Here is a 57255-nt window from a genome sequence, read left to right on the forward strand (position 1 = left end):
TGTCGCTGACGCCACGCGCCATGCCGAACAGGGTCTGCAGGGTGGCCTTGCCGTGCTGCGGGCGAAAGCGCTCGGGCACCACGCCGAACATCAGCGAATGGGTCAGTACCTGGTCGTACCAGGCAAAATCGCCCACCGGCAGCAACTGGATGCCGGCCTGGCGCTGCAGGGCCCAGTGGGCCTTGCGCAGTTCGCTGCCCACAGCACGCAGGCCCGCCTCGTCGAGCTCGCCTTTCCAGAACGCTTCCTGCGCCTTTTTCAGTTCGCGGTCGCGACCGATACGGGGGAATCCGAGTGAGTGGGCCAATGCCATGACAATGCTCTCCTTAGGGGGTGATGGCAGCCATTGTCGGCAGGGCCGCAGAATGAGACAAACTCATTTAATTTCAGATCAAATCAAGTTCTGCTCATGTAAAGACATCGACAGCGCTGCGCCTGGAGGCGCAACCGGCTGGCCGGCCAGGGTTGCGAGGCCCCTGATCTGCGCCTAAGGTCAAACGACCCCGAAGCGAGATGACGTCATGCCCAACGCCTCGAACCCCGCCGTACTTGCCCTGATCGGCAACACCCCGATGGTGCAGGTGAGCCGCTTCGATACCGGCCCCTGCACACTGTTCCTCAAACTCGAATCACAGAACCCCGGCGGCTCGATCAAGGACCGCATCGGCCTGGCCATGATCGATGCCGCCGAGCGCGACGGGCGCCTGCGCCCCGGCGGCACCATCGTCGAGGCCACCGCCGGCAACACCGGCCTGGGCCTGGCGCTGGTCGGGCGGGCCAAGGGCTACCGGGTGGTGCTGGTGGTGCCCGACAAGATGTCCACCGAGAAGGTGCTGCACCTCAAGGCCATGGGCGCCGAGGTGCACATCACCCGCTCCGACGTCGGCAAGGGCCACCCCGACTATTACCAGGACGTGGCCGCACGGCTGGCGGCGGACATCCCCGATGCGTTCTTCGCCGACCAGTTCAACAACCCCGCCAACCCGCTGGCCCACGAGACCAGCACCGCCCCGGAAATCTGGGCGCAGACCCAGCACGATGTGGACGCCATCGTGGTCGGCGTGGGCTCGGCCGGCACCCTTACCGGGCTGACCCGTTTCTTCAAGCGCGTGCAGCCGGGCCTGGCCATGGTGCTGGCCGACCCGGTGGGCTCGGTGATGGCCGAGTACAGCCGCAGCGGCACCCTGATCACGCCTGGGGCGTGGGCAGTGGAAGGCATCGGCGAGGACTTCGTGCCCTCGATCGCCGACCTCTCCAGCGTGCGCCAGGCCTACTCGATCAGCGACGAAGAAAGCTTCGAGCATGCGCGTCAGCTGCTGCGCGCCGAAGGCATTCCGGGCGGCTCCTCCACCGGCACCCTGCTGGCCGCCGCGCTGCGCTACTGCCGCGAGCAGACCGAACCCAAGCGCGTGGTCAGCTTTGTGTGCGACACCGGCACGCGCTACCTGTCCAAGGTCTACAACGACCAGTGGATGACCGACCAGGGCCTGCTGCAGCGCACCCGCTACGGCGACCTGCGCGACCTCATCGCGCGGCGCTTCGAGGATGGCCGGGTGATCAGCGTGCGCCCCGACGACACCCTGCTCACTGCCTTCCAGCGCATGCGCCTGGCCGACGTGTCGCAATTGCCGGTGCTGGTCGACGGCCAGCGCCTGGTGGGCGTGATCGATGAATCCGACATCCTGCTGGGCATGCATGAAGACCCGTCGCACTTCTCCCTGAGCGTGGCCAGCGCCATGACCGACCAGCTGGAAACCCTGCCGCCGTCTGCCAGCCTGGCGGCGCTGCAGGCCGAACTGGACCGAGGCCTGGTGGCGATCATTGCCGACGCCACGGGCTTTCACGGCCTGATCACCCGTGTCGATATGCTTAACCACTTGCGCAGAGCACTCCCATGACCCAGCACGACAAGACCGCCTTCGCCACCCGCGTGATCCATGCAGGGCAATCGCCCGACCCGTCCACCGGCGCGCTGATGCCGCCGATCTATGCCAACTCCACCTACATCCAGCAGAGCCCCGGCGTGCACAAGGGCCTGGACTACGGGCGCTCGCACAACCCCACGCGCTGGGCACTGGAACGCTGCGTGGCCGATCTGGAGGGCGGCACCCAGGGCTTCGCCTTCGCCTCCGGGCTGGCGGCGATCTCGGCGGTGCTCGAACTGCTGGATGCCGGCTCCCACATCGTTTCGGGCAATGACCTGTACGGCGGCACCTTCCGCCTGTTCGAACGGGTGCGTCGGCGCAGCGCCGGGCACCGCTTCAGCTTCGTCGACCTGTCCGACCTTGCCGCGTTCGAGGCAGCGTTGCAGGACGACACGCGCATGGTGTGCATCGAAACCCCGAGCAACCCGCTGCTGCGCCTGAGCGACCTGGCGGCCATCGCACGCCTCTGCCGCGCACGCGGCATCCTCTGCGTGGCCGACAACACCTTTGCCAGCCCATGGATCCAGCGCCCGCTGGAACTGGGTTTCGACATCGTGGTGCACTCGAGCACCAAGTACCTCAACGGGCATTCGGACGTGATCGGCGGCATTGCCGTGGTGGGTGACAACGCCGAGCTGGCCGAGCGCCTGGGCTTCATACAGAACGCGGTGGGCGCCATCGCCGGCCCGTTCGATGCCTTCCTCACCTTGCGCGGGGTCAAGACCCTGGCCCTGCGCATGGAGCGCCACTGCAGCAATGCCCTGGCACTGGCGCAGTGGCTCGAACAGCAACCGCAGGTGGCGCGTGTGTACTACCCCGGCTTGCCCTCGCACCCGCAGCACGCCCTGGCGCGCCAGCAGATGCACGGTTTTGGCGGGATGATCTCGCTCGACCTGGCTACCGACCTGGCCGGTGCCCGACGCTTCCTGGAGCAGGTACAGATCTTTGCCCTGGCCGAAAGCCTGGGCGGTGTGGAAAGCCTGATCGAGCACCCGGCGATCATGACCCATGCCACCATCCCCGAGCAGACGCGCGCGCAACTGGGCATTGGCGACGCCCTGGTGCGCCTGTCGGTAGGCGTGGAAGACCTCGATGACCTGCGCGCAGACCTGGCCCAGGCACTCGCACGTATCTGACCCCCATCAGCGCAAGCCAGCCCCTTGCTTGCGCTGATTGCTCAATGCCCGCCGGCTGAATATACTTGATAACTATTCTCATTCGGTACGGGCGCCACACGATGACCTCCCCTCCTTGCGGCTACCGTACCAACGTGGCCAGCCTCTACAGCGACAATCACGGCTGGATCCAGCAGTGGCTGGCGCGGCGTCTGGGCAACGTGCACGATGCCGCAGAGCTGGCCCACGACGTATTCCTGCGCCTGCTCGCGCAACCGCGCGAGTTCAGTAGCGACGGGCATGCGCGGGCCTACCTGAGTACGGTGTCCAAACACCTGTATGTGGATTTCCAGCGCCGCAAGCAGGTCGAGCGTGCATGGCAGCAGACGCTGGCCAACCAGCCGCAACGCATCGCCCCCTCCGAAGAGCACCAGGCGTTGATCCTGGAGACCCTGGGCCAATTGCAGGCCATGCTCGAACGCTTGCCGGCACCTGTGGCCGAAGCCTTTTGCCTGGCGCAACTGCAGGGCCTGAACTATCGCCAGATCGCCACGCAGCTGGGTGTAAGCGAACGCACGGTCACCAAGTACATGGCCCAGGCCATGCTCCAGTGCCTGCTGCTGGAAGTGGAGCTGGACGGGGCCTTGCTGTGAGCGCGGCCCTGGACTCTGCCACCCTGGAGCAGGCCGCCGACTGGTTCGCACGCCTGCGCGCCGCGCCAGCCGATGCGGCCTTGCGGGGCCAGTGGCAACAGTGGCTGGAACAACAGGAACAGCATCGTATCGCCTGGACCTACGTGGAGCGCATCAGCCAGCGCTTCGACAGCCTGCAACCGCAAGCCGGGGCGGCGCATCAGACGCTCGCCAGCCTGCGGCGTACGCAACGCTCCCGCCGCCAGGTGCTAAGCAGCCTGTGCGTGCTCAGCGGTGGGGCAACGCTGGGCTGGCTGGGCTGGCAACGCCACTGGGTGGACGACCTGCAAGCGCTCACTGCCGGCACCACCACCGCAGTGGGCGAGGTACGTCGCCAGGTGCTGGCCGACGGCACCCTCCTGTGGCTCAACAGCGCCACCGCCCTGGATGTACAACTGGACGGGCAGCGCCGGCTGCTGACCCTGTACAGCGGTGAAGTGCTGATCGAGACCGCCGCTGAGGCGCGGCCCTTCCAGGTGCAGACCCGGGCCGGCAGCCTGGTGCCCCTGGGTACGCGCTTCAGTGTGCGCCAGCAGGGCGCCCGCACCCTGCTCAACGTGTACGACGGCGCGGTACGCGCCACCTGTGCCGCCAGCGCAATACAGCGGGTCGCCAATGCGGGGCAGGGCCTGGGCTTCGATGCCAGCACCATGGCCGCCACCACGCCGGCCTGCGCCCAACGCCAGGCCTGGAGCCAAGGCCTGCTGGTGGCGCAGGACATGCCACTGGGGGATTTCATTGCAGAGCTGGCCGACCATCGACGCGGGCACCTGGCGGTGAACCCGCTGATCGCATCGTTAAGGGTCATGGGCACCTACCCGCTCAACGATACCGACCAGGTGCTTGCCATGCTCGAAAGCGCCTTGCCGGTGCGAGTGTCGCGACGCTTCGACTGGTGGGTGACCCTGGAGCCTGCCGAAAAATAAAAAGCGTCAGGTGCTTCCGGTTTTTGCGGCTCATTCGAATTAGAGGAGAACACCCTTTCACCCCTGCGCGCCCGAAGGATTCTGCATGCCACTCGCCTCTGCCCCTGCCCTGTTGAAACGCCCCCTGGCCCTGCTCATTGCACTCGCCAGCGGCGCCGCCACCGCCGCGCCACTGGACATCCCCGCCGGCCCCCTGGCCAGCCAGTTGAACCAGCTGGCAAGCCAGGCCGGTATCTACCTGGCCAGCGACGCCGCCCTGACCGCCGGCAAACAGAGCCGGCCCGTGACCGGTGCAAGTACCCCTGAGCAGGCCCTGCAAGGCATGCTTGCCGGCACGGGCCTGAGCGTGGTGCGCACTGGCGAAAACCGCTACCAGCTGATCACCGCCCCCACCGGCAACGCCGTGGAACTGGGCGCCACCAGCATCAACGGCGCAGGCCTGGGCGAGACCACCGAGAACACCGGCGCCTACACCACCGGCCAGACCCGCACCGCAACCAAGCTCGGCCTGTCATTGCGCCAAACCCCGCAGTCGGTCACCGTGATCCCGCGCCAGGTACTGGACGACCACAAGCTTGCCTCGCTCGACGATGTGGTCAAGTTCACCCCCGGCCTGTCGAGCAACCACCGCGACAGCGACCGCTATACCTTCTACTCGCGCGGTTTCCAGATCCAGAACATACAGTACGACGGCATCCCGACCCAGGTGGCCAACGAGTCGCAGCAATTCACCAGCACCCTGTCGGACATGGCGATCTACGACCGTGTCGAAGTGGTGCGCGGTGCCACCGGCCTGCTCAGCGGTGCGGGCTCGCCCTCGGCCACCCTGAACCTGGTGCGCAAGCGGCCCACGGCCGACTTCCAGGGCTACGTCTCGGGAGAAGCCGGGGCCTGGGACCGCTACCGGGGCGAATTCGACGTCGCCGGCCCGCTGACCGACTCGGGTGCGGTGCGCGGCCGCCTGGTCAGCGCCTATGAAACCGCCAACTCGTTCGTCGACTGGTACAAGACCGACAAGCGCGTGATCTACGGCGCACTGGATTTCGACCTGAGCGAAAGCACCCTGCTGCGCGTGAGCCTGGACTACCAGAACAACAACTCCGACGGGGTCAGCTTCGGGCACATTCCGCTGTTCAACAACAATGGCAGCGCGACGAACTTTTCCCGCTCGTTCAACCCCGGAGCCCGCTGGAGCTACCTGGACAACACCCAGTACAACTTCACCAGCGTGCTGGAGCAGAAACTCGCCAACGACTGGAGCCTCAAGGCGTCCTACAGCCACCAGTACGCCTACCGCCGCGGCGTGACCGGTTCGGCCAGTGCCGGGGCGCCCGACCCGCAGACCGGCGCCGGCGTGTCGATGTACATCAACCGCCTGGACAGCTACCAGACCCAGGACAACGCCGACCTGTACGCCAGCGGCCCGTTCGAGCTGGGTGGGCGCGAGCATGAACTGGTGGTGGGTGCCAACATCGCCTACACCCACCTCAACTACCCGACCTATCAACGTGCCAACCCGGCGGTCGACGATATCAACCAGTGGGATGGCAACCCGGGCGGCAAGCCGCACCTGTCCAAGACCGAAGAAAGCCTGACCCGCCTGAGCCAGTCGGGCACCTACACGGCCCTGCGCCTCAAACCTTATGACCCGCTGTCGATCATCCTCGGCACCCGGGTCAGTTGGTGGGATCAGAAAGACGACAGCAGCGACGAACTGACCGGCGCCAGCACCAGCCGCGACCGTACCAGAAAATCCGGCGTGGTCACCCCGTATGCCGGTGTGGTGCTGGACCTGAACGACACCTTCTCGGTGTACGCCAGCTACACCAACATCTTCCAGCCGCAGACCTACTACAAGACTGCCAGCAACACCTCGCTGGAGCCGCTGCAAGGCGACAACTACGAACTGGGCATCAAGGGCGAGTTCTACGACGGTGCGCTGAATGCGAGCCTGGCACTGTTCGAAGTGCAGCAGAAGAACACCCCGCAGTACGTTGGCGAGTCGCCCCAAGGGCGCGAAATCTACCGGGCCATTGCCGGTACCACCACGCGCGGCATCGAAACCGAAGTGTCCGGCGAAGTGCTGCCGGGCTGGAACATCATCGGCGGCTATACCTACCGTGAATCCCACGACAAGGACGGCAATCGGGTCGAAACCAACCAGCCGATGAACCTGTTCAAGCTCGGCACCACCTACCGCCTGCCGGGGCAGCTGAACCGCCTGACCGTGGGCGGCAACCTGGTCTGGCAGAGCGACATCTACGCGGTCAACGGCACCTACGGCACCAAGGCACACCAGGGTGACTACGGGGTGGTCGGGTTGCTGGCCAACTATGCGGTGGATGAACACCTCACGGTCGGCCTGAACCTCAACAACCTGTTCGACACCCATTACTACGACGGCCTGGGCACCTTCAACTCAGGCTCCTACGGCGAACCGCGCAATGCCATGGTGAATGCCAAGTGGACGTTCTGAGGCTGCATCAAGTGCGAACGTAGCGCTGCGCCAGCAACTGCAGCAGCTGATCGTCGGCACCCGCCGCACCGATCACCTGCAGCCCCACCGGCATGCCCCGCACCTGCCCTGCCGGCAGGCTGATGGCCGGCAGGCCGGTGAGGTTCCAGGCACTGGTGTAACTGAGCACTGCAGCACGCACGTCGATACATTGCTCACCCACCTGTACCTCGCGTGCATCCACCGGCGTCGCGGTGATCGGCACGCTGGCCGAGACCAGGAAGTCATAACGCTCGAACAGCCGCGCCATCGCCGCCTTGAGCCGAGCCTGGCCGGCCTGCGCGCGAATGTACTGCCAGCCCCTGACCTCGCGTGACAGCTCAAGGCGTTCGCGCACCTCCTGCTCGAACAGCTGCGGCGCCGTCTGCATGCGCTCGGCATGCACGTCGTAGGCCTCGGCGCGCTGCAGGGTGAGCAAGGTGTCCTTGAGCTGCGCCACCAACGGCTCCAGCTCGCCGGTCTGCTCCAGTGCATCGCCAAACAGCTGCTGCGCAGCCTGGTACACCTGCCCCTGAACGTCGGCGTCCAATGGCCCGAAAGTGCCCGGCTCGATCCAGCCTACACGCAGCGGGCGACGCAGCGTGGCCGGCGCGCAGGTACGCGCGGCGATCACTTCGAACACTACCCGGGCATCGTCCACATGGTTGGCAATCGGGCCCACGTGGTCGAGGCTCGACGACAGCGGGAACACCCCGTCCAGCGGCACGGCAGCGAACGACGGCTTGAAGCCGACCGCGCCGCACAACGCCGCGGGAATGCGGATCGAGCCGCCGGTGTCGGTACCCAGCGCCAGCGGCACCATGCCGCTGGCCACCGCCGCTGCACTGCCGGCGCTCGAACCGCCGGTGATGCAGCGCGCATCCCACGGGTTGCGCGCCGCGCCCTGCAGCGAGCGGTCGCCGGTGGGGCCATAGGCGAACTCGTGGGTCAGGGTCTTGCCCACGATTACCGCGCCGCCCTCGCGCAGGCGCTGCACGCACAGGGCGTCCTGCGTGGGGCGAAAGCCTTCGAAGTGCGCCGAACCATAGGTGGTCACGTGGTCGAAGGTGTCGATGTTGTCCTTGATCGCTACCGGTATGCCGTGCAGCGGGCCCAGGTCCAGGCCCTGGGCAAACAGTTCGTCGGCCTTGCGCGCCTGCGCCAGCGACACTTCGGCATCCACGGCGACAAAGGCATTCAGTGCCGGGTTCAGGCGCTCGATGCTGTCGAGCGCGGCCTGGGTCAGCTCGACACTCGTCAGGCTGCCGGCGCGCAGGCGCCGCGCCAGGTCGCCGACCGACAGGCCAAAAAAGTATCCAGTGTGGGTTGGCTTGGCCAGGTTCATACAGGCAACTCCATCAAACCGTTGCAGGTGTAGGGGAAGGGACAACCTGCCGGCTGCCGGGGCGCACCATCAGCATCGCGCTCATGCCCAGGGCCGTGGCCACGGCGGCGGCCACGAACATCGACGAGTAGCCATAGCGCACGGTCAGGTAGCCGGTGAGCATCGGCGCGATGAACGAGGCGGTGTTGGCGATGAAGTGGGTCATGCCGCTGTAGGCACCGACGCGGTTGGATGGCGCGGTGTCGATCACCACGGCCCAGTAGACCGAGTTGGGCAGCGCGTTGAGGGCGTTGGCCAGGGTCATCAGGGCGATCACGCCCCATACGGTCTGGGCCTGCGACACCAGCATGAAGCACAGCGTGGTCAGCAGCAGGCAGGTTGCAGCCAGCCAGCTGCGCGCCACCTTCAGGTTGCCGGTGCGACGCAGCAGCAGGTCGGAGATCTTGCCGCCCAGCAGCACGGTGAAGCAGGCGCCGGTCCACGGGATCATGCCCATGTACCACAGCGACGACAGGTTGTAGTGGAACTCGTCCTGCAGGTACTTGGGGGTCCAGGTCAGCAGCAGGAAGGTGACGTACACGAACGAGAAGTAGCCCACCGCATTGAGCAGCAGGTCCTTGTTCTTGAAGAAGTGCCAGATCGGCGCAACGCTGGTGGTCGGGGTGCTGGCGTTGGCGGCAGCGGCACGCTCCTGGCGCAGGAACTCGCGCTCGGCCTCGGACACCCGCGGGTTTTCATCCGGGGTGTTGGTGAAGCGGGTCATGAAGAAGATCAGCAGCGCCAGGCTGACCACGCCCAGTACCACGAACATGCTGCGCCAGTCGCCGGTCAGGGTCTGCAGGCCGACCGCCACCGGGGCGGTGAGCAAGGCGCCCAGCGGTGTGCTGAGCAGGCCCACCGAGACCACGAAGCCGCGTTCCTTGGGCGTGGCCCAGTTGGCCACGCTCTTGTTGATCACCGAGTACGCCGGGCCTTCGGCAAAGCCGAACAGCACGCGGATGGTGGCAAAGCCGGCCATGGCCGAACCGCCCATGAAGGCCAGGCCCATGTCGCCGGCAAAGGCGGTGGCGATCTCGAAGATCGACCAGGTGCCGCCGGCGATCAGCCATACGCGCTTGGCGCCGAAACGGTCGGCCAGGATGCCGCCGATCAACGCACCGACGATGTAGCCGTAACCGAAATAGCCCAGCACGTTGCCCCAGTCGGCCTTGTCGAAACCGTACTCGGGGAGAATGCTGGCCGAGGCATACGAAATGGCACCACGATCGATGTAGTTGAGCAGCGCCATCAGCATGATCAGGAAGAAAATCTGGTAGCGAAAGCGCGGAACGGGTGGGTTGTTCATAGGGATCTGACTCTTCAAGTGATGGCAGAAGTCAAAAATGCGGCCGCGTCCGGCGTATTTTTATTGTGTTGCCCAAACGTTTGGGTTGAGCGAATGTATTCACACAAAAACATTTAGTCAATCGTTTGGGTAAAGGTTGTTTGCCGAGACAAGCCGTCGATTGGGTTAGAATCGCGCCCCGAAATCAGCCACGGTTGGAAGCCCCTCGAACATGCCCACTCCATCACGCCCTGCCACCTTGAAGTCCATGGCAACCGCCCTCGGGGTGCACGTTTCCACCGTGTCGCGGGTGCTCAATGGCGACCCTGCCGGGGTCGAGCGCGCGGCATCGGCCGAGGTGGTGGCGCGTATTCGCGCGTTGGCGAAAGAGCTGGATTATCGGCCGAACACGCAGGCATCCAACCTGAAGTTGCGCAAAAGCCAGGAGATCTGCGTGCTCATGCCGCGCCTTACCGACCTGGTGATGGCGACCATCTACGACAGCATCGACGCCGCCGCCGAACAGGCTGGCTACCTGACCTTCGTGTCCAATACCGACGATCAGCAACCCCGCCAGCTGGCGCGGGCCGAGCATGCCCTGCGCCGCTCGGTGGCGGGGTTGATCGTGGGCGACTCGCACGTGGGCGAGCAGCAGCCACTGCTGGAGCTGCTGGGGCGCAAGCACATCCCCTACGTGCTGGTCAGCCGGCAGATTGCCGGGCACCTCACGGCGGGCAGCGATGACGAGTTGGGCGGCTGGCTGGCGGCCGAGCACCTGTACCGCCTGGGCTGTCGCGACGTGGCGATCCTGGCGGGCGAGCGGCACGCCTCCACCGGTGCCGACCGCACGCGAGGCTTTACCCGGTACTACCGCGAACAGGGCATTACCCTGCGCCCGGAATGGACGCTCAATGGCCCGTTCGACAGCCTCACCGGGCACAAGCAGGGCGAGTACCTGCTGGGGTTGAACCCGCGCCCCCAGGCGTTTTTCGCAGTGAACGACTTTCTGGCCATCGGCCTGATGGGCGCCGCGCGGGACAAGGGCCTGGAGCCGGGCAAGGACATCGCCGTGGTGGGCTTCAACGACACACCATTGGCCAACGAACTGATCGTGCCGCTGACCAGCGTGCGCCTGCCGCTGGCCGAGATGGGTCGGCATGCAGTGGAGTTGCTGCTCAAGCGCATCAAGGGTGAAGCGGTGGAGTCGATCATTCTGGCGCCGCAGTTGCAGGTGCGGGCGAGCTCGGGATTGCGGGTGGCTGGCTGAAGAACGGCTGGCAAAGAGGCCCGCACGCCCACCAATTGCATCGCGCCCTGCTCCCCGCATAGAATGCGAACGATTCACAATCACTTCTTGCGCGCAGGCCCCGACCGACGATGCCCACCAGCGACACGCTCCCTCCGTCCGAGGTCGACCTGCTCTACCGTACCCACCACTCCTGGCTCAACACCTGGCTGCAGCGCCGCGTTGGCTGTCACGCCCACGCCGCCGACCTGGCCCAGGATACCTTCGTGCGCCTGCTCAAGGCTCGCCACGCGCACCCGCTCAAGCAGCCGCGTGCCTACCTGAGCAGCATCGCCCGCGGCCTGATGATCGACCAGTTCCGCCGCCGCGCGCTGGAACAGGCCTACCTCGAAAGCCTGGCCCACCTGCCCGCCGCGCACGCGCCCAGCGAAGAACAGCGCTGGATGATCCTCGATACCCTGCAACGCCTCGACCGCCTGCTGATGCAGCTCAAGCCACGGGTGCGCCAGGTGTTTCTGCACGCGCAACTGGACGACATGAGCTGCCCGAAAATCGCCGAACAGCTGGGTGTGTCCCGCGCCACGGTGGAGCGCGACCTGGCCAAGGCCATGGGCGTCTGCTATCGGTTGCGCCATGCCCGGGGCTGAGCCAGCACCGGGCCAGGCCCACGTCGAGCAGGCCATCGAATGGCTGGTGCAACTGCGCTACAACACGCCCACCGTACAGGCCGAACAGGCCTTTGGTCGCTGGCTCGACCAGCACCCGCACAACGCCCTGGCCTGGGCCCAGGTCCAGGCCATGAGCGAGGAGTTCAGCAGCCTGCCCCGCGAGCTCAGTCGGCGCACCCTGGAGGGCACGCAGCGACGCAGCATCAGCCGGCGCGACAGCCTCAAGCTGCTGGGCCTGCTCGGCGCCGCCGGCACCCTGGGCTGGGTCGGTCGCGAGCCGCTCGGGCTGCCCACCCTGCTGGCCGACAAGCACACCGCCACCGGTGAGCGGCGCACCTTCCACAACAACGACGGCAGCGTGATCCAGCTCAACACCGCCAGCGCCATCGACCTGCGCTTCGCGGCCGACCTGCGTGCGCTGAGCCTGATCCAGGGCGAGGTGTCCATCGATACCGGCAACGACCCACGCCCCCTGCGCGTGACCACCCGTGACGGTGTACTGCAAACGCAAGGCTCGCAATTGCTGGTACGCGAACGTACCGACGGCACCCTGCTGGCGGTGCGCCAGGGCAGTGTGACGCTGTACCCCGGCAACGGCACCGCGCCGCGCATCGCCCGCCCCGGCGAGCAACTGCTGTTCAGCGCCAGCGGCCAGGTCGGCCCGGCCGTGACTCACGCCGACCCGTGGGGCTGGCGCGAAGGCGTGCTCAGCGTGCAGCGGATGCCCCTGGGCGAGTTCATCGCCGAGCTGTCGCGCTACCGCCCCGGCGTGCTGCGCTGCGCCGAGGCGGTGGCCGGGTTGAAGGTGTTCGGCACCTATCAGCTGGCCGACACCGACCAGATCCTGGCGCTGGTGGCCGAGGCACTGCCGATTCGCATCGACTACCGCACCCGCTACTGGGTCAGTGTCAGCCCGGCTTGAATCTGTTTGAAAAATAAATGAGGTGGTTTCTCATTCAGCTTCGGCCTGTAGGGATAAAGACGAAACGTCTGTCTCTTCTCAGGAGCCCCGAATGATCCACCCCAGTGTTGCCCGCCCCGATCCCCTTCAGCGCGCCGTGCGTGGCGCCTTGCTCGGCCTGGCCCTGAGCGCCGCCGCTGCGCCGTTGCTGGGCGCTGCCGCACCTGCGGCCACCCAGCAGGTGCAACGCTGGAACATTCCCGCAGGGCCCCTGGACGCAGCGCTTGAGCAGATGGCCCGCCAGGGTGGGCTGAACCTGTCGTATGACGCCGCCAGCCTGCAGGGCAAGACCACCGCCGGCGTGTCCGGCAGCCACGACAACGCCCAGGCCCTGGCGCTGCTGTTGCAGGGCAGCGGCGTGCAGGTGCAGCAGAAGTCGGCCAACAGCTTCCTGCTGCTGCCGGCGGTGGACATCGGCGACGCCCTGGAGCTGGGTGCCACCAGCATCTCCAGCGACCGCCTGGGCGAAACCACCGAGCACAGCGGCTCGTACACCACCGGTGCGGTGACCATCGGCAAGATGCCCCAGACCCTGCGCCACACGCCGCAATCGGTGTCAGTGCTGACCCGCCAGCGCCTGGACGACCAGAACATCACCAACCTCACCACCCTGATGGAGCAGACCCCGGGTGTGGTGGTCGACTACGTCGACAGCGAGCGCGTCACCTACTACTCGCGCGGCTACCAGATCGACGCCATCCAGTATGACGGCGCCACCGTGGTGCAAGGCAGTGGCGGCGGCTCGTTCATCCAGAGTGACTCGGCGATCATCGACCGCGCCGAGATCCTGCGAGGCGCCACCGGCATGCTGCGTGGCGCGGGCAACCCCTCGGGCACCGTCAACCTGGTGCGCAAGCGCCCTACCCGGGACTTCCAGGCCTCGGCCAGCGTCACCGCCGGCTCCTGGGATGCGCAGCGCTATGTGGCCGACCTGTCAGGCGCGCTGACCGACAACGGCGCGATCCGCGGCCGCATGATCGCCGTGCACGATGACAAGGACTCGTTCCAGGACAGCCGCATGGAGCGCAAGAACGTGTTCTACGGCGTGCTGGCCGCCGACCTGGGCGAACGCACCACACTCACCGGTGGCATCGAATACACCGAGCTGGAGGCCACCGGCTCGTGGGGCGGCCTGCCGGCCAACTTCGATGGCTCGCCGCTGAAGCTCTCGCGCAGCACCTACCTGGGCGCCGACTGGAACCGCTGGAACCGCAGCAACCTGCAGACCTTCGCCGAACTCGAGCATGTGTTCGACAACGACTGGACGCTCAAGGTATCGGGCACCCGCACGCAGTTTCGCCTCGACGACCACGGCTTCAAGCAGACCTACTTCACCCGCGCCAGCACCACCAACCCCTACCTGATGAACTACCAGGTGACCGAGGGCGACGGCGGCGAAAGCGAGCAGACCAACCTCAGCGCCACCCTCAACGGCCCCTTCCAGCTGCTGGGCCGCGAGCACGAACTGATGGTGGGCGTGGAGCGCATCCGCAACGACTCCACTGCCTCGGCCACCAACTTCACGGCCTCCGGGGTGTTCGACATTCGCGAATGGGACCCCAAGACCAGCCTGCCCGAGCCGTCGATCAACATCAGCGCAAAGCCGGTGATGACCCGCACCACCCAGCAGGCGGCGCACGCCACCTGGCGCATCTCGCTGGCCGACCCGTTGACCGCGGTGATCGGCGCGCGCATCAACTGGTATGACTACGAGCAGGAAAACAACCTCAAGACCTCAGGCAAGTACAGCGTCGACCGCGAGATCGTGCCGTATGCGGCGCTGATCTACGACCTGAACAACAACCTGAGCCTGTACGGCAGCTACACCGAGATCTTCAACCCGCAAAGCGCCACCGATGCGTCCAACGCGGTGCTCGACCCGGTCACTGGCGAAGCCTACGAGCTGGGCATAAAGGGCGAGTTCTACGATGGCAGGCTCAACACCTCGCTGGCGGTGTTCCGCATCTACCAGGTGGGCAACGCCCTGGATGACCTGGGCAGCCCCGACCCGTGCCTGCCCAACTACACCAGCGGCCACTGCAAGGTGGCCGCCGGCAAGAACCGCAGCGAAGGGTTCGAACTGGAAGTGACCGGCGAAGTGCTGCCCGGCTGGCAGGTCTCGGGCGGCTACACCTACACCACCACCGAGTACCTCAAGGACACCCTCAGCAACACCGGCAACGTGCTGCGCCCCACCGACCCCAAGCGCCAGTTGAAGCTGTTCACCAGCTACCGCCTGCCGGGGGCATACGACGCCTGGACCGTGGGTGGCGGGGTCAGTGCGCAAAGCGACATCTACTCGCGCAACGGCAATGCCGTGGCCTCGCAAAGCGGCTATGCGGTGTACAGCGCGCTGCTGGGCTACCGCTTCAACCAGCACTATTCGCTGCAGCTCAACGCCAACAACCTGTTCGACAAGCACTACTACAAGAAGGTAGGCGCCACGGCCACGGGGTACTACTACGGCGACCCGCGCAACGTCTCGCTGACCCTGCGCGCAAGCTTCTGAGGCCGGCCGCTACTGCGCGGTGCGGGCCGCATAGGCCTTGCGCCGCGAGCTGCGGGCAAAGCACACGAACAGCGCGGCCATCGCCGCCAGTGCCATCGGCAGGCCATGGGGGGCGACGTCCATGGCCGCGCCACTGACCAGCGGCCCCACCAGGCTGCCCACACCCCACAACAGGCCGACGCTGGCATTGGCCGTGACCAGGTCCTGGCCCTTGAACTGCTGGCCGATCAGCACCAGCGCCAGGGTATACACCCCGCCCGCCACCGCCCCCAGCAGCACCAGCGCCGGCCACAGCAGCCACTGCACCTGGATCAGCCACGGCAGCGCCAGGCCGATCAGCATCGCCACCACGCCGCACACCAGGTGTACCGTGGTGCGCTCGCAGCGGTCGGCCAGCCAGCCCAGCGGCAACTGGAACAGCATGTCGCCGGTCAGGATCACCGTGACCATCAGCGCTGCCACGCCCACCGCATAGGCGTGGTTGGTGGCGTACACCGGCAGCAGCGAGAGAATCACCGCATCGAAGAACGAGAAGAACAGCACGCCCATGCACAGGGCCGGCGCCACACGAAAGAAGCCGCCCAGCGTAAAGCTCTTCTCGCCGTCGTCACCGTGCTCCACATAGTCGTTGGGCACTGTCCACACGATGCTCGCCAGGGCCAGGGCATAGCAGCCGCTGACCACGATGATCACCCAAGGGCTATGGGTGCCGAACAGCGCAAGCATGGTCGGGCCGAGCATCTGGCAACCGGTGAAGGCGGTGGCATACAGCGCCATGACCTTGCCGCGGTTGTGCTCTTCGCTCAGTTCGTTGACCCAGGATTCGCCCAGGATGATCGCGATCCCCATGCCCACGCCCATGCCCAGGCGCAGCAGGCCGAGCAGCCAGGTGGAGTCGAACGCCCACTCGATCAGCCCCACGCTCAGGGCGCACAGGCCGAAGCTGAGCAGGTAGATGGTGCGCCGGGTGAGGTGGCGGCAGCAGGCGTCCACCAGGAACGCCGAGAGCATCATGCCGGCAGCGGGCGCGGCCGACAGGATGCCGATGTGCAGGGTGCTGGCCCCGGCATCGAGCAGGCGCAGGGAAACCAGTGGCAGGGTGGCGCCCAGGCTCAACCCTACGATCGAAACGGCGAACAGAAGGCCCGCCAGCAAACGCGTGTTCATCTACAACTCCGAAACCCGCCGACGCGCACATGCGCGCAGGCATCAACATGACTGTGTTCTGAAAGCGACGGTCAGTTCAGGCGCGCGGAGGAGAAAAGGTGAAGGCGAACAGGACGCTGCGCCGACGCTTGAGCACCGTATCGCACGGCCAGTCGCACAGCAGGGCCTGGACTACCGGCGGCTTTGCTGCGCAAGGACGGGAGAAACGTTTCATGGGTCGACTACAGGAAAAGGAAGGCCGGCACTCTAGGTGAAACCCCGGCCAGGCGTCAATCGCATCGATGCCTGGCCGGCGCGCTGTCAGCGCTTGCGCGTGGACGGCAGCAGAATCGCCAGCAGCCCGAACAGCGGCAGGTACGAACACAACGTGTACACGTACTCGATGCCGTGAATGTCTGCCAGGTAGCCCAGCAGCGCCGCGCCGATACCGCCAAAGCCGAACATCAGGCCGAAGAAGATCCCCGCGATCATGCCCACGTTGCCCGGCACCAGCTCCTGCGCGTACACCACGATGGCCGAGAACGCCGAAGCCAGGATGAAGCCGATGATCACGCTGAGCACGCTGGTCCAGAACAGGTCGGCATACGGCAGCGCCAGGGTGAACGGCGCCACGCCCAGAATCGAGAACCAGATCACCGCCTTGCGGCCGATGCGATCGCCGATCGGCCCGCCGAAGAAGGTCCCGGCAGCCACCGCCCCCAGGAACAGGAACAGGTACAGCTGCGAACTGGCCACCGACAGGTCGAACTTCTCGATCAGGTAGAAGGTGAAGTAGCTGGTCAGGCTGGCCATGTAGAAGTACTTGGAGAACACCAGCAGGCCCAGCACCACCAGCGCGCCGATCACCCGGTTGCGGCTCAGGCCGTGGGTGGCGGCCTGGCCGGCCTTGGCCTTGAACAGCGCCAGGTGGCCGCGGTACCAGCGGCTCAGGCCGTAGGTGACGATCACTGCAAACAGCGCGAACAGGCCGAACCACACCACGTTGCCCTGGCCGAACGGGATGATGATGGCGGCGGCCAGCAGCGGCCCGAACGCCGAGCCGGCATTGCCGCCGACCTGGAAGGTCGACTGCGCCAGGCCGAAGCGCCCGCCCGAGGCCAGGCGCGCGATGCGCGAGGTTTCCGGGTGGAAGGTCGAGGAGCCGATGCCCACCAGTGCCGCAGCCAGCAGAATCATCGGGAAACTGCCGACATACGCCAGCATCACGATGCCCACCAGGGTGCACAGGGTGCCCAGGGGCAGCAGGTTGGGCATCGGCTTGCGGTCGGTATAGAAACCGACGGCCGGTTGCAGCAGCGAGGCGGTGATCTGGAAGGTCAGGGTAATCAGCCCCACCTGGGTGAAGCTCAGCCCGTAGTTGGCCTTGAGCAGCGGGTAGATCGACGGCAGCACCGCCTGGATGAGGTCGTTGATCAGGTGCGCCAGCGCACAGGCAGCGATGATTCGCATCACCAGCGGGCTGCTCTGGCTGGGCGCGGCGGTGCTGGCGGGCGTACTTGACGGGGCGGTGCTCAAGGCCATGGGAAAACGTCCATCGGGTGATCGGGATCCAATTATCCAGAATTCGTTAGCAAGCGCACTATTCTTTTCAGTGAGTGGGCTACTTGTTAATAATTCTCAGTAACGCTAGTCTGCGGCGCGACCTTTCGCCGGCAAGGCCGGCTCCTACGGGCACCACACCGCTCTGTAGGAGCCGGCCTTGCCGGCGAAGGCGCCCGCCCAGGCAACATCCACCCCGGTAAGACCATGCCCGACAATCAGGAAGACCGAAGCCTGACGCTGCTCTACCAGCGTCACCGCAACGAGCTGCTGGCCTTTCTCACCCGTCGGGTGCGCTGCCGGGAGACCGCGCGCGACCTCTTGCAGGACGCCTTCGTGCGCCTGATGCACAGCGAGCGCAGCGAGGTCGGCAACCTGCGCGCCTTCCTCTACCGCATCGCCAGCAACCTGAGCATCGACCACGCGCGCCGCAACCAGGTGCGCGGGGTCAGCGACGAGCAGGCCCTCGACCAGTTGCTCACCGACACCAGCCCCGAGCGCAGCGCCGTGGCCGGCAATACCCTCGACCATCTGGAGCGCCTGATCGACGGCCTGCCCTCGCCCACCCGCGAGGTGTTTCTGCTGGCCCGGGTCGAGCAAATGAGCTACAAGGACATCGCCGCACGCCTGGGCCTGGAGCCCCGCGCCGTGGAGCGCCACCTGAACAAAGCCCTGAGCCACTGCGCGGCCGCCGCCCTGCACGCGCGCCAGCCGAACGAAGCCGAATGACGCCCGATCACTCCCCCAGCGCTGAACGCGAACAGCAGGCCTTGCACTGGTTTACCCGGCGCCGTGCCGATGACCTCACGCCCACTGAACGCGACGCCTTCGACGCCTGGGTGCACGACGCACAGAACGCCGCCGCGCTGGCCGCCGTCGAACGGCTCTGGCAGACCCTGGAGCTGCCCGCCCACCGGGTGCGCAAGGCCGACCGGCACCGCGCCAAGAAAAGCCGTTGGCCGCTGTATGCGGCCGCCGCCAGCCTGCTGCTGGGCGCCGGCCTGAGCTGGTTGCTGGTGCCCTCGCTGCACACCCTGGGCAGCGACTACGCCACCGCCGCCGGCGAGCGCCGCGAGGTGCAACTGGCCGACGGTTCGCGCCTGCGCCTGGACAGCGCCAGCGCGGTGGACATCGACCTCGACGGCGACACCCGCACCGTGCGCCTGCGCCAGGGCCGGGTGTTCGCCGACGTGGTGCACGACGGCAGGCCCTTCGTGGTGGAGGTCGACCAGGCCCGGGTGCAGGTGCTGGGCACGCGCTTTTCGGTCAGCCGTGGCGAGCACGATGACGTAGTGCTGCTCAGCGGCAGCGTCGAGGTCAGCACCGCCAGCCAGCACCAGCGCCTGAGCCCCGGCCAGCGCCTGACCCTGCACGGCGAACGGCTCGATGCGCCGCAGACGGTGGATGCCGAACGCCTGCTGGCCTGGCGCGACGGTCAGCTGCGGGTGCGCGATGTGCCGTTGCAGCAGGTGCTCGAACAGCTGGCCACCTACAAGGGCACCCGCCTGGTGCTGCTCAACGAGGCCGCCGGCCAGCGACGGGTCAGCGGCAGCTTCAACCTGGACCAGGCCGACAGCGCCCTCGATGCCCTGCTCAGCAGCCAGAAACTGCGTGCCGATGCCGTGTTGGGGCACTGGCTGATCGTGCGCTGAAAATATTTTGCCGACGGCGCGGTAATTCCCGTTTCTGCTGCGTCACACCCCCAACATAAGAAGCATTACCATTTGCACCTTCTTGGGGGAGGAACCATGCAGTACCCACGTGACGTCGCGTTCACCCGTCGACCCTTGGCCAGCGCGATCCTGGCCGCCAGCTTGCTGGCGTTGCTGCCAGGCGCCGCCGTGCAGGCCGCCGAGGCCACTCAGGCCCAGACGCAACGCATCGATTTCCATATCTCGACGCAGTCGCTGGTCGATGCCATCGAGCTGTTCAGCGCGCAAAGCGGCTACCAGGTGATCTATGACGCCAACCAGGTAGCGGGCATCGTGTCCCCCGAGGTGCAGGGCCAGTACACCGCCGAACAGGCGCTGCGCACCCTCACCGGCAGCAGCGCACGGCTGAGCCAGCCCAACCCCAACAGCTTCCTGATCGAGCTGCCGGTGGATCTGGGCAGCGGCCTGCAACTGGATGCCGTGAGCATTTCGGGCAAGGCGCCAGGCTCGACCACCGAAGGCACCGGGCTGTACACCACCTACTCCTCCAGCAGTTCGACGCGCCTGAACCTCACGCCCAGGGAAACCCCGCAGGCGCTGACCGTGATGACCCGCCAGCGCCTGGACGACCAGCGCCTGAGCACCCTGACCGACACCCTGGAAGCCACCCCGGGCATCATCGTCACCCGTGACGGCCTGGGCGCCGAGAGCGACAGCTACTATTCGCGCGGCTTCGTGATCCAGAACTACGAAGTGGACGGCGTGCCTACCACCACGCGCATGGACAACTACACCCAGAGCATGGCGATGTACGACCGGGTGGAGATCGTGCGCGGCGCCAGCGGCCTGATCAGCGGCATGGGCAGCCCGTCGGCGACCATCAACCTGATCCGCAAGCGCCCCACCTACGAGGGCCAGGCCAGCATCACCGGCTCGGCCGGCACCTGGGACCGCTACGGCAGCGGCTTCGACGTGTCCGGCCCGCTGACCGAAAGCGGCAACGTGCGCGGCCGCCTGGTGGCCGACTACAAGACCGAAAAGGCCTGGGTCGACCGCTACAAGCAGGACACCCAGCTGCTGTACGGCATCACCGAATTCGACCTGAGCGAAGACACCCTGCTGACCCTGGGCTTGAGCTACCTGCGCACCGACGTCGACTCCCCGCTGCGCAGCGGCCTGCCCACCCGGTTCAGCAACGGTGAGCGCAGCAACCTCAGCCGCTCGATCAACAGCGCACCCACCTGGTCGTACAACGACCACGAACAGACCAGCTACTTCGCCTCGGTGGAGCAGCAACTGGGCAACGGCTGGAGCGGCAAGCTCGAGTACAGCCACTCGGAAAACAAGTTCGACGAGCTGTTCGGCTTCGTCATGGGCGATCTGAACCCGGACGGCAGCGGCATGAGCCAGCTGCCGGTACGCTTCTCGGGCACCCCGCGCCAGGACAACCTGGACCTGTACGTGACCGGCCCGTTCAGCCTGTTCGAGCGCGAGCACGAACTGATCGGCGGCGTGACCCTGTCGCAGTTCAGCCAGAGCGTGCCCGAGTGGGGCGGCTGGCGCTACGACTACAACGCCACCCCGGGTGCGTCGATCGACAACATCTTCGACTGGGACGGCAAGCAGCCCAAGCCGGCGTTTACCGAAAGCGGCAAGTCGTCACAGGAAGAAAACCAGTACGCCGCCTACCTCACCACCCGCCTGCACCTGAGCGACGACCTGAACCTGATCCTGGGCAGCCGCCTGATCGACTGGGAGCGCAAGACCGAGGACCGCCCCTATGGCGCGGCCAGCAGCAACACCGACCGCAAGGAAACCGGCGTGTTCATCCCCTATGCCGGGGTGGTGTACGACCTGAATGACACCTGGTCGCTGTATGCCAGCTACACCAAGATCTTCAACCCGCAGGGGTCGTGGGTGCAGGACGCGCAATTCAAGCCCATCGACCCGATGCAGGGCATCGGCTACGAGATGGGCATCAAGGGCAGTCACTTCGACGGCAAGCTGAACTCCAGCGTGGCGGTGTTCAAGCTCGAACAGGACAACCTGGCGATCTGGCAGCACGACAACGTGTACGAGGCCAAGCAGGACACCACCTCCAAAGGCATCGAGATGGAGATCAACGGCGAACTGGCCGAGGGTTGGCAGGCGTCGGCGGGGTATGCCTATACCCTGACCACCGACAACCAGGACGAGCGCATCAACACCGTGCTGCCGCGTCACAGCCTCAAGACCTTCACCAGCTATCGCCTGCCCGGGGTGCTGGACAAGGTGACCGTGGGCGGTGGCGTGAACTGGCAGAGCAAGGTGGGCAACGACCTGCACACCTTCACCCAGGGCAGCTATGCCATCGCCAACCTGATGGCGCGCTACGACATCAACGAGCACCTGGAAGCCTCGGTGAACCTGAACAACCTGTTCGACCGCGAGTACTACAGCATGGCCGGCCTGTACGGCACCTACGGCGCACCACGCAACGTGATGACCAACTTCACCTACAGGTTCTGAGGGGTTTTTGGCTAAGCGGTTGATCGGGCGTTAAATTTTTTGAAATTGGGTGTTGACACAACATCGTTTCGAGCGAATAATGCGCGCCACTTGGCTACATAGCTCAGTTGGTTAGAGCATAGCATTCATAATGCTGGGGTCCGGGGTTCAAGTCCCTGTGTAGCCACCAAGTACTAAAAAGGGCTTACCGAAAGGTAGGCCCTTTTTTCATGCCTGAAGAAAAGTGCCGGCCGCTTCGCCGGCAAGGCCGGCCCCTGCACGCCCGCAGGAGCCGGCCTGATCCTTTCAGAGCGACCAGCGCAACGTCAGCATCGCATTGCGGGGGTCACCGTAGAAGTTGCCGCCATACACCGTGTTGGTGGCAATGCTCTGGTAGTACCTGGTGTCGAACACGTTATTCACGTTCAGGCGCACGTCCAGGTGCTCGGAGGCCTTGTAGCTGAGCATCAGGTCGACCAAGGTGTAGGCATCCTGCTCGATGCGGTAGGTGCTGTCGGTGGCGTACCAGTTGTCACCCTTGTTGTAGATCGCATTCTGCCGGTACACCCCGCCGCCGACCTTCCAGCGCTCGAGCTCGCCCGGCAGCTGGTAGGTGGTGAACGCCTTGAATACGTGCCGCGGGATGTCGGTGTCGAACAGCCGCCCCTCGTTGGCCGGGTCGCCGTCCTTCACGTACTTGACCTGGGCGAAGGTGTAGCCCGCGCCCAGTTCCCAGCCCGGCAGTACGGTGCCGTTCACTTCCAGCTCGATACCCTCGCTGCGCAGCTTGCCCGCCGCCTCGGAGCAGCTGGGCACCAGGTCGGAGCACTGGTAGCGCTCCAGGGTCTTGGCGCGATTCTCCTGGTCGATGCGAAACACCGCGGCACTGGCATTCAATGCGCCGTCGAAGTACTCGCCCTTGATCCCCACCTCGTAGTTTTTGCCCTCGATCGGCTTGAGTTCGCTGCCGCTGGCGTCCTGCTCGGACTGCGGCTTGAAGATGTCGGTGTAGCTCACGTACACCGAATGCTGCGCATCCAGGTCGTAGATCACCCCGGCGTAGCGGGTCAGGTTGCGCGTGACGCTCACGTTGACAGGCTTGCCCAGGCGCGTGCCGTTGCGGGTCTGGGATTCGCTGTCGTACCAGTCCAGGCGCCCGCCCACGATCAGCTTCAGGTCGTCGGCCAGGTTGAAGCGCGACGTGACGTAGGTGCCGGTCTGCGAGGTTTCTCGGTCCTGGTGCCAGTAGTTCAGGTCCAGGCGACGCTTGGGCAGGCTGCCGGGGTCCCAGGCATGGATGTTCATGCCGATCAGGTCGTCGCTGTAGTTGCCCTTGCCCTCGAAGGTCAGCTCGCGGCGGCTGGCCCCGACTACCAGTTCGTGTGTACGCCCCAGCAACTGGTACGGCCCGGTGGCATAGGCGTCATAGCTGCTCTGCTCGTCGTCGTAGTGGTACTGCCCCAGGTACTGGCCGAACACCTCGCCCTCATCGCCCATGCGCTCGGTCATGCTGCCGAGCATCTTGAGCTTCGACCAAGTGCGGCTGGCCGCCAGCAGCAGCTTCCAGTCGTTGTCCAGGCGATAGTCCAGGCGGCTGAACAGGGTGGTGTTGTCCTGGTCCCAGTATTCCCAGTCGTTGCCCAGGTAGGTGGAGCGCGAAAGGTGCAGGTCGCTGCCGTCGATGCCAGTGGGCAGGCCGCCCCAGGTGGAGGTGTTGTTGACGCTCTGGTTCGACAGCCCCAGGGTGAAGGTGCTGTTGTCGCTCAGGTCGGCCTCGCCGATGGCATAGAACACCGAGCGCTCGGTATCGGCCACGTCCTGGAAGCTGTTGCGGGTCTGGTAGGCGGTGACCATCCTGCCGCGCAGGGTGCCGCTGTCGTTGAGCGCGCCGGAGCCGTCGACCTCGGTGCGGTAGTTGTCCCAGCTGCCGGCACTGCCGGTGATGCTCAGGCGCGGGTCGGCCGTGGGGCGCTTGCGCACCATGTTGATCGCCGCCGACGGCGTGCCCGAGCCTTGCATCAGGCCGGTGGCGCCGCGCACCACCTCGACGTGGTCGTAGATCGCCATGTCGGGCGTGGAGTTCATGTCCCGCGAGAGGTAATGCGACAGGTCGTTGGAGAGCCCGTCATTCATCAGGTTCTCGACGGTGAAGCCGCGGGCGTAGAAGGTCGGGCGCTGCGGGCCGTCCTTGGTCATGGACATGCCGGGGGTGTTCTTGAGCACATCTTCCAGGCTCTGCATGTCCTGGTCGTCCATGCGCTGGCGGGTGATCACACTCACCGACTGCGGGGTTTCACGGATGCTCAGGGGCAGCTTGGTGGCCGTCTGCATCGGCCCGGTGGTGTAGGAGCCGGTACCCTCGGTGGTGCTCCCCAGCACCTGCCCGTTGATACTGGTGGCGCCCAGCTCCACCGCGCCGTTGGCCGCCGGCAGCGCAACCAGCACGTAGCCGTCGCTACTGGCCTGGGCCTGCAGGCCGTGGCCGTACAGCAGCGCGGCGAAGCCGTCCTGCAGGGCATAGTTGCCCTGCAGCCCGGCGCTGGACAGGTTGGCGACCTGGCCGGCATTGAACGAAATGGCCACCCCCGACTCGCGGGCATAACGGCTCAGCACGTCGCCCAGCGCCCCGGCCGGGATGGCATAGCGCTGCACCTGCTGCTGCGCATGCGCCGGCTGCAGGGCCAGCAGCGGCAGCGTGCCGAGGGCTAGATGAACCGCCAGCGCCAGGGCGCGGCTGGGCTTGAGGGGCTTGTGTGAAGGCATGTTCCCGACTCTCCGATGTATTGGCTAATACAAGGACGCACAGGTAACGGGAACTGGAAGCGTTTGATAAGGATTTCTATTCAAGAGTGACTCGCGTGACCCACGGGGTGTAGTGCTGCACCCGGATCGGGAAGCTGCGCGCCAGCAGGCGCAACGCCCGCTCGCTGTCGTCGGCGGGCAACACGGCGGTCACGTTCAGGTGCGCCAGCGCCTTGGCATCGAACAGCAGGTAGCCGCCGTGATTGCGTGCCAGGCGCTCCAGCACCTCGCCCAGCGGCTGCTCCTTGACCATCATCTGGTGGCTGGCCCAGGCCTGCTCCAGCCCGGCGGCGTCGACCGCCTGGAGTGGCTGGATGCCAGTGGCGTCGAAGCGCACCTGCTGGCCGGCGCTGACCGTGCGGCTGCTGCCGGCGCTCTTGACCTCGGTGCTCGACTCGAGCATGGCCAGGCGTGTGCTGTGCTCGCTGCGCTCGACCATGAAGCGGGTGCCCAGGGCACGGATGCTGCCGTGTTCGGTGACCACGCGGAACGGGCGACTGGCGTCCTTGGCCACATCCAGCAGGATCTCGCCGCTGAGCAGGCGCAGGGTGCGCGATTGGGCGTCGAACTGCAGGTCGACCGCCGACCGGCCATCCAGGCTGATGCGGCTGCCGTCCGGCAATTGCTGTGTAGTCCACTGGCCGCTGCCGGTACGGATATCGGCCATCAGATAAGCCGGCGGATAGTGCTGCAGCACCAGGCCGGCCGGCAGCAGCAGGCCCAGGCTGATTGCCAGCGCCTTGAGCGCGCGCTTGCCACGGGGTTGCGGCGCAATGCGCTTGAGCGCCGCGCGGGCCGGCGCACGGGGCAGTTCACGCAGTGGCGCGAGGCTGCCCTGCAACTGGCGCACGGCCTCCAGGTGCTGCGGGTCGCTGGCCAGCCATGCCTCGAAGGCCTGCTGGTCGCCGGCACTGGCGCTGTCGTCCAGGCGCACCAGCCATTCGGCAGCCTTGCGCAGCGTGGCCGCAGGCAGGTTCACAGGGCAGGATCTGTGGCAGCGTGGCAGTGCAGCAGGGCCTGCACCAGGTGGTTCTGCACCGTCTTGGTCGAGACGTTCAGGCGTGCGGCGATCTCGGCATGGCTGAGCCCTTCGAGGTGACGCAGGATGAACACTTCGCGGGCGCGCACGCTCATCAGGTCGAGGGCACGGGCGATGTGCTCCAGGGCCTGGAGCGCGGCCAGCATCTGCTCGGGAGAAGGTGCCTGGTCGAGGTACTCGACGTGCCGGGCGAGCGCTTCGCGGTAGGCCTGTTCGAGCTTCTGCCGGCGCCCGCGGTCGATCAGCAGACGCCGCGCCACGGTAGCCAGGAACGCCCGCGGCTCGCGCGGGGCCACATAGCTGCCGGCGCTGAGCAGGCGCATGAAAGTGTCCTGGGCCGTGTCGGCAGCGTTGTGCGGGCAGTCCAGGCGTTGGCGCAGCCACACCAGCAGCCAGCCGTGGTAGCCCTTGTACAACGAAGCGAGACTGTCGGCGGGTGGGGTGGCTTTCATGTCGGCGGCACTAAATGAGAATGGTTATATCTTATGGCGCCGCTGGTGGGAGATGCAATGGCGGGATCGGTGGTGCGCCTTTCGCTGGCAAGCCAGCGCAGCGGCCAGCCGCTCAGCGCACATTCACGAACACCACCGCCACCCCCAGGCCGATCAACGCCACCCCGATCACCCGGTCCACCATGCGCTGGCGGCGCAGCATCGCCTGGCGCAACGCCTCCCGCGAAAAGAACAGCGCCACCAGGCTGAACCACACCCAATGCGCCAGCGACATGAACGCCCCATAGGCAAAGTTGAGCCCCAGCGAGGCCCCCGGCTGCACCACCTGGCTGTACGCGCTGACCACGAACAGCATGGTCTTGGGGTTCAGCGCATTGGTCAGAAAGCCCGATGCGAACGCCCCCCATGCACCGCGCCCCGTCACCCCCGCCGCGCCCTCCAGGGCCACCGGCGCACGAGTGCGCAGCGACCGATACCCCAGGTAGATCAGGTACCCTGCCCCCACCACCTTCATGGCCATGAACAGCCCCGGCGACTGGCTGATCAGCACTGCCACCCCCAGCACCGTGTACACCACATGCACCTGCACGCCGCAGGCAATCCCCAGGGCAGCGAGCAATCCGCTGCGCCTGCCAAACGCATAGCTGCTGCGTGTCACCATGGCAAAGTCCGCCCCCGGGCTGATCACCGCCAACACGGTAATCAAGGCCACCGCCAGCAATTCACCCACCGTCGATACTCCATGAAATGACGCAGATGATTCTGCGCAGCGCCATTATCGAAAGCTTCAGCACGGCAAAAAAGCGATTTATAGTGGCGCAAATCCGCTAGTTTTCCTCACACATATGAAACTGCCCGCCCTCGCCGCCTTTCGCTATTTCGACGTCGCCGCCCAGACCGAAAGCTTCGTGCGCGCCGCTCAGCAGCTCAACGTCACCCACGGTGCGGTGAGCCGCCAGGTGCGTCTGCTGGAAGAATCCCTGGGGGTGCAGTTGTTCGAGCGGCGCAACCGCGCCATTTTCCTCACGCCGGCCGGGCGCGCCCTTCACGACACCACCCTGTCGGTGTTCGAGCAGCTGCACGCCAGCGTGCAACGCCTGCAGCAGGCCCGCGACAACGTGCTGGTGCTGTCATGCGAACCGACCATCGCGATGAAGTGGCTGATCCCGCGGCTGCCGGCGTTCCATGCCGCGCACCCGGACATCCAGCTGCACCTGGTGGCCGCCGGCGGGCCGGTGGACTTTGCCCGCAGCGGCATCGACCTGGCGCTGCGCCGCGACGACTTCCACTGGGATGCCAGCCTGCACAGCCTCAAGCTCTGCAACGAGGCAGTAGGGCCGGTGTGTCGCGCCGACCTGGCACTGCCCGACAAGGGCTTTGCCGGTACCCGCCTGCTGCACAGCGCCACCCGTCCCGACGCCTGGAAGCACTGGCTGCGCCTGAGCGGCCAGTCGGCCAGGGGCAGCAGCCGCGCCGGCTACGAACACTTCTACCTGTGCATCCAGGCAGCCCTGGCCGGGCTGGGCGTGGCGCTGGCCTCGCGCATGATGGTGCAGGACGAGCTCGACAGCGGGCAGTTGGTGGCACCCTACGGGTTCACCGAGGACGGTTCGGCCTACTACCTGCTGAGCCCCGAGCCCTTCGCTGCCGGCACGGCGCAGCGGCGCTTTGCCGACTGGCTCACGGGCTCTTGAACAGGCTGCGCAAAAACGCCAGCAAGCCGCCCAGGGTGGCGATAGCCGCCAGCCAGCTGACGGCGGGCAAGCCCAGCCACACCGGCCCGGCAGCGGCGATCTGCGGGCCGAAGGCAATCACCAGCGCACTGATCAGCAACGCCAGCGACAGCCGCGTCGAGGCCAGGCGCAACGAACGCTCCAGGCGCTCCAGCCCCGGCACATCGACGCGCATCTCCAGCACACCATGCTTGAAGCGGTTCACCAGCAGCCGTGTCAGCTGCGGCAATTCGCCGAGCAGGCCGCGTCCCAGTTCCAGGCCATCGAGCCCCAGGCGCCTGGCGATCTTCCAGCTCAGCTGCGCCTTGAGCTGAGCCCTGATCGCCGGTCTGGCGGTGGCCACCAGGTCCAGTTGCGGGTCCAGCCGGGTCAGTACGCCGTCGGCGGTCACCAGGGCCTTGAACAGCACCAGCAGGTCCGGGGGCAGCAGCAGGCGGTATTCGCGCATCAGCCCCAGAAAATCCTCGATCAGCGCGCCCATCTTCAGCGCCTTGCCGCCGTGACGCGCCATGTACTCGCCGGCCGCCTGCTCGATGGCGGGCATGTTGCGCACGCCGTCGTCGTTCCAGTCCACCAGCACCGTCACCAGTGCATCGCTGTTGCCCTCTGTCAGGGCGCGCATGAACGTCATCACCTCCAGCCAACGGCGCTCGCCAAGGCGCCCGACCATGCCGAAGTCGATGAAGCCCACGCGGTTGTCGTCCATGGCCTTGAGGTTGCCCGGGTGCGGGTCGCCATGGAACAGCCCGTCCTCCAGCAGCATCTTGATGAACGCGGCGGCGCCGCGGCTGGCCAGCAGGCTCGGGTCCAGGCCCTGCTCGATCAGCGCCTCGCGCTCCAGCGGGGTATGGCTGGGCAGGTACTGCTGCACCAGCAGCCGCTCGCTGCTGTGGGCCCAGTAGATGCGCGGAATGACGATGTGCGGCTGGCTGGCGAAATTGGCCGCCACCGCGTCGCAGTGGCTGCCTTCCTGGGTGAAGTCCAGCTCTTCGAGCATGGCCCGGGCCAGTTGCCGCACCATCTTGCGCGGCTGGTAGTCGGCCAGGGCGGTGTTTTGCTCGACCAGTTGCGCAACGCTTTCGAGCAGTTGCAGGTCGGCGGTCATCTTGCGCCGCAGCCCCGGACGCTGAACCTTGACCACCACCTCCTCGCCCCCGAGCAGGCGTGCCCGATACACCTGGGCCATGGACGCCGCCGCCAGCGGGGTGGTGTCGAACTCGGCGAATACCTGGTCCAGTTCGGCGCCCAGGTCTTCGAGCACCTGGGCCTGCAGCTGCGCCCAGGGCAAGGTAGCGGCGCTGCTGTGCAGGGCCTGCAACTCGTCGATCCATGCCGCCGGCAATATGTCGCTGCGGCTGGAGAGGATCTGCCCGAGCTTGACGAAGGTCGGGCCCAGCGCCTCCAGCGCCCGCCGCACGCGTTGCGGGGTGCCTTCGTCGGCGGGCAGGCCGGCCACCGTTTCGGCCTCCCCCAGCAGCCTGCCCAGCCCCAGGCGGAACAGCACGTCCTGGGCGCCGAAGTTGGCCAGCACCACGACAATCTCGCGCACACGCTGATGATGCTTGAGCGCAGTCCAGGTCGATTCGAGCATGGGGCGGTTCCTCGGGGCGGGTTGATGTGCAGGGGGTGAACTACTTCCGTACCTTGCGGGGCCCAGGAGTTCCTTGCCCCGCCATCGCCGAGCTGTTCAGGAGCTGGGCGCCAGGCGCGGGCAAAACGACGAGTCGGCACTCAGGTCGCCGCCCCAGGTGCGGTAGCCGGCGGTGTCGATATGGATGCGCCCCGACGGGTAGCGGCCAAGCCCCATGTTCCAGGCCTGGCCCTGGGTCTGCCAGAACTCGCACAATGGTCGCGGATCGGCCCACGCCGGCAGCAGCAGGTCGACCGCGAAGGCGCGGGTATGCGCACTGTCGCGGGCACCACCGGCGCAGCGGTTGAGGGTGGGGTTGCGATAGGCCGAGACCACTTCGTAGGTTTTCAGGCGCTGCTGCTCGCCCAGGGTCTTGAGCAACTGCAGGGTCGAGCGTACCGCCGGCCACTGGTCGGGCGGCGCCACGGCGAACGGCTCGGCGTTGCACAGGCGCCAGTCGCTGGCCGAGCGCAGCAGCTGGTACAACGGCACTACCCCATACAGCCGCGCCTGCACCAGCATTTCGCGAAACGCGCGCGTATCGTGGCTGCCCGTCCACTGCGCGAACGACCACAGGTCGCGCTCGTCGGCGTGGGCCGGCAACACGCTCAACAGCCCGGCGAACAGTGCAATGCCCGGATACCCCTTCATGATCCTGCCCCCTTCCCCTCGTCCTGAGAACTACCCCAGTATGGCAAGCCTTCCGCACATCGGGAGTTCATCGACAAGGAGTTGAACATGCGTACACCTTTTGCCCTGGGCCTGATCGCCCTTGCCGCCAGCAGCGCCGTGCTGGCCGACGCCCGCGTACCGCTGGGCGATGCGCAGCGCGTGACCCGCCTATTCGCCTACCCCAACAACTGCGGGGTGATCTGCTTTCGCGACTGGTCGCTGGAGCGCACCGTGGAGCACTACCTGACCCAGAGCGTGCAGCGCGATGGCTACCCGACCGCCACGGTGACGGTGCGTCGCGAGCACGACCAGCTGCATGCCGACATCAGCGGCGTACCGACCACCTACGCGGCCCCGCTCAAGGCCCTGCTCGACAGCGGCGAACTGGCCTATGCAGGTGCCGACCGGCTCAATCGCGAGGGCAAGTGGGCGTACAACTGGGCGTTGTTCCTGCCGTTGGGCATGGCCCTGGAGAACCGGCGCAGCATCGAGCTGCTGCACTTTCCGCCGGACTACTCGCTGACCCAGGCCCAGGACTACCTGCGCTCCAACACCACCGACCGCTGGGCCCAGCTGCTGACCTTCAACGGCGTGCCGGCGCAACACACCCCGGCCTACCAGACCATCGTGGACATCGCGCCGATTGCCGCGCCAGCCAGTGCCGGCAAGGACCTAGAAGGGGTGTACGGGTATTTCACCGACTACCAGGTGCGCATGGTCAGGGACATGACCGCGGCCACTGACGGCGCCAGCCTGCCGATGGTGGCGTTCGGTGCGCCGGTGCGCAGCTGGGTGCAGCAGCAGTACGGGCCAGAGGTGAAGGTACTGGGGCTGGTGAGCATCAGCCCGGTGCCTGGGCGCAACGTGCCGGTGCTGGGCGCGAATCACCCGAGCGCGATCTGGTACGCCGCCGACCCGAAGAACAACGACAACGACCCGGACAAGGCCGATGCGGCCGGTTTGCGGATGATGGGGCAGGACTTGAGCGCGGCGTGCTGGCAGGCGGGAATGGGGCGCAACCCGAAGGCGGATGCAAGTGCCACGCTGGGGGCATGCACGCAAAAATGGCAGGTGAAGGAGAAGAAGCAGACCTGCGGGCTGTTTTTCCGCACGGTACGCCAGATGACGCCGGAGCAGGCCCATGCCAAGTGCAATACGGGGGTGATGACGCGGGCGTTACGCAACCTGTAGGAGCCGGCGTTGCCGGCGAAGGCCGCACCACGGACAGGTAGCGCGGCCTTCGCCAGCCAGGCTGGCTCCTGCAACAGCCAATGGGCGGTCAGTCCTGCGGACGCAACCGGTACTGCGGCGGCAGCTGCTCGAACCCGCTGATGGTGGTGTTCAGGCTTTTCCACAGGCCGTCCTTGATCCCGTAGATGCACCCATGGATCGACAGGCTCTGCCCGCGATGCCAGGCGTTCTGCACGATGCTGGTGTGCCCCACGTTCGCCACCTGCTGGATCACGTTCAGCTCGCACAGGCGGTCGACCTGCTCTTCCTCGGTCGCCAGCTTGGACAATTCCACACGATGCTCGTAGTACACGTCGCGAATCGCCCGAAGCCAGCCGTCGATCAGGCCCAGCTGACGGTCCTGCATCGAGGCCCGTACGCCGCCGCAACCGTAGTGCCCGGTCACCAGGATGTGCTTGACCTTGAGTACGTCCACCGCGTACTGGATCACCGACAGGCAGTTGAGGTCGGTGTGCAGCACCACGTTCGCCACGTTGCGGTGCACGAACAGGTCGCCCGGCAACATGCCGACGATCTCGTTGGCCGGCACCCGCGCATCCGAACAGCCGATCCAGAGGAATTCCGGAGTCTGCTGACGCGCCAGCTTGGCGAAGAAGTCCGGATCTTCCTGCTTGATCGCATCGGCCCAGCGCGCGTTGTTATCAATCAGTTCTTGTAGATCGTGCATGGTCAAGCCTCATGGGAATGCGCATGTGTGACTGGCGCCACCCCGTTCGGGTCACGCCTTTGAATCTTCCCGCCAGTGGCCGGTCCACCCCTTACAGGCCACCCGCAGGAGAATAGACATGACCGAATCACATCGCCCGCCGCATGCCCCGGAACCCGCACCGATCGATACCATCGAGGACCAGATGGGCTCGGTGCAGCCGCTGGACTTCGATCAAGACCCACCGGTGACCGACACGCACTACGACCCCAGCGACGATGACCTGACGCCCGAAACCCTGATCCCCGAAGACGGCGCCCGCTCAGCCGATGAAGTCGGCGGCGACCACCCGGCCGACTGGGACCTGAGCGTAGTCGACGAAGATGACATTGGCGGCGGCAACGGCCTGGACGAGGCCGAACTGGCGCGTCGCGACCCGCTGGACGGCAAGCGCGAGCGCTGAAGGGTTATTCTTCGAACAGCGTGCAGGCCATCACCAGCGCGTCTTCGCGCCCACCCGCCACCGGGTAGTAGTCGCGTCGCCGGCCGATCTCGTTGAAGCCGAAGCGCTCGTACAGGCGATACGCCGACTGGTTGCTGGCGCGCACTTCGAGGAAGCACTCGCGGCCGTTGCTGGCGTAGGCGCGCTTCATCAGCTCTTCGAGCAGGCGCAGGCCCAGGCCACGGCCCTGGCTTTCGGGCTTGACGGTGATGTTGAGCAGGTGCGCCTCGTCGATGATCACGTTGATCACGCCGTGGCCCACCTGCTGCTGGCCTTCGAACATCAGCCAGATTTCGTAGTTCTTCAGCCCGTCGAGAAAGATCCCCCGGGTCCACGGGTGGCTGAAGGCGGCGTATTCGATCTTCAGCACGGCATCCAGATCCGCCTCGGTCATGCGGCGAAAACTGATGTTGTCACTCATTGCGTGGTTTCCAGCGCGCCATCAGCCGGCGCATGGCTTGCCAGACGTGCGCCTTGCGGGCGGGCTCGTCCATCAACAGTTCAAGGCCAGGCAAGGCCCAGCAGTTGCCCAGGCCCTCCACCGGCAATTCGCGGTAGTACGCCTGCTCGTCGGCTTCACCGGCAAAGCGCACCGCCGGCAGGCCGACCAGCCACAGGCAGCTGCAGGGCGCCTCTTCAAGGCGGGCCTGGATGAAACCCTGGACAAAATCACGCGCCGCCAGCGGGCCCTGGTCGAGAGTGCCGCGCACCAGCAACGGCCAGCGTACCGGCTCGCCGATGATCTGCGGGCTGTCGGGCAGGCCGGCGGCGCGCAGCATGTCCTTGAGCAGCAGGTAGGACGGGTCGCGGCTCTGGAACGGCTGGCCGGTAACCAGCTCCACCAGCACCAGGCAATCGCCGGCACGCAGCAACTGCAAGGCAAAGCGGGGCGGCGGTACCAGCGCTGGCTTGACCACGGCGCCGGTTTCTTCGGCATCGAGCACCGGCTTGCTGGCCGGCTTGGCGCTGACCGTCGGTCGCGGAATCTCGATTTTTGGCCGCTCGGCCGGCTTGGCAGCCGGTGCAGACGCCTTGGCCACCACTGCCGGCAGCACCACCGGCGCCTCGACCAGCGGTTCGGGTACCCGCAGCAGCTCGGGGCGCGATGGCGCGGCGAACGGCAGTTCGGCGCGCGGCAGCCAGTGCACCACTTGCATGGCGTTCAGGTAGGCGCGGCGGCGGGACTCGGTAAGCAAAGGGCGGCCATCTGTGGATAAGTCGGGGCGAGCATTCTACCGCCGTTACGCCGCCGTTGCAGGTACAAAACCGCCCGACAACACCGGCAAACGATCAGGGGGTGAATCGATCCCCCCCTGATGCAGTACAATCGGCGCTTTTACTTGGCAGCGAGTCGACCCGCCAATGATCGAACCCAAGCGCGTCCTGCGCGCCCTAGCCGAACACTGGGCCCTGCTCGAGCCGTTGTGCGAGCGCTTCGACGGGGGCACCCTGAGCCTGGCCGAGCTGCGCGGGCAACTGGCCGCACAACAGCTCGACAGTACGCCCCAGGACATCACCAACCTGCTGGACGTGTGGATTCGCCTGGACATCCTGGTCCCGGTGGCCAAGAGCCCGAACCGCTTCGAGCTCAACGCCCAGATCCACGACTTCCTGGCCTACCTGCGGCGCGAGCACCGCCTGGGCCTGTGCCTGGAAATCGAAGCCTACCTGCGCCACCTCGAGCGCCTGGCCGGGCATATCCAGGACGCCTTCGACATCCGCGACGGCAACGACCTGGCGCGCCAGCTGCGTCTGCTCGACATGCGCGTGCGTGACGTGCTGAAAAAACTCGACAACGACGAGCAGGCGCTGGTGGCGGTGGCCGAGCGGGCCAAGACCAGCGACCGGCAGATCCCGCTGCGCCAGCGCTACGCCGAAGTGCTGGCCACCTGGGACGAATACGTCGAGCCGATGATCCAGCTGGTGAACGCCGACGGCGCCTTCGAACAGGGCGTGCGCAAGGTCGAGACCGTGCTGTTGCGCCTGCTGGGCGAGCAGGCGCGACTGGGCCACCTGGTCGATGACGACATGCTGCTGCGCACCCACGCGCGCATCCTCGAGATGCAGACCAGCGCCCAGCTGACCCTGCGCCACGCCCGCGAGCTGCTGCTGCCGCTGCGTGAAGAGGCGCGCCGGCACAACGCCGTGACCCGTGGCGCCGCACTGGCGCTGTCGGTGATCCGGCGCAAGGGCATCGACGCCGTGCCACAGGCGGCCATGCCGCTGTTCACCCGCCCGCAGAGCACCTTCCTCGGCAGCGCCAGCCAGGTCGAGGCCTACGTGTATGCCCTGGCCCGCTTCGAAGCCAAGCCGGCGCAGTTCCCCAAGGCGCACAAGAGCCACAAGGGCGACGCGCCGCGTGCACCGCGCACGGTCAAGGAAATGCTCGAACGCTGCGAAGACGCCCTGCCGCTGCCCGACCTGATGGTGTGGCTGCTGGAGCAGGAGCCCGAAGGCGCCACCGACGAACTGCTGTACTGGTTCTCGCGCCTGTCGCGGGAAAAACGCTTTACCCGCGCGCGCCTTGAGCGCCGCGAGTACACCACTCAGGAACACCTGGTCAGCCTGCGCTCGTTCGCCCTGACTTCAAGCCGCGAACCGTCGCCCGAGCCTACTGCGAGCCCTACCCATGCATCTTGATCTTTCCGAACTGTCCCAGCTCGCACCGATCTTCCGCGAGCTGTTCAAGGGCTTCCACATCAGCCGGCGCGACCCGGAGCTGTATGCCCAGCTGTCGAACTTCCAGGACCAGTACCGCGGCCTGTTCAAGGCCCTGGGCTTCGAACTGGTGTGCGACACCCGTGGCTTCTACTACTTCGTGCCGGAACTGGCTGCTGCCCAGGTCAACAAGACCGCCCAGCGCCTGTCGCTGTTCACCTTCATCCTGGTGGAGCACCTGGCCGACCAGGGCCGCGACCCGATGTCGGTGCTCGACGGCGGCAGCCTGGGGCGCGACGAGCTGCCCTCGCTGCTGGAAAAGTACCGCGACCTGTTCCTGCAGGCCGAGGTGCAGACCCCCGACGAGCTGGAAGAGAAGATCATGCGCCGCATGACCCAGCTCGGCTTTGCCAGCGAAGACAACGGCATCTACCGCTTCCTGCCGCCGATGCACCGCTTCCTCGACGTGTGCCTGTCGGTGCAGCAGGACCGCGACCTGGCCGCCAGCCTGCACAGTGCCCTGCCGCTGCCGACCCCGGTATTGGTGGTGGAAGAAACCCCTGAAGAGCTGAACAGGACCGACGACCCGCTCGACCTGAGCCCGTTCGAGGAAAGCGAAGAAGACGCCTTGGCCCGTGCCATTGCCCAAGAGCAACAGGAGATTGACGCATGAGCCAGGACCGCTACGGCATTCGCCGCTTTGCATTGCTCAACACCGCCGGCTACAGCCTGGGCCTGTTCCCGCTGGAGCACCCGCTGTCGGTGTACGGCGCCAACAACCTGGGCAAGAGTGCGTCGATCAACGCCCTGCAGTTCCCGATCCTGGCGCGCATGTCGGACATGAGCTTCGGCAAGTACAGCCTGGAGCAGTCACGCCGCTTCTACTTCGCCAGCGACACCAGCTACATCCTCTGCGAGGTCAACCTGCCCCACGGCCCGCACGTGATCGGCGTGGTCGGGCGCGGCCCTGGCGGCGGCTTCGGCCACCAGTTCTTCGCCTATGCCGGCGAGCTGGACCTGGGCCACTACCAGAAGAACGACACCTGCCTGCGCCAGAAGGAGCTGTTCACCAACCTGGAGCGCAACGGCCTGAAAGCCTACGAGCTCAAGCCCGACGAACTGCGCCGGCTGCTGGTGGGCGGGCACACCTCGGTGCCGCTGGACCTGACCCTGATTCCGCTGCGCTCCACCAGCGAGCAGAGCCTGAAGACCTTCCGCGCCCTGTTCATCAACCTGCTGCACATGCGCGAGATTACCGCGGCCAAGCTCAAGCAGCTGTTCCTCGATGCGTTCGAGCACAGCCTGCGCTCGGGCAGCGTCGACTACATCGCCGCCTGCGAAGAAGCCTTCCGCGACGTGCGGCGCATGGAACAGGACTACAACTCGCTGGTAGCCGCCGGCCCGCTGGTCGAGGCCCTGGCCAATGGCGTGGCCCAGCGCGACATCCTGCGCGGCAAGCTGCACCGCCTGTCACCGCTGCTCGACCAGTTGCTCGGCACCTGGCAGGACTACGCCGGCGCACGCAAGGAAGAGCTGGTGCTGCAGGCCGAGCACTACAGCCACGAGCAGGACGCGCTGCAGAACAACCAGCGCGGCGGCACCCAGGAGCTGATGCGCCTGGAACGCGAAATGACCGGTATCCAGCGCTGGCTGGGCGAACTGTCGGTGCTCAAGCACCGCTTCGCGCTGGTGGATGACGTCAAGGTGCTGGAGCAGCAGCTGCTGGCCGCCAAGGACGCCCACGACGAACTGGCCGGTGCCCTGGCGCAGTCGCGCCAGTTCAGCGCCGAGGACCTGGAAGAGCGCCTGCGCGACCTGGAGAAACGCCTGAAGTCGGTCAAGCAGCAGCTCGACCATGCCGACAACAACAGCTATGCACGCCTGCGCGAAGAGTTCTCGCAGCAGGACGTCGAGCGCCTGATGCGCCTGTTCAACGGTGCGCTGTTCAGCCTGCCGCTGGGCGAGCGCGGCATCGAGCTGGATGACAGCGACGTGTGGGTCAAGTCTCTGGAAGCGGTACTCGACGGCTTCAAGGGCGAGCGCTTCGAGGCGCCGGGGCTGTCCATCGACCTCAGCCATATCGAGCCGCCGGCCTTGCAGGCTCTGGCCGACCGCGCCGCGCTGCGCGACCAGAAGGAGCGCCTGGAAAAAGAGCTCAAGCAGCTCAAGACCCAGCAAGCCGTGGCCGCCGACCGCGCCGCGAGCAAGACCCAGACCGAAGCGCTGTACCAGCAGGTGCTGGATGCGCAAAAGGCCCTGGAAGACTACCGCCGTACCCAGACCCTGTCGGCCGAGGAAGGCGACAAGCTGGAGCAGCTGGCGCAGATGGAGGCGGCCCAGGAAGAGCTCAAGCGCTCCAGCGACGCGTTCACCGAGCGCGTGCAGCAACTGTCGGCCAAGCTGCAACTGGTCGGTCGCCAGATTGCCGACATGGAGGCCAAGCAGCGCACCCTCGACGACGCTCTGCGCCGTCGCCAGCTGCTGCCGGCCGACCTGCCGTTCGGCACGCCGTTCATGGACCCGGTCGACGACTCCATGGACAACCTGCTGCCGCTGCTCAACGACTACCAGGACAGCTGGCAGGGCCTGCTGCGGGTGGATGGCCAGATCGAGGCGCTGTACGCCCAGGTACGCCTCAAGGGCGTGGCCAAGTTCGACAGCGAAGACGACATGGAGCGCCGTCTGCAGCTGCTGATCAACGCCTATGCGCACCGTACCGACGAAGCCCTGACCCTGGGCAAGGCGCGGCGCGCGGCGGTGACCGACATCGCGCGTACCCTGCGCAACATCCGCAGCGACTACGACAGCCTCGAGCACCAGCTGGCACTGTTCAACCGCGAGATCAACAAGCGCCAGGTATCCAACCTGCAGAGCTTTCGCATCGTGCTGGCGCCGAACAAGGAAGCGCTCAAGCACATCGACCAGATCATCCACAGTGCCGGCCAGTACGAGGAAGGCGAGACCCTGTCGGTGTTCGACCTGAGCCAGAGCGCCGAGCAGGACAACAAGAACGAAGAGGCCAAGGAGTACCTGGCGCGGCTGGTGGCAGCCAACCACAACCAGCTGGGCCTGAAGGACCTGTTCGAGCTGGCGTTCGAGATCACCAAGGTAGGCGGCCAGCCGATCATCCATACCGACATCGATGGCGCGGCCTCCAACGGCACCACCATGACCATCAAGGCGCTGACCAACATGTACCTGTTGCTGCACCTGATGGACCGCGACCAGGCCGGGCGCGTGCGCCTGCCGTACTACCTGGACGAGGCGGCCGACATCGACGAACGCAACCAGGCGGCATTGCTGGAGACCAGCCTGCAGTTGGGCTTCGTGCCGATTCTGGCGAGCGTGAAGCCGCAGGTATCGGCGCACGTTGCAATCGACCTGGAGGGCGGTAGCGGGCCGAACGGGATCTACATCGACGAGGCGGACTGGAAGTACATCAGCCGTCGCGATCAGGTGAAGGTCGAGGTGCGGGAAGTGGAGGTTGAGCCGGCGTCGATCTGACGGCCTTGGGGGCCCTTTGGGCCCCATCGCGGGTCAAGCCCGCTCCCACAGAGGGCACCATTGAACCTGTGGGAACGGGCTCGACCCGCGATGGATTAAACGCGGTCTTATTCTGCCCAAGGCAGAATCGGAATCGCCGTCACCGCGTTCTGCGGGCTGCCTTCGATCAGGCGGTCGCTGTACACCAGGTACACCAGCGTGTTGCGCTTCTTGTCCAGAAAGCGCACCACCTGCATGGTCTTGAACACCAGCGAGGTGCGCTCCTTGAACACTTCATCGCCATCCTTGAGCTCGCCCTTGAAGCGAATCGGCCCCACCTGACGGCAGGCGATCGACGCCTCGGCACGGTCTTCGGCCAACCCCAGCCCACCCTTCACGCCGCCGGTCTTGGCGCGCGACAGGTAGCAGGTCACGCCCTCCACCTTGGGGTCGTCGAACGCCTCGACCACGATGCGGTCGTTGGGCCCGACGAACTTGAACACCGTCGACACCTGGCCGATTTCCTCGGCACCGGCCAGCATCGGCAAGGCCAGCAAGGCGGCTGCAAAAATCCCTTTGATCACGCTCATTTCCTCATACCAGAATCAGGTTGTCGCGGTGCACCAGTTCCGGCTCGGCGCTGTAGCCCAGCACGGCCTCGATGGCCTCGGATGACTGGCCGATGATCTTCTGCGCTTCGAGCGCGCTGTAGTTGGCCAGGCCGCGGGCCACCTCAAGGCCGTCCGGCCCTACGCACACGACCATCTCGCCACGCCGGAAACTGCCCTGCACGGTCTTGACGCCCACCGGCAGCAGGCTCTTGTTGGCCTGGCGCAAGGCCTGCACCGCACCGGCGTCCAGCACCAGGGTGCCGCGGGTCTGCAGGTGCCCGGCCAGCCATTGCTTGCGTGCCGCGAGCATGCCGCGCTCGGGCGAGAGCAAGGTGCCCAGGCGCTCGCCGGCCTTGAGGCGGTCGAGCACGCGCTCGATGCGCCCGCCGACGATGATGGTGTGCGCCCCCGACCGCGCGGCCAGGCGCGCCGCACGCAGCTTGGTCTGCATGCCGCCACGCCCCAGTGCGCCACCGGTGCCGCCGGCCACGGCGTCCAGCGCCGGGTCATCGGCGCGCGCCTCGTAGATCAGCTGGGCTTCGGGGTTGTTGCGCGGGTCGGCATCGAACATGCCGTCGCGGTCGGTGAGGATCACCAGCAGGTCGGCTTCCACCAGGTTGGCCACCAGTGCGGCCAGGGTGTCGTTGTCGCCGAAGCGGATCTCGTCGGTGACCACGGTGTCGTTCTCGTTGATCACCGGTACCACGCCCAGCTCCACCAGGGTACGCAGGGTGCTGCGGGCGTTGAGGTAACGCTTGCGGTCGGAGAGGTCGTCGTGGGTCAGCAGGATCTGCGCGGTGTGCCGGCCATGCTCGGCAAAGCTCGACTCCCAGGCCTGCACCAGGCCCATCTGGCCGATGGAGGCGGCAGCCTGCAGCTCGTTCATCGCACTCGGTCGCTTGCTCCAGCCCAGGCGGCTCATGCCGGCAGCCACGGCCCCCGAAGAGACCAGCACCAACTCGACCCCTGCCTCATGCAGGGCCACCATCTGCTCGACCCACACGCCCATCGCCGCGCGGTCCAGGCCCTTGCCATCCGCCGTCAGCAACGCGCTGCCGATTTTCACGACCCAGCGCTGCGCACCCGTCACCTTGCTCCGCATCTTCTTCCAACCTATAGAGATCTTTAGATACCAAAACGCCGCTTGAAAAAGCGGCGTTTAGTGTACTGCAACGAATCAGTCGCGCACGTAAATGATTTCCGGGCCGTCTTCGTCGTCTTCCCAGTCGTCATCGTCATCATCGTCGCCGATGTCGTGCACGCTCTTGACGCCGGTACGGCGCAGGGCGCGCGCGTCGTCCAGGGCCTGCAGCTGGGCACGGGCTTCGTCTTCGATGCGCTGGTCGAGGTCGGCCAGCTCGTCGCGGTAGGCCGGGTCGGCCGCCAGGCGGTCGGCACGGTCTTCGAGGTAGCGCATGATGTCGCGGCTGAGCTGCTCGGTGCCCTGCTTGGAGATCGCCGAGATCACGTACACCGGGCCTTCCCACTGCAGGCGCTCGACCACTTCCTTGACGCGCTCGTCGCGCTCGTCGTCCATCAGCATGTCGGTCTTGTTCAGCACCAGCCAGCGGTCACGCTCGGCCAGCGACGGGCTGAAGCGGGTCAGCTCGTTGACGATGACTTCGGCGGCGTCGGCGCTGCTGCTTTCATCCAGCGGGGCCAGGTCGACGAGGTGCAGCAGCAGGCGGGTACGCGCCAGGTGCTTGAGGAAGCGGATACCCAGGCCGGCGCCTTCCGAAGCGCCTTCGATCAGGCCGGGGATGTCGGCGATGACGAAGCTCTTCCAGCGGTCGACGCTGACCACGCCCAGGTTCGGCACCAGGGTGGTGAACGGGTAGTCGGCGACTTTCGGCTTGGCGGCCGACACCGAACGGATGAAGGTGGATTTGCCGGCATTGGGCAAGCCCAGCAGGCCGACGTCGGCCAGCACTTTCATTTCCAGTTTCAGGTCACGCTGCTCGCCGGGCTTGCCCGGGGTGGTCTGGCGTGGCGCACGGTTGGTGCTGGACTTGAAACGGGTGTTGCCCAGGCCGTGCCAGCCGCCCTGCACCACCATCAGTTTCTGCCCGGCCTTGACCAGGTCGCCGATCACTTCCTGGGTGCCCGCGTCGATCACGGTGGTGCCGACCGGCACGCGCAGGATCAGGTCGTCGCCCTTCTTGCCGGTGCAGTCGGTGCTGCCGCCATTGGAGCCGCGCTGGGCCTCGAAGTGACGGGTGTAGCGGTAGTCGACCAGGGTGTTGAGGTTTTCGTCGGCAACCATGTACACCGAGCCGCCGTCGCCACCATCGCCACCGTTGGGGCCACCGTTCTCGATGAACTTCTCGCGGCGGAAGCTCATGCAACCGTTACCGCCGTCACCGGCCTTGACCTTGATCGATACTTCGTCAACAAACTTCATAAAAACCGCCTCTCGTCAGTTGGACGAGCTGAGTGACACAAAGACATAAGGCTCTTGCAAAAGTGAGCGCGGCGGCCCCGATACGGCCAGAACACCAGCGCCGGCAGCCCATACAAACAGCTTTGCAAGAGACTCACCCCACAAACGAAAAAGCCCCGTCGCGAGACAGGGCTTTTCCAGCGATCGCGCGATTACTCGGCAACGACGCTCACGTAACGACGACCGAAGGCGCCTTTTACTTCGAACTTGATCTTACCCGCGATCTTGGCGAACAGGGTGTGATCCTTGCCCATGCCAACGCCGTAGCCAGCGTGGAATTGGGTGCCGCGCTGACGCACGATGATGTTGCCCGGGATGATAGCCTGGCCGCCATACATCTTCACGCCAAGGCGTTTGGCTTCTGAGTCGCGACCGTTACGGGTACTACCACCAGCTTTTTTGTGTGCCATGGTTCAATTCTCCAGAAATGGGGATTTGGGCGATTAAGCCGAAATACCGGTGATCTTGATTTCGGTGAACCACTGGCGGTGGCCCATACGCTTCATGTGGTGCTTACGGCGGCGGAACTTGATGATGCGCACTTTGTCGTGACGACCTTGCGAGATCACTTCAGCAACAACCTTGGCACCAGCAACGACTGGAGCGCCGATGTTCACGTCGTCGCCATTGGCAACCAACAGAACGCGGTCGAAAGTCACGGATTCGCCAGTGGCGACTTCCAGTTTTTCGATTTTCAGGTATTCACCTTCGGCGACTTTGTACTGCTTGCCACCGGTAACAATTACTGCGTACATGGGTATTTCTCCGATAATCCTGCTCACCCAGCTCTTTATAGGAAGAGTATTGGCTGGCATGGCTGCATAGGGCTGGAACGGCCCAGTGCAATTGCGTAAGGCAGGTGCTGCCCAGGAAGTTCAGGGTGCGCGATTGTACGCAAGCCAGCTTTGCCTTGCAAGTGTGGCCATTGACCCCACGGGCAGTGCGCCTTGACACGCCGGGACCCGCAACCTAGCATGCCGCGCAACCCTTATGGAGCACCTGTGGCCGATGCAACCCCAAGCTTTCTACCGTGCGGTAGCGGACGACTTCAGCGCCGTTGACGAGATCATCAAGAAGCAGCTGACTTCGCGTGTGCCGCTGGTATCGAAAATCGGCGACTATATTACCTCGGCCGGGGGCAAGCGTCTGCGCCCGCTGCTGGTGTTGCTGTGCGGCAAGGCACTGGGCCGCGAAGGCGACGACCTGCGCCTGCTGGCAGCCACCATCGAGTTCCTGCACACCGCCACCCTGCTGCATGACGACGTGGTCGACATGTCGGGCATGCGCCGTGGCCGCTCTACCGCCAATGCCCTGTGGGGCAACGCGCCAAGCGTGCTGGTGGGCGACTTCCTGTACTCGCGCTCGTTCGAGATGATGGTCGAGCTGGGCTCGATGCCGGTCATGCAGATCCTCTCCAAGGCCACCCGCGTGATTGCCGAGGGTGAAGTGCTGCAGCTGTCGCGCATTCGCGACGCCAGCACCACCGAGGAAGTCTACATGGACGTCATCCGCGGCAAGACCGCCATGCTGTTCGAAGCCTCCACCCACAGCGCCGCCGCACTGGCCGGCGCCAGCGATGAACAGCGCGAAGCCCTGCGTACCTTCGGCGACCACCTGGGCGTGGCCTTCCAGCTGGTCGACGACCTGCTCGACTACAAGGGCGACGCCGAGACCCTGGGCAAGAACGTCGGTGACGACCTGGCCGAAGGCAAGCCGACCCTGCCGCTGATCTACACCATGCGCGAAGGCACCCCCGAGCAGGCGGCGCTGGTGCGCCAGGCCATCCAGAAAGGTGGCCTTGAAGACCTGGAGAGCATCCGCAACGCAGTGGAGGCCGCCGGCGCGCTGGAGTACACCGCACAGATGGCGCGTGACTACGTGGCCCGTGCCATTGCCTGCCTGGACGTGCTGCCGGCCAGCGAATACCGCGATGCGCTGGTCGAACTCAGCGAATTCGCCGTCGCCCGCACGCACTGATCCCCTGCCCCGGCCCATCGCTCGATGGGCCTGCTTTTCCTCTGGCCGGCAAAACCCTATACAATGTGGGTTTTCTGCACGTAGTCCTGAGGAACCGTAGTGAGCACTTTGCCACCCTGCCCCAAATGCAACTCCGAATACACCTACGAAGACGCCAGCCAGCTGATCTGCCCCGAGTGCGCCCACGAGTGGTCGGCCAGCGGTGAAGCCGAAGCGGCCAGCGACGAAGCGGTGAAGAAGGATTCGGTGGGCAACGTCCTGCAGGACGGCGACACCATCACCGTGATCAAGGACCTCAAGGTCAAGGGCACCTCGCTGGTGGTCAAGGTCGGCACCAAGGTCAAGAACATCCGCCTGTGCGACGGCGACCACGACATCGACTGCAAGATCGACGGCATCGGCCCGATGAAGCTGAAATCGGAATTCGTGCGCAAGGTCTGACCCCTGCCTGCCCGGGGCTGCACTCGCAGCCTCGACCCTACCGCCCGGCGGTAATCGCAAGAAAAATCCAATAGTCACTTGCTATTTTGATAATAAGAATTATTCTCATTGAACGCTTTCAAGGAGAATAGCCATGACTTATCTGATAGACGCCTGGCTTGACCGCCCCCATCCGTACCTGCGCATCCTGCACCGCGAAACCGGCGAGGTATGCGCCGTGCTCGAAGAAGACGCGCTGGGCGAACTGCGCGACCAGGGCGACCTGGATCTTCACGGGTTGAATTCGAGCGAGCCTGTGGTGCTCAAGGAGCTGGTGAGGAATCTGTTCCTGTTCTGCTATGCCCGGGCGTTGCGCCCTGGGGGTGGCGCGCAGTGGAACTGAAAGCATCGCGGGTCAAGCCCGCTCCCACAAGAATCACTGCAATCATGAGACTGGCAGTGTACCTGTGGGAGCGGGCTTGACCCGCGATGAGGGCCGCAAGGTCCTGCGACGTACTTACAGTACGTCCAGCAGCTCGACGTCGAACACCAGCACGCTGTGCGGCGGGATGCTGCCAACGCCCTGGGCGCCGTAAGCCAGCTCGCTCGGTACGTACAGGCGCCATTTGCTGCCCGCGTTCATCAGTTGCAGGGCTTCGGTCCAGCCAGCGATCACGCCGCCGACCGGGAATTCTGCCGGCTGGCCACGCTCGTAGGAGCTGTCGAACACGGTGCCGTCGATCAGGGTGCCGTGGTAGTGGGTGCGCACGCTGTCTTCACGGCTTGGCTTGGCGCCTTCACCGGCAGTCAGTACTTCGAACTGCAGGCCCGAGGCCAGGGTGGTGATGCCGTCACGCTTGGCGTTCTCGGCCAGGAAGGCCTTGCCTTCGCCAGCGGCCGCTTCGGCCTTGGCAGCCGCTTCGGCCTGCATGATTTCACGGATGACCTTGAAGCTGGCCGACAGGTCTTCTTCGCTGACGCGGCTGGCCTGGCCATTGAAGGCGTCGGTCAGACCGGCCAGGATCGCGTCCAGGTTGACGCCCGGTGGCGGGTTGTCACGCAGCTGGCCACCCAGCTGACGGCCAATGCCGTAGCTGACGCGGGTTTCGTCGGTGGACAGGTTGAGTTCGGACATGTTTCTGCTCCGCTACAGGGCGCACAAAAGCCGCGCCCGCTGTGAAAAGGGCAAGCAGCCTAGCACACTGCGGCAAAGCAGTTCAGCTACCAGGCAGTACGTCGCGGCATCGGCACCTTGAGGTCTTCTTCGGGGGTGCCGTGCAGGCCGCACATCTCGTCCTGCACCGACCAGTGCACCAGGTGCAGCGGCACGGCGGGCAAGCCATTGAGCAGGCGCTGGCCATCGACCACCGAGTGCACCTTGAGACGTACACCCTTGGCATCCAGCAACGGGTGCGCCTTGCCCTTGACCCGGGCCTCGAGCACGAAGTCCCCCCCTTCGATGGCGATCAGGTTCAGTTCGTCCACCCGGCCGGCCCTGGCCTCGCTGTTCAGTTCATGCAGGTTCATTGCGATACCTCGCTACTGGAACATTCCACAGGCCGTTCATTTTTTGTACAGCATCGACCAAAGCACAAGCCAGAAACGCAACCGCCCGTCCGTTATGCAACGGACGGGCGGCTGACAAGGCGTGATACCCCGCAGGTCAGTGCTTGGTCATCTTGTCCAGGTAGCCCATGGCGAACGCCGAGACCACGAAGGTCATGTGGATGATCACGTACCACATCAGGTACTGGGTCTCGATGTTGCGCGCGTCCATGAACACCCGCAGCAGGTGGATGGAGGAGATCGCCACGATCGAGGCGGCCACCTTCATCTTCAGCGAGGAAGAGTCCATCTTGCCCAGCCAGTTGAGCTTTTCGGTGCCTTCGGCGATATCCAGCTGCGACACGAAGTTCTCGTAGCCCGAGATCATCACCATCACCAGCAGGCCGCCCACCAGGGCCATGTCGATCAGCGACAGCAGTACCAGGATGAGGTCGGACTCGGCCAGCGAGAAGACGTTGGGCAGCACATGGAAGATCTCCTGAAAGAACTTCAGCGCCAACGCCAGCAGCCCCAGGGACAGGCCAAAATAGATGGGTGCGAGCAGCCAGCGCGAGGCGTACATCGCATTTTCGATAAAGCGTTCCATTGAGCAGATCACCAGGTGGCTGGAAAAAAACGAGCGCGAGTATAGCAGCCACCTGTGACAGGAAAAGCCCGCGACACGCTGCCACAGGCCGGAGGATGAACGGTCGGCTCAGGTGTCGGGGTTGGACTGCAGGTCACCCACATGGTGAACCCGTTCGCCGTTGATGCGACGCAGCTGCGCCTGCAGGTGCACGCACCAGATCTGCGGGTCGTCGGCCACCTGGTAGCCGTGCAGGGTCAGGCTGTCGACAATCGCGCTGAGCACCGACTCGGCCACGAACGGCCCGTGAAACGGCCCCTGGGCCTTGATCGCGGAGGGTTGCTCGCCGGCCATGCCGGCGGCGAACAGCAGTGTCCACATGCCGGTGTCACCGGCCAGCGGGCGGATACGGCACTCAATGCGGGTCACCAGGCCCAGGCATTGACGGGTAAGGCTGAGGGTACGCGGCATGGCGACGGTCCTCGGTGAGGCGTTGCGTAGCCTGTGGCCAGGCTGGTTTCGATCCTTTTGCGCACGACGGTCCATGCCTTGAGGATAGAAGAAATCCGCCGGCGACAAGCGGTCGGCGCCGAGCGGTCATGTGCCATGCGCCGAACTGCCCCCTTCGCCCGTAATGCCGACTCCCACATGTAGGAGCCGGCATTGCCGGCGAAGAACCCAACGCGGTCAGGAAGGCTTCACCTGCGCCAGCGCCTCTTCGGCCTGCTCCTTCTCGGCTTCCTTGAGGTCCTCTTCGCTGATCATCTCGGCAATCACCCGCAACCGCTCGACTACCCGCGCATTGATGCTGCCTTCGGGGAACTCGCCCTCCTCGTTCGGCTGCCCGGCCGGCTCGCCCACCAGCAGGCTCAGGGCCTCGTCGGCCTGGCTGACTGCGTAGACATGGAATTGCCCGGCGCGCACCGCCTGCAGCACGCGCTCGTCGAGCATCAGCGTAGCCACGTTGGCCCGCGGGATGATCGCGCCCTGCTCACCGGTCAGGCCACGAGCCTCGCACAGGCGGAAGAAGCCCTCGATCTTCTCGTTGACCCCGCCCACCGCCTGCACTTCACCGAACTGGTTGATCGAGCCGGTGATCGCAAAGCACTGCTTGAGCGGGGTTTTCGACAGGGCCGAGATCAGCGTGCAGGCCTCGCCCAGCGATGCGCTGTCGCCATCCACATAGCCGTAGGACTGCTCCAGCGCGATGCTGGCCGAAATCGCCAGGGGGAATTCCTGGGCATAGCGGCTGCCCAGGTACCCGGTGAGGATCATCACGCCCTTGGAGTGGATCGGCTGGCCCAGGTTGACCTCACGCTCGATATCCACGATGCCGCTGCCGCCCGGGTAAACCGTGGCGGAAATCCGCGCCGGCACGCCGAACGCCGAATCGCCCACCTCCAGCACGGTCAGGCCGTTGCACTTGCCCACCGCCGCGCCTTCGGTGTCGATCAGGATGATCCCGGCCAGCATGTCGTCGAGAATCCGCGCCGATACCCGCCCGGTACGCGTGGCCTTGGCCTTGAGCGCCCGCTCGATGTGCCCGGCGTCGGTCATCTCGTCGTTGGCCAGGTGGCGAATGAAATCCGCCTCGCTGACCAGCTGGAACAGGTCGCCGATGCGCGCCGAAAGACGCCCCTGGTGCTCGGCCAGGCGGGCGCTGTAGGTGGCCAGGCGCGCCACCGCATCGGCGGTCAGCGGGGCCATGCCCTCCTCGCTGGTGCGGGTCTTGAGCAACTGGGCGAACTGCTCCAGGCTCTCCTCGACCATGGGAATGTCTTCGTCGAAGTCCACCAGCACCCGGAACATCTCCTGGAAGTCCGGATCGTGGTCCTGCAGTGCGTAGTACAGCTGGCGGGCGCCGATGATGATCACCTTGACCTGCAGCGGGATCATCTGCGGGGTGAGGGTCACGGTGGCCAGGCGACCGAACTCGCCCAGCGGCGACTCCATCTTCAGCTTGCGCGACTGCAGGGCGCGCTTGAGCGCATCCCACACGAACGGCTCGCCGAGCATCTTCTCGGCTTCCAGAATCAGGAACCCGCCATTGGCGCGGTGCAGCGCCCCCGGGCGCAACTGGCGATAGGTGGTGTACAGCGCGCCCTGGTCGTTGCCGTATTCGATGCGGCCGAACAGGTTGTCGTAGGTAGGGTGCGGCTCGAACACCACGGGCGCGCCGCCGCTGGCGTGATGGCCGACCACCAGGCTGGGGGCGTACTGCTCTTCGAGCATCTTGCGCGCCACCGCGTCGGTCTTGCTGTCGTCGACCAGTTGCTCGACCACGGTGCGCAGCAGGTTGACCTGCATGGCCTGCAGGTAGGCGCACACCGCAGCGTTCTCGGCGTATTTCTCCGACAGCGGGGCCAGCAAGGGCTGCAGGGCCAGGGTGATGGTTTCTTCGTTGAGCTGGCGCAGCTGGTTGTTCGACTCGCGCTTCCACTGCGGCAGGCTGGCGAGCTCTTCGTTGAGGCGCTCTTCCAGCGCGGCGATGTCCTCGTGGAAGCGCTCGCGCTCGGCCTCAGGCAACTGGGCGAACTCGGCCTCGTCCAGCGCCTTGCCATCGGCCATTGGGGTGAAGGCGACGTTGCTGCTGTCGCGGTACAGGGCCACGTCCTTTTCCAGCGAGGCGCGCTCGATCACATCCAGGGCACGGTCGTAGCGCTGGTTGAAGGCGCGGTCGATGGCGCTTTTCTTCTGCTGATAGGACGGGTGCTCGAACACTGCCGGAAAGGTCGCCAGCAGGTTGTCGATCAGGCCCCCGATATCGGCGATGAAGGCCCCGGCACTGCCGGCCGGCAGCTCGAACGCCTTGGGCTCGCGGGGCTCGTCGAAGTTGTTGACGTACAGCCAGTCGGACGGCGTCTGCAGGCGCTTGCCTTCTGCCTTGAGGTAGCGCTTGACGAACGAGAAGCGGCCGGTGCCCGGCTCGCCCATGACAAACACGTTGTAACCGGGGCGTGGCATGGCGACGCCGAACTGCAAGGCTTCGACTGCACGTTCCTGGCCTAGCACACCGCGAAAGGGCTCCAGATCATTGGTGGTGGAAAAATCGAACTGTTCAGCGGAAAACGGCCGGGTCAGGGCTTCGGGCGCAAGACGCAGGCTCGCAGCAACAGGATCGGGCATCGGGCTTCCTTACTTCGGCGGGGCGGATGACGGCATTCTGGCGCCGCCTGCGCCCGGCTTGCAAGGCTCTTCAACGCTTTAGCGCGCAGGGTCGAAAACCTGCTCCGCGTCAATTATTTCAAGCAATCTTTTGCAATTAATCACGGAACCCTTAGATCGTGCCTAAACTCCAAACTGCGCGGCTGGGTAAACAACCGACCCGTCCTGGCAACTAGTCCTACAGACATGCCAGATAACCCTGACCTTTGGTTTGAACATCAGAAAGAGAACAATGCTATGAAACGGATTCTTCTGGGTACTCTGTTCACCGCGGTTTCGCTCAACGCCATGGCCCAGGCGCCAGGCGGCCCGGACTGCGGCTGGGGCAACATGCTGTTCGAGGGCCAACGCGGCACGCCGGCTCACTTCCTCGCATCCACCACCAACGGTACCTCGGGCAACGCCACCTTCGGCATGACCTCGGGCACCAACGGCTGCTCCACCAATGCGTCGCTGACCTATGGCGGCAAATCCTGGTTCGCCATGAATGGCATGATGAACGAGCTGTCCGAAGACATGGCGCAAGGCCAGGGCGAAGCACTGACCACCTACGCGGTGGTACTGGGCGTCGCACCGGAAGACCGTGCGCACTTCGCGGCCGTGACCCACCAGCACTTCCAGGAAATCTTCACCACAGCCGACGCTACCGCTGAAGATGTTCACACCAACACCCTCGCCGTCCTGAAAAGCGACGCCCGTCTGGCCAAATACGCAACCCCGGCCTAAGCTCGGCACACCCGCCCCGACCACGGGGCGGGTTTGTTTGCCCGCCTCTATCGGCATCATTCAGACGTAGTTGCCCGACATGCTCAAACGCCTTGCCTACCTGGCGCTCTGTGCCTGCGCCCCGCTGCACGCTGCCACCGTGCTGGACGATGCTCGTCTGCACGCACTGGCCAACGACCGCTACTGGATCTCCCTGGGCCATTACGAAACCGCCAAGCTCGGCGGATGGCGCAGCTACGTGGACGACCCCAAATTCTTCCTGGCCAAGGACGGTGCGCACCACCCTGACCAGGAACTGCGCGCCACCTATGAGGCGCTGTACGCCCCGGCCAGCCTGGGCGACCAGCACGCGCAATGCGTATTCCCGGCGCGCACCCGCTGGCTGCGTGAGCAGTTGCAGCTCACCGACCTGCCGGCGCCGGACTGCAAGGCCTACACCCAGTGGTACTCGGACGTGTCGCCGCACAGCGCGGTGATGATCTTCCCGGCCGCCTACCTGAACAGCCCCTCGTCGATGTTCGGGCACACGCTGCTGCGTATCGACCAGGCCGACGTGCAGAGCGACAACACCGCACTGCTGAGCTACGCGATCAACTTCGGCGCCTACATCGAGGGCAACGACAACAGCATCCTGTATGCCTGGAAGGGCCTGATGGGCGGCTACCCCGGCCTGTTCGCGCTGGTGCCCTACCAGGAGAAGCTGTCCGAGTACCGCAGCCTGGAAAACCGCGACCTGTGGGAATACCGGCTGAACCTCACGCCCGAGGAAACCGGGCGCATGGTCGAGCACATCTGGGAACTCAAGCAGATCCAGTTCGACTATTTCTTCTTCGACGAAAACTGCTCGTATCGCCTGCTCGAACTGCTGCAGGTGGCACGGCCGAGCCTGGACCTGACCTCGCAGTTCCCGCTCACGGCGATCCCCACCGACACGGTCAAGGCGGTGAAACAGTCCGGGCTGGTGGCGCGTACCGACTACCGCCCATCGCGCGAGCGCGAGCTGCTGGAGCGGGCCAAACCGCTGGACCATGCCGAACAGCAGCAGGTGCTGGCCGTGAGCGCCGACACCGCGCAACTGCAGAGCCCCGCCTTCACCGAGCTGCCGCGCGAGCGCCAGGCGCTGGTGCAGGACGCCGCCTATCGCCTGGAGCGCTACCGCGCCAATGGCCTGGAGCGCGACCCGGAGCGGGCCAGGCGCAGCTTCGAGCTGCTGCGCGCGATCAACCGCAACCCGCCACCGCCGTTGCAGATCGAACGCCCCGGGCTGCCGGAGGACGGCCACGAGTCGCGCACCTGGCAGCTGGGCGTGGGTACCCGAGAAGACCGGGCCTTTGCCGAGTACGGGCTGCGCATGGCCTATCACGACCTCAACGACAACGCCTACGGCTTCCCGCTGGGGGCGCAGATCGAGATCCTGCAGCTGAAGGTGCGCCAGTACGAACACAACGACTGGCAGGTGCAGCGCCTGGACCTGGCCACGATCCGCTCGCTGACGCCGCGCAACGACCTGCTCAAGCCGTGGTCGTGGCAGGTGGCCGGCGGGTTGGAACGGGTGCTGGGCAAGCATGAGAACGAGGTGCTGGTCAGCCATGTGAATGGCGGCGCCGGGGGCACCTGGCAGTTGGGCCAGGACATGCTCGGGTTTGCCCTGGGCACGGTGCGGGTGGAGCACAACAATGACTTTGCCGGGTTCATCGCACCCGCGGCAGGGTTCAACACCGGCGTGCTGTGGCGCAACGGGCTGGGCAACCTGAGCCTGGAGGCCAAGGGCGACTACTTCACCAATGGCGAGGTCCGCCGCAGCCTGAGCCTCAACCAGCAGTGGGAACTGTCGCGCAACCTGGGCCTGCGCCTGAGTGCCAGGCGCGAGTTCAGCCAGCTGGCGACGGCGCAGAACGAGGTGATGCTCGAGGTGAAGTGGTACAACTACTGAAGTCATCGCGGGTCAAGCCCGCTCCCACAAGGGCAGTGAGAAACCTTGTGGGAGCGGGCTTGACCCGCGATGCGATCCAATTGTTTGACATCTTTTTGACCTCTCTTGCACACACCAGCACCTAGACTTCCCCTCAACAGGTGGAGAGTTCGAACATGCGCGGGCACTGGGTACTGGTGGCAATGATGCTGGGCGGTTGCGCCAGCACCCACGATCAACTGATCGAGCAAGGCTACCCTGCCCCCTACGCCGACGGCTTCCAGGCCGGCTGCAGCAGCGGCCACCAGGCCGCAGGCGTGATGATGGGCGAGTTTCGCAAGGACGTGCCGCGCTATCTGCACGACCGCCAGTACGAGACCGGCTGGGACGACGGCTTTCGCCAGTGCCAGGCCATGCAGCAGAGCCAGGACCAGGACACCTACCGCAGCCGCCACTGGGACGAGCGCGATCAGCAGTGGCAGCAGGAAAAGGACCGCGACGCCGCCCGCGCCTACCGACGCCAATAGGTCGCCCTCGAACATTCGATGCAACCGGTGACCGCGCATCATGGTCTTCCTACAAAGGAGGCCAACCATGAGCCGAGCATTCGTCAACGAAGACCAGGCCGCCGATCAGGCCAATCAACCGGTAGAGCGGCGCATCAGCGAACAACCCAACCACGTCACCGCCCAGGGCCTGACCCTGCTCAAGCAGCGGGTCAGCGAACTGGAGACCCTGCGCAGCACGCTGCTGGGCGACCCCGACAAACAACGCCTGGCCGAGGTCGAGCGCGACCTGCGCTACTTCAGCGCCCGCGTGCAGAGCGCCCAGGTGGCCGCACCCGCCACCTCGCAGAGCAAGGTGCAGATCGGTAGCCGGGTGGTGTTTGTCGATGAAGAAGGCCGCCAGCATGAAGTGCAACTGGTCGGCGAAGACCAGGCCTATGCCGCCAGTGGCCTGATCAACTGGGGGTCACCCCTTGGCCGGGCACTGCTGGGGGCAGCGCCCGGTGACGAGGTGCTGTGGCGACGACCGGCGGGTGATCAACTGATCGAGGTCATCGCCATCGAGCCGCAGGCCTAGACCACGCCCTGGGCCAGCATGGCGTCGGCAACCTTGACGAAGCCGGCGATGTTGGCGCCCTTGACGTAGTTGATGCGGCCGTTCTCTTCGCCGTAGTACACGCAGGCATGGTGGATCGACTGCATGATGTTGTGCAGCTTGCTGTCAACCTCGCCGGCCGTCCACAGCAGGCGCATGGCGTTCTGCGACATCTCCAGGCCGCTGACGGCCACGCCGCCGGCGTTGGAGGCCTTGCCCGGGGCGAACAGGATGCCGGCTTCGATGAAGAGGTCCACGGCGTCCAGGGTGGTCGGCATGTTGGCGCCTTCGGCCACGCAGATGCAGCCGTTGCGCAGCAGGGTGCGGGCGTCTTCGGCGTCCAGCTCGTTCTGGGTGGCGCACGGCAGGGCGATGTCGCAGGCCAGGCTCCATGGGCGCTGGCCGGCGCGGAACTCCAGGCCGAACTCGCCGCCCAGCTCGCTCAGGCGGCCGCGCTTGACGTTCTTGAGCTCCATCAGCGCATCCCACTGCGCATCGTTCAGGCCGGCTTCGCAGTACAGGGTACCCTCGGAGTCGGACAGCGAGATGACCTTGCCGCCCAGGTCCATGACCTTGCGCGCGGCATATTGCGCCACGTTGCCGGAGCCGGAGATGGCCACACGGCGACCGTCGATGCGCAGGCCGTCGCGCTTGAGCATTTCTTCGGCGAAGTACACGCAGCCGTAGCCGGTGGCTTCGGGGCGAATCAGGCTGCCGCCGTAGTTCATGCCCTTGCCGGTCAGCACCGAGGTGAACTGGTTGGCCAGGCGCTTGTACTGGCCGAACAGGAAGCCGATTTCGCGACCACCTACGCCGATGTCACCGGCCGGCACGTCGAGGTCGGCGCCGATGTGGCGGTACAGCTCGCTCATGAATGCCTGGCAGAAGCGCATGACTTCGGCGTCGCTCTTGCCCTTGGGGTCGAAGTCCGAGCCGCCCTTGCCGCCGCCCATGGGCAGCGAGGTGAGGGAATTCTTGAGTACCTGTTCGAAGGCCAGGAACTTCAGCACGCCGAGGTTCACCGAAGGGTGGAAACGCAGGCCGCCCTTGTATGGGCCGATGGCGCTGCTCATCTGGATGCGGTAGCCGCGGTTGACACGCACCCTGCCCTTGTCGTCGACCCACGACACACGGAACAGAATGGCCCGCTCCGGCTCGACCATGCGTTCGAGAATACCGGCCTGCAGGTAGTGCGGGTTGGCTTCGAGGAAGGGCCACAGGCTGCGCAGTACCTCTTCCACGGCCTGATGGAATTCGGGCTGGGCAGGGTCGCGTTTTTGCAGGCGTGCGAGGAAGTCTTCGACGGATTCGATCATTTAGACATTCACCAGATAGAGTTGGACTTATTAGTTTTTTCAGGACTTTACCAAGAACCGCTCGCACCGCAACAGGGCAAAATGTCGTTTTTATGGAAATAAATGGTGCATTTCTATAAATGTATACACCTTCGCCGGCAAAGCCTGCTCCTACAGCAGGCCGCACAACCCTGTAGGAGCCGGCCTTGCCGGCGAAGGATTCACCCGGATTCCAGGCAAAAAAAACGGGGCCCGAAGGCCCCGTTTCAGTGCAAGACCGTGAAGGTCATGCCAGTTTCTTGTGCCGTACCCGGTGCGGCTGGGCAGCGGCTTCACCCAGGCGCTTCTTGCGATCGGCTTCGTACTCGGTGTAGTTGCCTTCGAAGAACACCGCCTGCGAATCGTCTTCGTAGGCCAGGATGTGGGTAGCCACACGGTCAAGGAACCACCGATCGTGAGAGATCACGATAGCGGCGCCCGGGAAGTCCAGCAGGGCTTCCTCCAGCGAACGCAGGGTTTCGACGTCGAGGTCGTTGGACGGTTCGTCGAGCAGCAGCACGTTGCCGCCCTCTTTGAGCGTCAACGCCAGGTGCAGGCGGCCACGCTCACCACCGGAGAGGTCCTTGACGAACTTCTGCTGGTCGCCGCCCTTGAAGTTGAAGCGCCCCACGTAGGTACGCGCCGGGATCTCGTAGTTGCCGATGCGGATCTGGTCGGAACCGTCGGAGATCTGCTGGAACACGGTCTTGCCGCCGTCCAGGTCTTCGCGGCTCTGGTCGACGCAGGCCAGTTGCACGGTTTCACCGATCTCGATGCTGCCCGAGTCCGGTTGCTCCTTGCCCATCAGCATGCGGAACAGGGTCGATTTACCGGCGCCGTTACCGCCGATCACACCGACGATGGCGCCTTTTGGCATGCTGAACGACAGGTTGTCGATCAGAACGCGGTCGCCGTAGCCCTTGGTGACGTTCTTGAACTCGATGACCTTGTCACCCAGGCGCGGGCCGGCCGGGATGTAGATCTCGTTGGTTTCGCTGCGCTTCTGGAATTCCTGCGACTGCATTTCTTCGAAGCGTTGCAGACGCGCCTTGGATTTGGACTGGCGGGCCTTGGCGCCTTTGCGCACCCATTCCAGTTCTTCCTTCATGGCCTTTTCATGGGCCGACTGCTGCTTGGACTCCTGGGCCAGGCGGTCCGACTTGGCTTCCAGCCAACCCGAATAGTTGCCCTCGTAAGGAATACCGGCGCCGCGGTCGAGTTCCAGAATCCAGCCGGCGACGTTGTCCAGGAAGTAACGGTCGTGGGTAATAGCGACCACGGTGCCCGGGAAGTCGTGCAGGAAGTGCTCCAGCCAGGCGACCGAGTCGGCATCCAGGTGGTTGGTCGGTTCGTCGAGCAGCAGCATGTCGGGGGCCGACAGCAGCAGGCGGCACAGGGCCACGCGGCGCTTCTCGCCACCGGACAGGTGTTCGACCTTGGCGTCCCAGGCCGGCAGGCGCAGCGCGTCGGCGGCGACTTCCAGCTGGCGCTCGAGGTTGTGACCGTCGCTGGCCTGCAGGATCGCTTCCAGCTTGGCCTGTTCGGCGGCCAGCTTGTCGAAGTCGGCGTCCGGGTCGGCATAGGCGGCGTAGACCTCGTCCAGGCGGGCCTGGGCGTCCTTGATCACGCTGACGGCCTCTTCGACCACTTCACGCACGGTCTTGGTGGGGTCCAGTTGCGGCTCTTGCGGCAGGTAGCCGACGTTCAGATCGGGCATCGGACGCGCTTCGCCGTCGAACTCGGTGTCGACGCCGGCCATGATTTTCAGCAGGGTGGATTTACCCGAACCGTTGAGGCCGAGCACGCCGATCTTGGCGCCGGGGAAAAAGGACAGCGAAATGTTCTTGAGGATTTCCCGCTTCGGCGGCACAACTTTGCTCAGCCGATGCATGGTGTAGACGTATTGAGCCAAAACGTGAGCTCCAGTAAGTAGGTCAATCAAAGGAGCTGATTGTAGACACAATTGGGTACCCCGGCCATCGTCGCGACTGGCGGTGCGGCCGGGGGGGAAAGTGCACGTTGCGGGCAATGCCTAGCTGATGACTGCGCCCTTGGGGCCACTGGCGATCAGCGCGGCGCCGCAGGCGGTCTTCATGCCATCCAGCGCCACGGGCGTACCGCCGACGCTGTAGGTGCTGCTGCCCTCGGCAATGGGAAATACCCCTTTGCACAGGGGGCAACTGACGCTGTGCCCTACCCCGGCAATCGGCTTGCCATTGAGGTTGGTGTTGGAAAAGGCTTCGAGTACCACGCCACCGTGGGTGGTGGCATCGCCCAGGCGAACAATGTCTTTCATGAGGTGGGTCCGTCCTTGTGTGATGGGATGTATTACGTGTGGAGGTGCAGGCCTTTGCACTCACGTCCGATGGTGCCTGATTGGAAGAGGGCTGAACATCAACATGCCGTTGCATGTCGTGGGAACGCGGGCGTCATCGAGCGGGTATCACGCTGGGCTGCCCAGAACCTCATAGTCGCTGTCAAACATTCAAGCCATCCAGGGCTACTGATGATCGTTAAGGA

53 protein-coding genes and 1 tRNA gene (2 of these 54 only partly in view) are annotated in these 57255 nt (G+C 65.4%); 26 read left to right on the forward strand and 28 right to left on the reverse strand.

Annotation, left to right across the window (positions count from 1 at the left end; translation table 11 throughout):
• Positions 1-313: the start of a 5-methyltetrahydropteroyltriglutamate--homocysteine S-methyltransferase gene (gene metE, locus FW760_RS23670; protein WP_116052794.1), read on the reverse strand. Its footprint begins 1976 nt before the window's first position; only the first 313 of its 2289 coding nucleotides appear in the window; its start codon is at positions 311-313; the stop codon falls past the left edge of the window.
• Positions 314-521: 208 nt separating this feature from the next.
• On the opposite strand from metE, the gene FW760_RS23675 reads away from it, so the two are divergent.
• The 5 genes from FW760_RS23675 to FW760_RS23695 all read left to right on the forward strand — a co-directional run bounded on the left by FW760_RS23675 (position 522) and on the right by FW760_RS23695 (position 7134).
• On the forward strand, positions 522-1898 hold the full coding sequence (locus FW760_RS23675; RefSeq protein WP_078481512.1) for a pyridoxal-phosphate dependent enzyme: 1377 nt from the start codon (positions 522-524) through the stop codon (positions 1896-1898).
• Positions 1895-3061: a trans-sulfuration enzyme family protein gene (locus FW760_RS23680; protein ID WP_116052791.1), complete on the forward strand. Its 1167-nt coding sequence runs from the start codon at positions 1895-1897 to the stop codon at positions 3059-3061. The genes FW760_RS23675 and FW760_RS23680 overlap by 4 nt, the downstream gene beginning before the upstream one ends.
• Before the next feature lie 101 nt (positions 3062-3162).
• Positions 3163-3693 (forward strand): sigma-70 family RNA polymerase sigma factor, encoded by a 531-nt coding sequence (locus FW760_RS23685; RefSeq protein WP_043864320.1) that lies wholly within the window; start codon positions 3163-3165, stop codon positions 3691-3693.
• The gene (locus FW760_RS23690; RefSeq protein WP_238596461.1) at positions 3690-4658 is read left to right on the forward strand and encodes a FecR domain-containing protein; all 969 of its coding nucleotides are present in this window, start codon (positions 3690-3692) and stop codon (positions 4656-4658) included. Before FW760_RS23685 ends, FW760_RS23690 begins: the two co-directional genes overlap by 4 nt.
• An 85-nt stretch (positions 4659-4743) precedes the next feature.
• Positions 4744-7134, forward strand: a complete 2391-nt coding sequence (locus FW760_RS23695) for a TonB-dependent siderophore receptor (protein ID WP_116052789.1) — start codon at positions 4744-4746, stop codon at positions 7132-7134.
• A gap of 7 nt (positions 7135-7141) precedes the next feature.
• Here the strand turns inward: FW760_RS23695 and FW760_RS23700 are convergent, their stop codons facing one another.
• Together FW760_RS23700 and FW760_RS23705 are read right to left on the reverse strand one after the other, a co-directional pair.
• Entirely contained in the window at positions 7142-8497 is a 1356-nt protein-coding gene (locus FW760_RS23700) for an amidase (RefSeq protein WP_058540628.1), read from the reverse strand.
• Between the two features lie 13 nt (positions 8498-8510).
• Complete coding sequence (locus FW760_RS23705) at positions 8511-9842, reverse strand: MFS transporter (protein WP_043864317.1); 1332 nt, start codon at positions 9840-9842, stop codon at positions 8511-8513.
• A gap of 247 nt (positions 9843-10089) precedes the next feature.
• On the opposite strand from FW760_RS23705, the gene FW760_RS23710 reads away from it, so the two are divergent.
• From FW760_RS23710 to FW760_RS23725, 4 genes are all read left to right on the forward strand, one after another.
• Entirely contained in the window at positions 10090-11088 is a 999-nt protein-coding gene (locus FW760_RS23710) for a LacI family DNA-binding transcriptional regulator (RefSeq protein WP_229589130.1), read from the forward strand.
• Between the two features lie 110 nt (positions 11089-11198).
• Positions 11199-11714: a sigma-70 family RNA polymerase sigma factor gene (locus FW760_RS23715; protein ID WP_043864315.1), complete on the forward strand. Its 516-nt coding sequence runs from the start codon at positions 11199-11201 to the stop codon at positions 11712-11714.
• On the forward strand, positions 11701-12657 hold the full coding sequence (locus FW760_RS23720; RefSeq protein ID WP_116052786.1) for a FecR domain-containing protein: 957 nt from the start codon (positions 11701-11703) through the stop codon (positions 12655-12657). Before FW760_RS23715 ends, FW760_RS23720 begins: the two co-directional genes overlap by 14 nt.
• A 91-nt stretch (positions 12658-12748) precedes the next feature.
• Positions 12749-15205 carry a TonB-dependent siderophore receptor gene (locus FW760_RS23725; RefSeq protein ID WP_116052783.1) on the forward strand — a complete coding sequence of 819 codons (2457 nt, stop codon included), beginning with the start codon at positions 12749-12751 and terminating at the stop codon, positions 15203-15205.
• Positions 15206-15214: 9 nt separating this feature from the next.
• On the opposite strand, the gene FW760_RS23730 is transcribed toward FW760_RS23725, so the two are convergent.
• Positions 15215-16372, reverse strand: a complete 1158-nt coding sequence (locus FW760_RS23730; RefSeq protein ID WP_043864312.1) for an MFS transporter — start codon at positions 16370-16372, stop codon at positions 15215-15217.
• Between the two features lie 300 nt (positions 16373-16672).
• On the reverse strand, positions 16673-17893 hold the full coding sequence (locus tag FW760_RS23735; RefSeq protein ID WP_088515261.1) for an MFS transporter: 1221 nt from the start codon (positions 17891-17893) through the stop codon (positions 16673-16675).
• Positions 17894-18118: 225 nt separating this feature from the next.
• On the opposite strand from FW760_RS23735, the gene FW760_RS23740 reads away from it, so the two are divergent.
• The 4 genes from FW760_RS23740 to FW760_RS23755 all read left to right on the forward strand — a co-directional run bounded on the left by FW760_RS23740 (position 18119) and on the right by FW760_RS23755 (position 22240).
• A complete protein-coding gene (locus FW760_RS23740) occupies positions 18119-18640 on the forward strand; it encodes an RNA polymerase sigma factor (RefSeq protein ID WP_054916253.1) in 522 nt (173 codons plus the stop codon).
• Entirely contained in the window at positions 18637-19563 is a 927-nt protein-coding gene (locus tag FW760_RS23745) for a FecR family protein (RefSeq protein WP_446444034.1), read from the forward strand. The genes FW760_RS23740 and FW760_RS23745 overlap by 4 nt, the downstream gene beginning before the upstream one ends.
• 96 nt (positions 19564-19659) lie before the next feature.
• The gene (locus FW760_RS23750) at positions 19660-22071 is read left to right on the forward strand and encodes a TonB-dependent siderophore receptor (RefSeq protein WP_229589128.1); all 2412 of its coding nucleotides are present in this window, start codon (positions 19660-19662) and stop codon (positions 22069-22071) included.
• A gap of 92 nt (positions 22072-22163) precedes the next feature.
• Positions 22164-22240, forward strand: a tRNA-Met gene (locus FW760_RS23755).
• Between the two features lie 116 nt (positions 22241-22356).
• Here the strand turns inward: FW760_RS23755 and FW760_RS23760 are convergent.
• From FW760_RS23760 to FW760_RS23775, 4 genes are all read right to left on the reverse strand, one after another.
• Positions 22357-24813 carry a TonB-dependent siderophore receptor gene (locus FW760_RS23760; RefSeq protein WP_058540622.1) on the reverse strand — a complete coding sequence of 819 codons (2457 nt, stop codon included), beginning with the start codon at positions 24811-24813 and terminating at the stop codon, positions 22357-22359.
• Between the two features lie 76 nt (positions 24814-24889).
• Positions 24890-25831 (reverse strand): FecR family protein, encoded by a 942-nt coding sequence (locus tag FW760_RS23765; protein ID WP_052504321.1) that lies wholly within the window; start codon positions 25829-25831, stop codon positions 24890-24892.
• Positions 25828-26343 carry a sigma-70 family RNA polymerase sigma factor gene (locus tag FW760_RS23770; protein ID WP_043864306.1) on the reverse strand — a complete coding sequence of 172 codons (516 nt, stop codon included), beginning with the start codon at positions 26341-26343 and terminating at the stop codon, positions 25828-25830. The genes FW760_RS23765 and FW760_RS23770 overlap by 4 nt, the downstream gene beginning before the upstream one ends.
• 112 nt (positions 26344-26455) lie before the next feature.
• On the reverse strand, positions 26456-27073 hold the full coding sequence (locus tag FW760_RS23775) for a LysE family translocator (protein WP_078481780.1): 618 nt from the start codon (positions 27071-27073) through the stop codon (positions 26456-26458).
• Positions 27074-27188: 115 nt separating this feature from the next.
• On the opposite strand from FW760_RS23775, the gene FW760_RS23780 reads away from it, so the two are divergent.
• Entirely contained in the window at positions 27189-28037 is an 849-nt protein-coding gene (locus FW760_RS23780) for a LysR substrate-binding domain-containing protein (protein ID WP_043859822.1), read from the forward strand.
• Here the strand turns inward: FW760_RS23780 and FW760_RS23785 are convergent.
• Together FW760_RS23785 and FW760_RS23790 are read right to left on the reverse strand one after the other, a co-directional pair.
• Complete coding sequence (locus tag FW760_RS23785; protein WP_446444035.1) at positions 28024-29667, reverse strand: ABC1 kinase family protein; 1644 nt, start codon at positions 29665-29667, stop codon at positions 28024-28026. The two genes, FW760_RS23780 and FW760_RS23785, sit on opposite strands and share 14 nt — an antisense overlap.
• Before the next feature lie 96 nt (positions 29668-29763).
• Entirely contained in the window at positions 29764-30357 is a 594-nt protein-coding gene (locus FW760_RS23790; protein ID WP_104572259.1) for a D-Ala-D-Ala carboxypeptidase family metallohydrolase, read from the reverse strand.
• An 87-nt stretch (positions 30358-30444) separates the two neighbouring features.
• Between FW760_RS23790 and FW760_RS23795 the strand changes: the two genes are divergently transcribed.
• Positions 30445-31569 (forward strand): hypothetical protein, encoded by a 1125-nt coding sequence (locus tag FW760_RS23795; RefSeq protein ID WP_116052773.1) that lies wholly within the window; start codon positions 30445-30447, stop codon positions 31567-31569.
• Positions 31570-31657: 88 nt separating this feature from the next.
• Here the strand turns inward: FW760_RS23795 and can are convergent, their stop codons facing one another.
• Positions 31658-32296 carry a carbonate dehydratase gene (gene can / locus FW760_RS23800; RefSeq protein WP_043859818.1) on the reverse strand — a complete coding sequence of 213 codons (639 nt, stop codon included), beginning with the start codon at positions 32294-32296 and terminating at the stop codon, positions 31658-31660.
• A 118-nt stretch (positions 32297-32414) separates the two neighbouring features.
• Here can and FW760_RS23805 point away from each other — a divergent pair, with 118 nt between their 5' ends.
• Positions 32415-32738: a hypothetical protein gene (locus tag FW760_RS23805; protein WP_054916260.1), complete on the forward strand. Its 324-nt coding sequence runs from the start codon at positions 32415-32417 to the stop codon at positions 32736-32738.
• A 4-nt stretch (positions 32739-32742) separates the two neighbouring features.
• On the opposite strand, the gene rimI is transcribed toward FW760_RS23805, so the two are convergent.
• Positions 32743-33198, reverse strand: coding sequence for a ribosomal protein S18-alanine N-acetyltransferase (rimI, locus tag FW760_RS23810; protein ID WP_043859816.1), 456 nt, complete (start codon positions 33196-33198; stop codon positions 32743-32745).
• The gene (locus FW760_RS23815) at positions 33191-33973 is read right to left on the reverse strand and encodes an energy transducer TonB (RefSeq protein WP_353229535.1); all 783 of its coding nucleotides are present in this window, start codon (positions 33971-33973) and stop codon (positions 33191-33193) included. Before FW760_RS23815 ends, rimI begins: the two co-directional genes overlap by 8 nt.
• 166 nt (positions 33974-34139) lie before the next feature.
• Between FW760_RS23815 and mksB the strand changes: the two genes are divergently transcribed.
• Genes mksB through mksF form a run of 3 tightly spaced genes read left to right on the forward strand, consistent with a single transcriptional unit; the run spans position 34140 to position 38939 of the window.
• Positions 34140-35417: an Mks condensin complex protein MksB gene (gene mksB, locus FW760_RS23820; RefSeq protein WP_078481776.1), complete on the forward strand. Its 1278-nt coding sequence runs from the start codon at positions 34140-34142 to the stop codon at positions 35415-35417.
• Positions 35407-36108 carry an Mks condensin complex protein MksE gene (gene mksE / locus FW760_RS23825; protein WP_043859813.1) on the forward strand — a complete coding sequence of 234 codons (702 nt, stop codon included), beginning with the start codon at positions 35407-35409 and terminating at the stop codon, positions 36106-36108. The genes mksB and mksE overlap by 11 nt, the downstream gene beginning before the upstream one ends.
• Positions 36105-38939 carry an Mks condensin complex protein MksF gene (mksF, locus tag FW760_RS23830; RefSeq protein WP_116052764.1) on the forward strand — a complete coding sequence of 945 codons (2835 nt, stop codon included), beginning with the start codon at positions 36105-36107 and terminating at the stop codon, positions 38937-38939. Before mksE ends, mksF begins: the two co-directional genes overlap by 4 nt.
• A 107-nt stretch (positions 38940-39046) precedes the next feature.
• Here mksF and FW760_RS23835 read toward each other — a convergent pair whose 3' ends face one another.
• From FW760_RS23835 to rplU, 5 genes are all read right to left on the reverse strand, one after another.
• The gene (locus FW760_RS23835; RefSeq protein WP_043860223.1) at positions 39047-39508 is read right to left on the reverse strand and encodes a CreA family protein; all 462 of its coding nucleotides are present in this window, start codon (positions 39506-39508) and stop codon (positions 39047-39049) included.
• Positions 39509-39512: 4 nt separating this feature from the next.
• Positions 39513-40631 carry a glutamate 5-kinase gene (proB, locus tag FW760_RS23840; protein ID WP_043860222.1) on the reverse strand — a complete coding sequence of 373 codons (1119 nt, stop codon included), beginning with the start codon at positions 40629-40631 and terminating at the stop codon, positions 39513-39515.
• 75 nt (positions 40632-40706) lie between these two features.
• Positions 40707-41930 carry an Obg family GTPase CgtA gene (gene cgtA, locus FW760_RS23845; protein WP_043860221.1) on the reverse strand — a complete coding sequence of 408 codons (1224 nt, stop codon included), beginning with the start codon at positions 41928-41930 and terminating at the stop codon, positions 40707-40709.
• Between the two features lie 191 nt (positions 41931-42121).
• Positions 42122-42379 (reverse strand): 50S ribosomal protein L27, encoded by a 258-nt coding sequence (gene rpmA, locus FW760_RS23850; protein WP_010225698.1) that lies wholly within the window; start codon positions 42377-42379, stop codon positions 42122-42124.
• Positions 42380-42412: 33 nt separating this feature from the next.
• Positions 42413-42724, reverse strand: a complete 312-nt coding sequence (gene rplU, locus FW760_RS23855; protein ID WP_038614793.1) for a 50S ribosomal protein L21 — start codon at positions 42722-42724, stop codon at positions 42413-42415.
• Positions 42725-42977: 253 nt separating this feature from the next.
• On the opposite strand from rplU, the gene FW760_RS23860 reads away from it, so the two are divergent.
• The 3 genes from FW760_RS23860 to FW760_RS23870 all read left to right on the forward strand — a co-directional run bounded on the left by FW760_RS23860 (position 42978) and on the right by FW760_RS23870 (position 44769).
• Positions 42978-43946, forward strand: coding sequence for a polyprenyl synthetase family protein (locus FW760_RS23860; protein ID WP_054916263.1), 969 nt, complete (start codon positions 42978-42980; stop codon positions 43944-43946).
• Between the two features lie 99 nt (positions 43947-44045).
• Positions 44046-44387 (forward strand): zinc ribbon domain-containing protein YjdM, encoded by a 342-nt coding sequence (locus FW760_RS23865; RefSeq protein ID WP_043860219.1) that lies wholly within the window; start codon positions 44046-44048, stop codon positions 44385-44387.
• Between the two features lie 133 nt (positions 44388-44520).
• Positions 44521-44769 (forward strand): PA4570 family protein, encoded by a 249-nt coding sequence (locus tag FW760_RS23870; RefSeq protein WP_043860218.1) that lies wholly within the window; start codon positions 44521-44523, stop codon positions 44767-44769.
• Between the two features lie 114 nt (positions 44770-44883).
• Here the strand turns inward: FW760_RS23870 and FW760_RS23875 are convergent, their stop codons facing one another.
• The 5 genes from FW760_RS23875 to FW760_RS23895 form a co-directional block, all read right to left on the reverse strand.
• Complete coding sequence (locus FW760_RS23875) at positions 44884-45501, reverse strand: FKBP-type peptidyl-prolyl cis-trans isomerase (protein WP_043860217.1); 618 nt, start codon at positions 45499-45501, stop codon at positions 44884-44886.
• Between the two features lie 86 nt (positions 45502-45587).
• The gene (locus tag FW760_RS23880; RefSeq protein ID WP_043860216.1) at positions 45588-45893 is read right to left on the reverse strand and encodes a DUF6482 family protein; all 306 of its coding nucleotides are present in this window, start codon (positions 45891-45893) and stop codon (positions 45588-45590) included.
• 136 nt (positions 45894-46029) lie between these two features.
• Positions 46030-46518, reverse strand: coding sequence for a TIGR00645 family protein (locus FW760_RS23885; RefSeq protein WP_043860215.1), 489 nt, complete (start codon positions 46516-46518; stop codon positions 46030-46032).
• 108 nt (positions 46519-46626) lie between these two features.
• Entirely contained in the window at positions 46627-46968 is a 342-nt protein-coding gene (locus tag FW760_RS23890; protein WP_043860214.1) for a PA4575 family protein, read from the reverse strand.
• A gap of 216 nt (positions 46969-47184) precedes the next feature.
• Positions 47185-49623: a Lon protease family protein gene (locus tag FW760_RS23895; RefSeq protein ID WP_043860213.1), complete on the reverse strand. Its 2439-nt coding sequence runs from the start codon at positions 49621-49623 to the stop codon at positions 47185-47187.
• A 276-nt stretch (positions 49624-49899) separates the two neighbouring features.
• On the opposite strand from FW760_RS23895, the gene FW760_RS23900 reads away from it, so the two are divergent.
• The 4 genes from FW760_RS23900 (at position 49900) to FW760_RS23915 (ending at position 53383) form a co-directional block, all read left to right on the forward strand.
• Positions 49900-50388 carry a DUF3015 domain-containing protein gene (locus tag FW760_RS23900; RefSeq protein WP_043860212.1) on the forward strand — a complete coding sequence of 163 codons (489 nt, stop codon included), beginning with the start codon at positions 49900-49902 and terminating at the stop codon, positions 50386-50388.
• Positions 50389-50467: 79 nt separating this feature from the next.
• On the forward strand, positions 50468-52321 hold the full coding sequence (locus FW760_RS23905) for an Lnb N-terminal periplasmic domain-containing protein (RefSeq protein ID WP_054916264.1): 1854 nt from the start codon (positions 50468-50470) through the stop codon (positions 52319-52321).
• Positions 52322-52476: 155 nt separating this feature from the next.
• Positions 52477-52827, forward strand: a complete 351-nt coding sequence (locus tag FW760_RS23910; RefSeq protein WP_043860210.1) for a hypothetical protein — start codon at positions 52477-52479, stop codon at positions 52825-52827.
• Positions 52828-52894: 67 nt separating this feature from the next.
• The gene (locus FW760_RS23915) at positions 52895-53383 is read left to right on the forward strand and encodes a GreA/GreB family elongation factor (protein WP_116052762.1); all 489 of its coding nucleotides are present in this window, start codon (positions 52895-52897) and stop codon (positions 53381-53383) included.
• Here FW760_RS23915 and gdhA read toward each other — a convergent pair.
• The 4 genes from gdhA to FW760_RS23935 form a co-directional block, all read right to left on the reverse strand.
• Positions 53380-54717 (reverse strand): NADP-specific glutamate dehydrogenase, encoded by a 1338-nt coding sequence (gene gdhA, locus FW760_RS23920; RefSeq protein WP_043860208.1) that lies wholly within the window; start codon positions 54715-54717, stop codon positions 53380-53382. The two genes, FW760_RS23915 and gdhA, sit on opposite strands and share 4 nt — an antisense overlap.
• A 265-nt stretch (positions 54718-54982) precedes the next feature.
• On the reverse strand, positions 54983-56647 hold the full coding sequence (ettA, locus tag FW760_RS23925; protein ID WP_043860207.1) for an energy-dependent translational throttle protein EttA: 1665 nt from the start codon (positions 56645-56647) through the stop codon (positions 54983-54985).
• Between the two features lie 120 nt (positions 56648-56767).
• Positions 56768-57031, reverse strand: a complete 264-nt coding sequence (locus FW760_RS23930; protein WP_054916267.1) for a PAAR domain-containing protein — start codon at positions 57029-57031, stop codon at positions 56768-56770.
• Between the two features lie 217 nt (positions 57032-57248).
• Positions 57249-57255, reverse strand: partial view of an SMI1/KNR4 family protein gene (locus FW760_RS23935; RefSeq protein WP_353229547.1) — the final stretch only. 632 nt of this gene lie beyond the right edge of the window; 7 of the gene's 639 nt are visible here — the last part of the coding sequence; its start codon lies beyond the right edge, outside the window — the gene reads right to left on this strand; it ends in the stop codon at positions 57249-57251.

It is taken from the genome of Pseudomonas sp. 1176_21, from assembly GCF_052850635.1.

Coding starts and splice junctions, on each gene's coding strand:
- FW760_RS23675 (WP_078481512.1), top strand. CDS start 522: ATGCCCAACGCCTCGAACCCCGCCGTACTTGCCCTGATCGGCAACACC.
- FW760_RS23680 (WP_116052791.1), top strand. CDS start 1,895: ATGACCCAGCACGACAAGACCGCCTTCGCCACCCGCGTGATCCATGCA.
- FW760_RS23685 (WP_043864320.1), top strand. CDS start 3,163: ATGACCTCCCCTCCTTGCGGCTACCGTACCAACGTGGCCAGCCTCTAC.
- FW760_RS23695 (WP_116052789.1), top strand. CDS start 4,744: ATGCCACTCGCCTCTGCCCCTGCCCTGTTGAAACGCCCCCTGGCCCTG.
- FW760_RS23700 (WP_058540628.1), bottom strand. CDS start 8,497: ATGAACCTGGCCAAGCCAACCCACACTGGATACTTTTTTGGCCTGTCG.
- FW760_RS23705 (WP_043864317.1), bottom strand. CDS start 9,842: ATGAACAACCCACCCGTTCCGCGCTTTCGCTACCAGATTTTCTTCCTG.
- FW760_RS23710 (WP_229589130.1), top strand. CDS start 10,090: ATGGCAACCGCCCTCGGGGTGCACGTTTCCACCGTGTCGCGGGTGCTC.
- FW760_RS23715 (WP_043864315.1), top strand. CDS start 11,199: ATGCCCACCAGCGACACGCTCCCTCCGTCCGAGGTCGACCTGCTCTAC.
- FW760_RS23720 (WP_116052786.1), top strand. CDS start 11,701: ATGCCCGGGGCTGAGCCAGCACCGGGCCAGGCCCACGTCGAGCAGGCC.
- FW760_RS23725 (WP_116052783.1), top strand. CDS start 12,749: ATGATCCACCCCAGTGTTGCCCGCCCCGATCCCCTTCAGCGCGCCGTG.
- FW760_RS23730 (WP_043864312.1), bottom strand. CDS start 16,372: ATGAACACGCGTTTGCTGGCGGGCCTTCTGTTCGCCGTTTCGATCGTA.
- FW760_RS23735 (WP_088515261.1), bottom strand. CDS start 17,893: ATGGCCTTGAGCACCGCCCCGTCAAGTACGCCCGCCAGCACCGCCGCG.
- FW760_RS23740 (WP_054916253.1), top strand. CDS start 18,119: ATGCCCGACAATCAGGAAGACCGAAGCCTGACGCTGCTCTACCAGCGT.
- FW760_RS23745 (WP_446444034.1), top strand. CDS start 18,637: ATGACGCCCGATCACTCCCCCAGCGCTGAACGCGAACAGCAGGCCTTG.
- FW760_RS23750 (WP_229589128.1), top strand. CDS start 19,660: ATGCAGTACCCACGTGACGTCGCGTTCACCCGTCGACCCTTGGCCAGC.
- FW760_RS23760 (WP_058540622.1), bottom strand. CDS start 24,813: ATGCCTTCACACAAGCCCCTCAAGCCCAGCCGCGCCCTGGCGCTGGCG.
- FW760_RS23770 (WP_043864306.1), bottom strand. CDS start 26,343: ATGAAAGCCACCCCACCCGCCGACAGTCTCGCTTCGTTGTACAAGGGC.
- FW760_RS23780 (WP_043859822.1), top strand. CDS start 27,189: ATGAAACTGCCCGCCCTCGCCGCCTTTCGCTATTTCGACGTCGCCGCC.
- FW760_RS23785 (WP_446444035.1), bottom strand. CDS start 29,667: ATGCTCGAATCGACCTGGACTGCGCTCAAGCATCATCAGCGTGTGCGC.
- FW760_RS23790 (WP_104572259.1), bottom strand. CDS start 30,357: ATGAAGGGGTATCCGGGCATTGCACTGTTCGCCGGGCTGTTGAGCGTG.
- FW760_RS23795 (WP_116052773.1), top strand. CDS start 30,445: ATGCGTACACCTTTTGCCCTGGGCCTGATCGCCCTTGCCGCCAGCAGC.
- can (WP_043859818.1), bottom strand. CDS start 32,296: ATGCACGATCTACAAGAACTGATTGATAACAACGCGCGCTGGGCCGAT.
- FW760_RS23805 (WP_054916260.1), top strand. CDS start 32,415: ATGACCGAATCACATCGCCCGCCGCATGCCCCGGAACCCGCACCGATC.
- rimI (WP_043859816.1), bottom strand. CDS start 33,198: ATGAGTGACAACATCAGTTTTCGCCGCATGACCGAGGCGGATCTGGAT.
- mksB (WP_078481776.1), top strand. CDS start 34,140: ATGATCGAACCCAAGCGCGTCCTGCGCGCCCTAGCCGAACACTGGGCC.
- mksE (WP_043859813.1), top strand. CDS start 35,407: ATGCATCTTGATCTTTCCGAACTGTCCCAGCTCGCACCGATCTTCCGC.
- mksF (WP_116052764.1), top strand. CDS start 36,105: ATGAGCCAGGACCGCTACGGCATTCGCCGCTTTGCATTGCTCAACACC.
- FW760_RS23835 (WP_043860223.1), bottom strand. CDS start 39,508: ATGAGCGTGATCAAAGGGATTTTTGCAGCCGCCTTGCTGGCCTTGCCG.
- proB (WP_043860222.1), bottom strand. CDS start 40,631: ATGCGGAGCAAGGTGACGGGTGCGCAGCGCTGGGTCGTGAAAATCGGC.
- cgtA (WP_043860221.1), bottom strand. CDS start 41,930: ATGAAGTTTGTTGACGAAGTATCGATCAAGGTCAAGGCCGGTGACGGC.
- rpmA (WP_010225698.1), bottom strand. CDS start 42,379: ATGGCACACAAAAAAGCTGGTGGTAGTACCCGTAACGGTCGCGACTCA.
- rplU (WP_038614793.1), bottom strand. CDS start 42,724: ATGTACGCAGTAATTGTTACCGGTGGCAAGCAGTACAAAGTCGCCGAA.
- FW760_RS23860 (WP_054916263.1), top strand. CDS start 42,978: ATGCAACCCCAAGCTTTCTACCGTGCGGTAGCGGACGACTTCAGCGCC.
- FW760_RS23870 (WP_043860218.1), top strand. CDS start 44,521: ATGACTTATCTGATAGACGCCTGGCTTGACCGCCCCCATCCGTACCTG.
- FW760_RS23875 (WP_043860217.1), bottom strand. CDS start 45,501: ATGTCCGAACTCAACCTGTCCACCGACGAAACCCGCGTCAGCTACGGC.
- FW760_RS23880 (WP_043860216.1), bottom strand. CDS start 45,893: ATGAACCTGCATGAACTGAACAGCGAGGCCAGGGCCGGCCGGGTGGAC.
- FW760_RS23885 (WP_043860215.1), bottom strand. CDS start 46,518: ATGGAACGCTTTATCGAAAATGCGATGTACGCCTCGCGCTGGCTGCTC.
- FW760_RS23890 (WP_043860214.1), bottom strand. CDS start 46,968: ATGCCGCGTACCCTCAGCCTTACCCGTCAATGCCTGGGCCTGGTGACC.
- FW760_RS23895 (WP_043860213.1), bottom strand. CDS start 49,623: ATGCCCGATCCTGTTGCTGCGAGCCTGCGTCTTGCGCCCGAAGCCCTG.
- FW760_RS23900 (WP_043860212.1), top strand. CDS start 49,900: ATGAAACGGATTCTTCTGGGTACTCTGTTCACCGCGGTTTCGCTCAAC.
- FW760_RS23905 (WP_054916264.1), top strand. CDS start 50,468: ATGCTCAAACGCCTTGCCTACCTGGCGCTCTGTGCCTGCGCCCCGCTG.
- FW760_RS23910 (WP_043860210.1), top strand. CDS start 52,477: ATGCGCGGGCACTGGGTACTGGTGGCAATGATGCTGGGCGGTTGCGCC.
- FW760_RS23915 (WP_116052762.1), top strand. CDS start 52,895: ATGAGCCGAGCATTCGTCAACGAAGACCAGGCCGCCGATCAGGCCAAT.
- gdhA (WP_043860208.1), bottom strand. CDS start 54,717: ATGATCGAATCCGTCGAAGACTTCCTCGCACGCCTGCAAAAACGCGAC.
- FW760_RS23930 (WP_054916267.1), bottom strand. CDS start 57,031: ATGAAAGACATTGTTCGCCTGGGCGATGCCACCACCCACGGTGGCGTG.